Raw genomic sequence first — 57,671 nt, 5'->3', positions numbered from 1 at the left:
ATTTTGAGAAGATGCTAAATACTTTAGATAAAAATCCTGAAGCACCAAGCATTCTTAAGCTAGAAATAGTTAAAATTGATTGATTACGTTTAAAAGCAACACCACGGAAAGTTGGTGGATTATCAACATTTTTGCTAATCCAAGTACCACCTGCTTTTGGATCTTTACTATTACCAATAAATACAGGAATATCTGCACGCACAGCAGGTAAAATTGTTGCTGGGTGTAATACCTTAGCTCCAAAAATAGCCATTTCAGAAGCTTCTTTAAAGCTAATAGTTTCAATACGTTTAGCGTTAGGAACAATGCGTGGGTCGGTAGTATAAATACCTGCTACATCCGTCCAAATATGACAAGCTTTAGCTTTAATAACTTCAGCAAATAAAGCAGCTGAGTAGTCAGAGCCACCGCGACCTAATAAAGTTGTTTTTCCTTCTTCCTCTTGACCAATAAAGCCTTGAGTAATGATTTTAGCTTCATGGTCAGCTAATAATGATAAAACTTTATCTGCATTTTCTAAAGTACGTTCTAAAATAACTTGAGCTTCAGAAAAGTTGGCATTGGTTTTAATTACATCACGTGCATCTAAATATTCTGCACGAGCACCTTGTTCTTTACATAAGTGAGTAAAGATCATAGTTGACATAAGTTCACCATGACCAACAATAGCAGCTGCTAGAGCTTCATTTGTTGATAAACTAGCCGCTTCAGAAAGGCTGGAAATGTGATTTAAGCAAGATTCAATACGTTGAGCAATCTCTTCTGGGAATTGAAGACGATTGATAATATTAAATTGAATAATACGTATTTTCTCAATGATTTCTTTTCTTCTTTCTGTGTCACAGCCAGACGCTAATTCAACAAGTAAATTCGTAACTCCTGCGCTTGCGCTAAGAACTACTACTCGTACATTAGGGTCGCTATTAATAATGTTAAAACAATTTAACATTGAATCGTAATCGGCAACTGAGGTGCCACCAAATTTGGCTACAATGTAGTTCGAGTCTTGTGACATATTCTAAATTAGGTAAATCAAGCTACTGCTTGAATAGGGTTAATACAATCAAAAAAAATGAGTTTATAGAGTATTTTGTCTAGTTGTATATTTTACAACTAATGAAAAGAATTTGCATAACTATTTATGCCTAAATGAGTAAAAAAGGTGGACTTTCAGAATCCACCTTTAAAAAATTATTTGATTAAAATAACTGAGTTATCGGTAAGGCCTTTAATAATATTTCGTCCTTTATTACCGCGTGTACTTTTTACTTTATTTAAATCATTTACGCTAATGTTAGACTTGCGACTGCCGTTTTTAATTTGGAGTGAATTATTAAGATCAACCACAAAGAGATATTTTAACCATTCTTGGTTGCTCGTAAAATCTTTGCTATTAATATTAATTAGTTTAACTCCCGAGCCTTTAGCACGACTTGGAATTTCTTTTACTTCAAATTTTAAGCAACGTCCTTTATTAGTAATAGGTAAACACTCAAACTTACCATTTTCTACCTCTAAACTAAAGTCAGCAGGTAAAACAATAGGAGCAAGAAGTTGAGCTTGTTCTTTTAAAGTAAAAACATTGCGTCCAGCTTTAGATTTAGTCTCAAAGTTTTCTACCTCAGTTAAAAAGCCATCCCCTGAAGTTGAACTTAAAAGAACAAATTGTTTTGGCTCAGCAGTAAACATGCCACGAATGCTTGCTTGATCAGGAAGCTTGAAAAAGGCAGTAATTGCTTCACCATAGCCTCGCATACTCGGAAGAGTGTTAGCCATAAGACTATAAGATCTACCTGTTGAGTCTATAAAGTAAATAGTATCGGTAGTTTGGCACTCGAGCATTTGAGCAAATTCATCCCCATTGCGGTAGTTTAAATTCTCTAAATTTAAACCATGTCCTTTACCACAACGAATCCAACCTTGTTTAGAAATAACAACCGTCACTGGTTCTTGGCTAATTTCTTCTTGTACTTCTACAGGTTTGGCTGCTTCACGTTCGACAAGCTTACTCAGACGTGGATTACCAAATTCTTCTTTGGCAGCCAGAAGTTCTTTTTTAACCTGTTGGTTGAATTTAGCTTTACTTGCTAACAAGCTATTGATTTGTTTTTGTTCTTTGAGTAACTCTTGCTCTTGTTTACGTAAAGCTTGTTCTTCAAGTTTAGCAAGGTTACGTACACGTAAGTCAAGAATTGCCGTAGCTTGTTCTTCAGTTAGAGAAAAGGTTGCCATTAACTCATCTTTAGGTTTTTCGCTATTACGAACTATAGCAATTACCTGCTCGAGATTATTAAAGGCAATTAAAAAGCCTGCAATACGCATGAGCTCGGCAGCTACTTTTTCTAGGCGGTGCTCATAACGACGACGAACAATAATTTTTCTAAACTCTATCCATTCGTTAAGGATTTCCACTAAGCCTTTAACTGCAGGGCGATCATTTAAGCCAATCATATTTAGATTAACTCTTTGGGTTTTCTCTAAATCTGTTTGCACAAAAAGTTGTTGCATTAGGCTTTGACCGTCTACGCGCGAGGATTTAAGTTGTAACACAACTCTTACTTCATTTTCGGAAGAGTCATCGCGAACATCTTCAATTTGAGGCGTTTTTTTGCTTTGAATTAATTCGGCAATTTTAGGAATTAAAGTTGTCGCTGACTGAGCTGGGAGCTCAGTAATAATAATTTGATCCTTTTCTTGATGCCAAACTGCACGTTGACGAATAGTACCACGCCCTGTTTTATAAATTTCATACAGCTCTTGGTAGCTATTAGTAATTTCGGCACCTGTTGGGTAATCTGGACCTTTAACATATTGCATTACTTGCTCAAGACCGCTTTTAGGTTCGTCAATTAAAAGACAACAAGCATCGACAATTTCATTTACATTGTGAGGTGGAATATCGGTAGCCATACCCACGGCTATCCCTGTAGTTCCATTTAATAAAATATTTGGTAAGAGCGAAGGTAAGTATACTGGTTCTTTTTCATCCCCATTATAGTTAGGCTCAAAGTCTACATTACCTGCATTTAATTCTCGCAGTAAACTTTTAGCATAAGGGCTAAGAAAAGATTCAGTATAACGCATGGCCGCAAAACCTTTAGGGTTAAATAATTCCCCAAAGTTACCTTGTCCACTTACTAAAGGGTAACGGTAAGAAAAGTTTTGTGCCATGATTACCAGAGACTCATAACAAGCTAAATCTCCGTGTGGGTGGAAACGACCTAACACTTGCCCAACAGTATAAGCAGATTTTTTCTTTTTCTCTTTACTGTTAATCCCTTCGATAGCCATGGTATAGATAATACGTCTTTGTACAGGTTTTAAACCATCGCCAATATAAGGTAAAACACGATCTTTAATTACATAGGTAGCATAGTTTAAGTAAGCATCTTCACAATAGGTTGCTAAGTCAAACTCTTCTACGCCTTCGTAATTGATATTGTTGTTAATTTCACTCATAAAATTTATTAATCACTTACTTTAGTCACATCACCTTTTGCTTCTAACCAATCACGACGGTCACTAGCTCGACGTTTAGCCAAGAGCATATCGACCATTTTTTCTGCGTTTTGGCGATCGTGATTCCAGCGTAGTTGTAATAATCTTCGGTTATTTGGATCTAGGGTAGTTTCTCTTAATTGATCTGGATTCATTTCCCCTAACCCTTTAAAGCGCGTGATTCGAATGTTTTTATTATTTTTATATTTGGCAAGAACGGCATTTTTTTCCGATTCATCTAAAACATAGTGTACTTTACTTCCCACATCAATACGGAATAAAGGTGGTAAAGCAACATACACATGTCCATGGTCGATTAAAGTCGGGAAGTGCTTCATAAATAAGGCACAAATTAATGTAGAAATGTGAGCCCCATCACTATCGGCATCGGCAAGAATACAAATTTTGCCATAGCGTAAGCCACTTAAATCTGTAGAGTCTGGATCTAGTCCTATAGCCACGGCTATATCATGCACTTCGTTATTTTTTAATACTTCGTTTGAAGAAACTTCCCAAGTGTTAAGAATTTTTCCTCGTAACGGTAGAATTGCTTGGAATTCTTTATTGCGTGCCATGCGAGCAGATCCGCCTGCCGAGTTCCCCTCAACAATAAAGAGTTCGGTGCGAGAAAGATCTGAAGAAATGCAGTCAGTTAATTTACCAGGTAAACGCGGACCCGAACTAACTTTTTTCCGCACTACTTTATTTTCTTTGGCAATTCTATCGCGAGCATTGTTAATAAACACTTGCACTAGCTCTTTAGCAAGGTTAATATTTTGGTTTAACCAAATAGTAAAAGAGTCCTTAACTTGAATATTAACAAATGCCGAAGCTGCACGTGAAGTAAGCTTTTCTTTAGTTTGTCCTTGGAATTGTGCTTCACGCATTTTTAACGAGAGAATAAAGTTACAGTGATTCCATACATCATCGGCAACTAGACTGGTTTTTTTATCGAGAAGATCGTGTAGATTACAAAAATCACGTACTGCTTCTAAAATCCCAGAGCGCAAACCATTGACATGGGTTCCTCCTAGGTTATTGGGGATTAAGTTAGTAAAGGCTTGGTTAACTACCACAGGAGAACCAAATTTCCAGGCAAAACTTACATCAAGTTCTTCGTTTTCACCTTTGGCATGGGCTGTAAAAACTGGATTAGGTAAAAAGTCTTCTTCTAAATGTTTTAGTAAAAACTCTTCCATACCATTTTCATACAACCAAATTTGTTGCGTTTTATGGAGTTGATCATAAAATTCGATTTCTAAGCCTGGAGCAAGTATAGCTTTAGCTTCAAAGATGCGATTTAAAGCTTTAATATCAAATTTTTCACTATCAAAGTATTTAGGATCTGTCCAAAAGCGTACACTAGTTCCTGTTTCATATTTTGGACATTTACCTATTACTTTAAGTGGTGCTTCTGGCTTACCATAATTAAAACGCATAAAGTGAATTTTGCCTTCGCGCTTTACGGTCACTTCTAATTTGCTTGAAAGGGCATTAACAACAGTTACCCCTACCCCGTGCAGACCACCAGTAAAACCATAGTTAGAACTATTAAACTTACCCCCAGCATGCAGACGAGTCAAAATAACTTCTACTCCTGATACGCCTTCTTCTTTATGAATATTTACAGGCATACCACGACCATTATCATTAACTTCTACACTATTATCTGGATAAAGAGTAACTTTTATTTTATTCCCAAAACCATTAATTGCTTCATCGACAGAGTTATCAAGTACTTCTTGGAGCAGATGATTAGGGTTAGTAGTAATCGTATACATTCCTGGTCTTTGCTGTACAGGTTCAAGACCTTTAAGAATTACCAGTTCTTCTGCATCATACTTTTTCATATATTTTTAGTTTTTAAAATTTCATTAAGGAATGATCTACGTAAGTAGAAAGATAAAGGGGGAAGATTTAAATTAAATCCATCCAGATCTTTACTTGCTACATTTTGCTTGCTATTTAAAGCTTTAACTCTTACACAAAGGAGTTTACCCACATTACTTTTTAGAGCATTATAATCGTGTTGGGTTAAAATTTGCATAATTAATTCCCAGTCTTGACGCATTTGTTCAAGCTCATGGGCATTAGGCGACCAGAAAAAAGCCTTGCCTATACGTCTTTGTCCTAAAGGAACCTCAGGATTAGACTCAACAGGAACAAAGAGAATCTTTTTTAGCTTGTAAAAAACGTGACTTGTTTCCCAAGCTTGCATCATGTAACTATTAGTTGGCAAGCTAGAGACAAAGACATCGCTTTTAGCTCCCCCCGTTGGGGTTATTGCCAGAGTTTTTAACTCAACCCCGAGTTCAATAAAGTCTTGCGTTGGTTTAGAGCCAGCTTGAGCTCCGAGAGCTAATTCAATTAAGTTGCCTAGCCAGCCTCGATTAAATTGCAAGTTGTCGATTAATTCTACGGCGTGCTTTTGCGCTACTTGAGCAACAGTTTTACCTGCAATAGCTTGGCAGTATGCGAGCAATTGCCCAATAGTTTTAGGAGCAGGACTTGGGCAAACTTGCCCTGCAAAAAGACTAGAGTGAGGTTCAAAATTTAAGGCAAAGTCTTTTTGGGCCAGATTACTAGCTTGCTTAGCTTCAAGGCTATTGGCAACTAAAAAATATTGCTGTTGCTCGAGCTTGCTCGCTTGCTTGTTCTCTTTGAAATGCCATTTATCCTTTGTCATATTTTAGTGCTCGTTTTTTACTGCTTAGCATTATCCAAAGCCCAACAATAATCATAGGTAGAGACAGAAGTTGACCTTGGGTAAAGAAAGCAACAATATAGCCTAATTGCGCGTCTGGTTCACGGAAAAACTCAACAATAAAGCGACTTAAACCATAACCAAATACAAAAATTCCTGAGAGTAAACCTGGAAGATTTAAACGACGTTTACGCACAATAATTAAAATTATTAGTAGTACCGCACCTTCGAGAATTGCTTCGTAAAGTTGCGACGGATGACGAGGAACATTTCCTCCAGTAGGGAAAATCATTGCCCAAGGAACATCTGTAGCTCGTCCCCAAAGTTCACCATTAATAAAGTTAGCTAGGCGTCCTAAGCCCAGAGCAAAAGGAATTACCGTTGCCCCTAAATCGGCTACTTGCCAGAAGTTATGTTCTTTACGCGTTTGCCAATAGAGAGCAACTACGGCGCCGACAAAGCCACCATGGAAAGACATGCCCCCTTTATGTAAGTAGAAAACTTCAATAGGGTGAGCAAGGTAATAGCTCAGGTCATAAAAAATAACGTAAAATAAGCGACCGCCAATAATAGCTGCCAGAAAGCAGTTTATAGCAATGTCATTGAATTTACTTGCCGTGAGATTTGCATTATAAGTGCTTGAGTGTTTGTGATCACTTTTTAAGAGCAAATAGTTAAGTCCTATAGCCCCCGCTAAACCAAAAAGGTAAAACAAGCCATACCATCTAACCGAGAAACCAAAAATAGAAAAGGCAACTGGGTTAAAGTCAGGAAAATTTAAATAGGCAAAAGAATTTTGAGTTAATAAAATTGCCCCGAGTAAGATTAAAAACTTCATGAAATTAACAAATAGCTTAAAACGTTGAAAAAAGGCTAGTTATAAAAACTAGCCTAAGTGTACTTCACTAATTAATAAGTAACCATCATATAACATATCAATAGCTACGAGAATTAAGAAGTATGCAAAAATTCTTTTTACTTTGGCTGCAGGTAAAATAGATTGTAGTTTTACTCCTTGATGAGCAAAAATTACCGATGGAATTAAAATAGCAGCAAAAGCAATTAAAGAAAAGTAACCTATAGTATAGGGCACCCCTGTATCTACATGTAATCCAGAGAAAAAATAGGTAAAAAATCCTGAAATAGCAAGAAACACTCCACAGAATGAAGAGGTTCCTAAAGCACGTTTAATTGGGAATTTACATGCATGGAATAATGGACCTAAGAATGAGCCTCCAGAAATACCTGCAGTTGAGGAGATTCCGCCAATAGCTGCTCCAGCTATAAAGCCTTTAACTGGTGGTAATTGAGCATTAGGGTCTTCTTCACCAGCACTTTTCTTTCTTAACATATTAAGCGAAGAATAGATAACTACTAAGCCAAAAAATATTTTTAAATATCCTGGATTAATTTTAGTGACAAAAAGACCTACGATAATGGAAAAAATTACCATAGGAGGAACTATTATCGTGGCAGCTTTAAAATTGATATTCCCAAGTTTATACTGTTTTAAAGAGGCGGTTATGGTATTAAATATAATCACGCCAAAACTAGTTTGAATACAAATTGGGAGTAAATACTTAGGGTCAATAGGAAAAATACTTGGGAGAAGATAGTTTAAAACTGGAACTATTACTAGTCCTCCACCTAAACCTAATAAGCCCGAACTCAAGCCTGAAAAAATCCCTGCGAGTAAGCAAGATACGATGAAAATAATTATTTGACTATCCATAATCCTAAAATCTAGGTTTGCGTTTAAAAACAAAACGGGCAAATTCTTTTAAAACTTTACGATATACTTCTTCTTTAAAATAAACTGCGTTGCGAATAGGATACCAATAACTTACCCAACTATGTGCGACAAATTCTTTAGCAAAAGAATAATCGATTTCAGCATTATCATCAATTAATTGCACGAGGAACCATTTATGCTTTGCTCCCGTAAAGTTATTAAAGTGAAAAGGATACTTATAACTTAACCATTTACGGCTTTCAGCAATAATGCGAATTTGATGAGGTTTTATTCCGGTTTCTTCCTCGAGTTCACGATACATAGTTTGTTCTGGGGTTTCACCTTCTTCAATTCCTCCTTGAGGAAATTGCCATTGCGGGTATTTAGCAAGCTTGCCTAACCATAGTTTACCTTCTTTATTCATAATAATTATGCCTACGCCAGGGCGTAAGGAATCATTATTTTTTTTAAGGTTCATGTGAAACTTCCTTTAGGTATAGTTTAGATTTTAGGCGCTAATTAAATTAGACTTAAGGAGCCTAAACGGCTAAACTAAAATATAAGATACTTGCAATATTATAGTACAAATGGCAATTTATTGCCAAAAAAAGAAACCGCATGCGAACATGCGGTTTGCTATTAAATTAAGCGTAAACTCTTACGTCTGCAACAACTGTTTGTTGGAGTTCTTCGCTTGCATTGTTTTCGAAGATAACTTCTTCAAAAGCTTGCTCTGCTAAAAGTTTACGAACTAGAAGGTTGTTTAAGTGGTGACCTGATTTATAAGCTCTATAGCTACCTATGAGGTTGTGACCACATAAGAATAAATCACCAATAGCATCTAACATTTTGTGACGAACAAATTCGTTATTGTAGCGTAAACCTTCTTCGTTAATAATACGGTTTTCGTCTAAAACTATAGCATTTGCTAAACTACCACCACGACATAAACCGTGTTGTTGTAAGTATTCGATATCTTTTAAGAAACCGAAAGTACGGCAACGTGAAAGTTGTTCAACAAAGTTTTTAGTTGTTAAGTCCATATTGAAGTGGCTTAATTCTTTAGAGAATACTGGGTGATTAAAATCAATAGTAAAGTCTAAATTAAATTTATTGCCTTCAACAGGTACAAGTTCAGCAAATTTATCTCCGTCTTCAACACGTACTTTTTTAGTAATACGGTAGAATTTTTTCGGAGCTTCTTGATGAACTAAACCAGCGTCTTGGAAAAGAATTACAAAAGCTGCTGAAGAACCATCCATTACAGGAACTTCAGGTGAGTTTAGTTCTACATAAAGGTTATCAATGCCAAATGAAGAAATAGCAGCCATTAAGTGCTCAATAGTTTGCACACGTACGCCTTCATCAGATACTAAACCTGTACATAAGGTAGTTTCACGTACTAAATGAGGTTCTGCTTTAATTTCTACAGCTGGATTTAAATCAACACGACGGAATACAATACCAGTGTTAGCTGGAGCAGGGATTAGTTTTAACATTACATTGTTACCTGAATGTAAACCAATTCCTGAAACTTCAATAGTTTGTTTTAATGTTCTTTGATAGATAGTCATATAAAATCTTTATTTTTGTTAATGTTGTTCTGTGTTTTTTATTATTTATAAGCTGAAGTTCTCATAGAAGTTTCATGCTTATAATTTTTCATTCTAACATTATATTATAACAGAAAAAACAAACAAATACTAATAATATTTAAAAGTAGAGGTATGTTTTTTACAACATACCTCAAATAAATAATTATTCATCAATTGCAAGATCATCAGCTAAGAAAGAAAGCTCTTTTTCTTTAGGTGCTTCTTTTTCTTCAGCTTTTGGATTCACAAAAGGATTATTTGCCTCAGGTAAAACAGGAGAACGGTATTCAGCTGCGTTATCTGCAGTTGAAGCTTGTCCTTGTCCTGCTGCTTGTAAAGCTTCAAGGATTTGTTGTTTAATAGCGTCATCTAAATTACTTAGTTGAGCAAATAAATCACCTTGATTTACCGCAGCTGTTGCCGTAGCCGCTGTAGCTACTGCGGCCGCAGGGGCTGCAGGTGCAGGCGTTGCTTTAGGTGCTGGTGCCTGAGCTGCACGGTTATCTAAAATTTTTGCAGATCTATCAGGTTGAATTGAAAGATTATCTGCAACTTTATTATTTACCGTTGGCGTCGGGGTAACTTTATGAGTTGGTAAAGTGTGTGAAATAGATTCTTGAATTGGAACAATAGTTTGTTCGTTTTCTCTATTGCTATCGTGAGTACCCATACCTGTAGCCACAATAGTAATATTTAGACGTGGAGCATTGTCTTCGGTATCAGGTAATTTATCATAAGCAAAAATAACCTGAGGACCATTGTTTTTAATAGACTCAATTTTCTCTTCGTCTAAATTATCTAAATCATCAAGAAGCTCATCGAGAATATCATCATCGTCATTTTGGTTAACGCGTGAGAATTTAGAAACAAATTGGTTCATAATTCTTTGCGTAAAGTGACTTGAACACTCTAAAAGAATTAAGAATGCTGTTGCTTGCTCAATATTCGAACGCGTAATTAATGGCGATGTTGTTACTTCATTATAAATATAATCGATTGTAGCATCTGGATCTTCATTAATTTTTTCTAATTCTTGACCCGCAAGACTACGGTAAAGAATTTGTGATTTACCACCGTTATTTAGAATAGTTTTTAAATCTTCAAAGTCGGTATTAATCGTAGTAGGGTTACGAATAATTTTGATAACCCCAGAAATGGCATTAGAAAGAATTTTATTAGCTTCATCTAAACCTTGGGTAAATTCATAATCAGGGTAGAAATCGACAATTTTTTGGTTATCGATCATGATTAATGAATCTGAGTACTTATAAAGGTTTTTAATGCCGTAGAAAGCGTTGCGCTTACGGTTTTCATATCTAAATGGTAATGTAACTAAAGATACTACTATAGCCCCTACGCTTTTTGCTGCTTCAGCAACAATAGATGAGCCTAAAGTACCTGTACCACCACCCATACCAGCAGTAATGAAAACTAAATCAGCACCAGTAACAATTTCGGTAATTTCTTTAATAGATTCTACTGTAGCATTACGACCAACGTTAATATTAGCTCCAGCTCCTTTACCTTTTAAAGTATTTTTACCTAAAACTAATTTATTTTCACATTGGAGATTATTTAAGCAGTTTTCATCGGTATTGAAAATGTAGTGAATAACACTTTTACCTACATTATCCATATACCCAGGTTGCTTATATAGATAATCAACAGCATTGTTACCTGCACCACCTACGCCAATAACAATGATCTTTTCTAATTGATCTCTTTCTTTCATTTCTGTTTTACCGCCGTTTGAATTCAAAACTGGAAGTACAATTTCATTTTCCATAGTTGTTTGAATTGTCATTAAGAAAAACCTTGTGGATGGTAAAGAATTTATTCTTGCGTCTAAATTCTCAAATTAGGAATACAATAAAATTAAATTGAGACTCTAGGTCTTATTTATCATAGTATTAGATTTGTAAAACTCCTAGCTACATTTTGAAAAACTTCAATAAGGATACAAAAAATCCAAGTTTTATCGGTTTAGGTTGAGCTAAATGGAAGTTGTAAATTAATCCTAAGGATGTTGTGAATTGGTCGAGGTATTGCAGATATTGTTTGTAACTAACTCTGCCACTTGTATCGACCATTTGGTTACTAAAACTAAAACATACTCCATCGATCATCTTCGCTTTATTACCTATACGTAAGGTAGTATGAGCAAATTTTAGTTGATCATCACTAGAAGAATAAATCAATTGCTTAGTTTTTACATTCATTGAAGGTAAATAACTCGTAGAATGATTTAGCATTCCTGTAACTAGGTTAAGCGAAGTTTCATCGCTTGTTGAAGTAGTATTTAATTTGGCATCTTGGCGTTTTAGACTTTCTAATTCATCGGTAAGTCTCTCAGAAAATATTAAAGAGACTACTGAGGAAATGTCATAAAGATCTGCCCCATACCCCATAAAGTTAATCTTAACTTTACTTAAGAAATTATCTGTAAATCTTAAGTTGTTGCGATCTAGTTCTCTAAATTTGTCATAGCAAAGATGAAAAACTTCTTGTAAGGGTAAGATAATTGCCTGTTCAATTTCACTCAAACTAAAATTGATATTAAAGAGAGGAAATCTTAAGTCAACTTTTGAGCGAGTTGCTAAAAATCTATAACCTCGCAGGCCATTATAGATAGTTTCTAAAGGAAGAGGAGATCTAACCCTAGGACTATTATTTACCCCATTGACTATTTCTTTAAATCCTTTTTCTACACTTAGGGAAGAAACGGTATAGTCATTTTGATCGGTAATAAAATTAATCCATGCTGAGTTATAGCATAAATTTAGATTAATTAAATAAGGTTTGTCTTCTGGGCTGTCTTCAACTAAAAGTGTTGTTGTAGCTGTATCTGCTGTACATTTGAAAATTTTCTCATCACTTAAAACAACATCTTCAGCAAAAAAGTGTTCTTGTAATATCTGTTTTAAAATGTGTGTCTGTATAGTTGCTTGTTTTCTTAACTCAGAAACAATGATGTTGTAAGAGATTTTTTTAACTACCAATTTCCCATTGGCAACTTCAAGGTTTAAGCTTTTAGCCGTTTCATTACTATAAATGCGTAAGTGATTGTCTAAAAAATCTTGAAGATTTGCGACTACCGAGCTCGTAAATAGATCTTTATTGGTAATATTCCCGAAGTTAATCCCTTGAAGGTCACCTCTTTTTAAAGCAAGGAGATTTACAGTTTCATTGTCAACATAACCTGCAGCTAAATTAATTTCTTGGGAGTCAATATGGATTGACAGAATTAAGTTCTTTGATTTACTGTTTGCCACAATGTTAACGTGTAAAGCTTATTAATATTTTATATTATTATCCCGTAGTAATTACTAAAAATGAACTCTAATCATTTTATGAAAAAATGCGGGTATTTTCATTTACTATTTTACAACAAATCGCGAGAAAAACGGCTTTTTTTTAACAATATTTTGAAAAATTAACAAATTGTATTCTTTAAATTACTGAGAAGGTATAAAAAAACGGACAAAAAGTATATTTAAACCTATATAAATAGCTAAAATGTTTAAAATTTAGGCATAACTTTTTTTGTCCAAAGCAAAAACATCTAAGTTTTTGATAATTAACTAAAAAGAATAATTTAGTCTAAAAATAGCTCTGAACCTATTAGCAAGTTCAGAGCTAGAGTTTAATTATCTTTAATTTAAATCGTCAGTATAGTTTCCTTTAACTGGTTCAGAAGAGAAGTTGGCATTATATAGAGGTTGCCCTCCTTTGCCTGGAACCAAACTAGTAACTAAGACATTTTTTGCTAAATTTTCTGGAATAAATTTTATGGAAATACCATTGTTATAGCGCAGATCTACATAATCTACGAGATAACCTTGCGGAACTTTTATTTGTTCGGCTGCAAGTAAAAAGCGTCGAATACTTTCATTAATATTTACCGAATCTAAATTCAGTAAAATACCATTACTTAAAAGTATTTGCCATGCATCAGAAGAATCTACTCTAATTTCTTTAATGCTTAAATTCGTTGAATCTAAGTCATCTTTTACTTGTAACCAATAGTTTAATGCTGTTTGAATGTAATATTGATTAGAAATTAGAACAGGTATTTGATTATCAATAAGATCACTATTTAAATCAATTACCTTATTTTCACTTTGTTGTGCATTTTGCTGTTCTTGCTTAGGACTATAAAATAATTTACCATCCTCTGTTATGTATCCCACTTTATTTCCATCCGTCCAAATAGCATAGGGTTTATATTCTTGCAGACGAATATTAACAGTATTTGGCCATACTTTGTTGACCATAACAAATTTTATCCATGAATAGCCATCAAGCTTATCCACGAGGTTTTTGGTATTGAAACTAAAGTATCCCTTATCTTTATTATCTGAGTTAGTTATAGCCGCTAAAATATCTTCGCTATTAGTAAATTTTAAATTAGTATTAATTTGATACTGATCCATTGGGGTAGTATCAATAAATTGACCAATACGACTTCTTTGGCTAATTAAAACTATTAAGAGAATCAGTAATATTAGGCTAATATAGAATACTTTGGCTTTTATAATCCGTTTTAACATAATCAATACAAAATATATCCAGCTGGTGCTGGATATATTATAAACTTATTAACCTAATTCGACATCATTAATTGCATCGACAAGAACATGTAAGCAAAGTTTAGTATAATCCATGCCACGATATTTAGCTGCCATAGGGAATAAACTGTGGGTAGTCATCCCTGGGTTAGTGTTTATTTCTAGAGCATAGAATTCACCTTCTTGGTTGCTTAAAATATCAACGCGACACCAGCTTTTAATTCCTACTGCCAAAGTAGCTTTTTCGGCAAGGGCAAGAATTTTTGCCGTTTGCTCAGGGCTTAGATTAGCAGGACATTCATAGCGTGTATTATCATCAAAGTATTTTGATTGATAATCGTAGAACTCATATTTTTTATCAATAATAATCTCAATAGCAGCTAAGGCTTTATTATTTAAAACTGGTACTGAGTATTCTTTACCATTAATAAATTGTTCTACCAGAACTTGATTGTCAAGTTTGGCTGCTGTAATTAGAGCAGGTAAAAGCTCTTCTTTACTTTTTACTTTGCTAATCCCAATTGACGAACCTTCCAGATTTGGTTTAACAAAGAGAGGCAGACCTAGATCAGCAATAATTTTATCGAGATCAAGAGTATCTTGTTGTTCAAGTATTTGGTTCGCAGTTAGATTAATAAAAGCTGAAGTCGAAACTTGACTTTGTAACCAAACTTTTTTGGTTAATAGCTTATCTAGAGTTAAAGCTGATTGTAGAAGATTACAACCTGAATATTTAATGCCTAGAACATCAAGAAAACCTTGTACTTGTCCGTCTTCGCCAAAGCGTCCATGTAAGGTATTAAAGACAAGATTGAAGCCATCTTTTTTTAGATTAATGAGATCGTAAAATTTTGGATCAATTTTATGCACATCAAGGTTTAAACTACTTGCTTTTAAAGCCGAGTAGATACCATCTCCAGAAAGAAGAGAAATTTCTCTTTCATTTGAAGTACCACCGCATAAAACCGCAATTTTATACTGTTTAAGATCTTCGACAGTGTATTTATTTGTTTTCATAGCCTAAATTAACTTAGTTTTTTCCACCCTGAATTTGCTAGAGCCGCATTTACTTTACGGGAAACCGAACCTGCTCCTTGTGAAAATACCACATCATTGTCTTGCAGAATCAGATCTAAAATTTCACCAAGGTCTTTTTGTCCTACGGCAATACAGTCTTTACCTAGTTTACGAATTTCATGCGAAAGACTTTGCGAGTCAGCTCCTACGATAGGGTCTTCACCAGCTGGATATACATCTAAAAGAATAACTTGATCTGCTTTGCTTAAAGTTAAAACAAAGTCATCAAATAAACTAAGCGTACGTGAATAGCGATGTGGCTCAAAAAGCATTACTAAACGACGCTCTGGAAATACTTCGCGAGCAGTATTAATAGTTGCTTCTAATTCGGTCGGGTGGTGACCATAGTCATCAATAAATAAAGCCTTACGTTGCTCATCAATTTGATATTCACCTATGCGATCAAAACGACGACCTGCCCCCGTAAATGCTTTTAAGCCTTCTTTAATTTTATCTAAAGGAAGACCTTCATTTAGAGCTACAACTAGAGCTGCTGTAGCATTAGAGGCATTATGACGACCTGATGCCGATAATTCTAAGTCAATTACTTCTTTTTCAGGAGTTAGAACTGAGAATTTACAGCTAAAAAATCCTGGGGTATAAGAAATAATTTGGTAATCAGATCCTTCAGAGTAGCCGTAAGTTATAGTTTTACGACCAATACGCGGAATAATGTCATGAATAGTTGGTGAGTCATAACAAACTACAGCTGTGCCATAAAAAGGTACATTATGCAAGAAATTTACATAAGTATCGATCATACGGTTAAAGTCCCCTTGGTAGGTTTCCATATGATCTTTTTCAATATTAAGAATAACTGAAGTAAATGGAGTTAGATGTAAAAAGGAAGCATCTGACTCATCTGCTTCAGCAATCATGTATTTTCCTTGCCCTAGACGTGCATTACTGCCTGCATTTTTAACTACCCCACCATTGATAAAAGTTGGATCTAGACCAGCAGCTGTAAATACTGTAGCAAGCATTGCCGTAGTGGTAGTTTTACCATGTGTACCAGCAACAGTAATTCCGTGTCTAAAACGCATGATCTCTGCTAACATTTGCGCTCGACGGATAATTGGAATGCCTTTTTCACGAGCAGCAATAATTTCAGGATTACTTTCTTTAATTGCCGAAGAAACAACAATAATTGCAGCCTGATCGATATTTTCTTTTTTATGCTCAGGGTAAATAGTAATACCCATGTTTTTTAATTTGCTGATAGTAGCATTTTGTCCAATATCTGAGCCAGAAATTTCATAACCAAGGTTTTTTAACACTTGGGCAATTCCTGACATCCCTACCCCACCAATACCTATAAAGTGAATATAGCCTTCAATAGGCATGTGACGTTGTTGCATTGGATTCTTTTCGTCAATAATTTGCTTAATCATATATAAAGTGCTCTATAAGTATGAATTAATAAATTCGATAATTTTATCTGTGGCTTTTGGTGTTGCTAATGCACTTTGTTTACTTGCCATTTGATAGAGTTGGTGGTAGTTTAAACGGCAAATTTGTTTAACTAAACTCTGAGCATTAAAATCTTGATTGAGAATATAAAGGGCAGCGCCGGCATTAGTTAAGTACTTAGCATTTTGCAATTGTTGCTGATCCTTTTGCAGGGCAAGAGGAACAAAGATTGCGGGACGATTACAGCTAGCAATTTCAAATACGGTCATAGACCCTGAACGACAAATAATCAGGTCACTATCCAAGTATTTTTCCACCATATTATCGATAAATTCTTGCACCACAAATGAACTTTGTAGCCCTAGTTCTTGCACTAGTTGCTCAACTTCATTAAAGTTGCCCTTACCAACTTGTTGATAAGTTTTAGTTTTAATGCCAAGAACTTCTAACTCTTTTATTGCTGGAGCTAGATTGCGATTGAGAATTTGTGCCCCAAGAGAGCCACCTACGGCAAGAATTTTTAATTCGCGTTTACTAAAACTTAAGAGATTAAATTCAGCTTGTTGCTCGGCACTTAGGTTTTGGTAAACTTTTTCATAGTTTTCTGGACTATATTCAAGGTCTTGCTCTTTTGCCTTACTAAACACTAGAAGGTCTTTAAATTCGACCTTGGCTTTTTGCTCTAAAGACTCGAGATTTGTTTGACTCTCGAGTTTAGTAAAGTCTTCACGCAGAGGTTGACCTACCACATATTCGGCTTTTTTTGCTTCTTTTAAAGGGTAAGCAAATAACATTAGGTTGGCAAACTTAGCTAAGATTTTATTAGTTAGTCCCATAACCCCGTTATTTTCAATCATAACTAGAGGTACGCCAGATAGTTTGGCTGCAACTCCAGTAGGTCCACATACGTAACCCCCTGTTCCTACTACGAGGTCAGGTTTAAAGCTTTTAATAATTTTTTTGGCTTGGAAAATTGATTTTAAGATTTTAAATGGAGCTCTTAACCAAGCTTTAGCTCCACGTGAAACTAAGCCTTCGATATCAATAAAGTAGATAGGATAGCCATATTTGGGTACAAGTTGAGCTTCCATGCGGTTAGCAGTACCAACCCATGCAACTTCTACCCCTTGTTCTGTTAGTTTTTGTGCTATTGCTAGAGCAGGGAAAATGTGTCCTCCTGTGCCTCCAGCCATGATTAACACTTTTTTCTTTGTCATATAAATAGAGTGCAAATTGGATATGAAAGGAAACAATCTAATAGTATATACCAAAGACCCTTAAAGTGCTGTAGTTTCTTAGTAAAAATAAAAAAAGATCTACGCAAAATAACGTAGATCTTATAAGCTATTTATTTTTTCTTGCCCGCTTGTGTTGTGGCAAGCTTTTCTTGCGTGAAAAGAAATTATTTAAGTAATCAAAGAAACTTAAGACCATATCTTTAGAACGACTTTCTTTTAGTTTTTCGCCATTAGCAATTAAGCGATTTTCGTAGTCAATACGCATGGTAATACCTAATGCCGTAAACATTACCACATAGGATGACCCCCCATAAGAAATTAAGGGATGGGTACTACCATCAGTTGGTAAAAAGGCTACGGTCATACCTAAGTTATAGAGGGCTTGATAAGCAAACCATAAAACAAAAGTAAAGACTAAAATTGCTTGGAAAGGACGCTTATAGATGAAAAAGGTTTGGTGAGAAATCTTAAACATGCGTAAATAGAGTAAAATTTCTAAAACTACGAGGATAATAATACCTATATAACCAAACTCTTCTCCGTAAATAGCTAAAATATAGTCAGTATTAGCTTCGGTAAGATAGCCAGATTTAAAAATTGAATTCCCTAAACCTACGCCCCAAAATCCGCCATGGGAAAAGGCAGAAATAGAGTTAATAACCTGATAGGATTTACCATAAGGATCAGAATATGGATCTAAGAAACCTGTAATACGATCCATAAGGTAAGATTTATTGGTTACGTAGATAAATAAGAGCGTAGCGGCAACAATTAATACAGGCGTAAATCTTATTACCATTGCTTTTAGGTTCGGGGTAACATAGACAATGGTTACACTACTAATTATGATTAACATTAAAGTTGAACCAAAATCAGGTTGCATGAGTAAAAGCATTGCCATTATCAGGAAAAATCCTGTAAAACCTAGCATATCTATTAAGCGAAAGTTACTTTCGCTAGATACAGCCACAAGGTAGTGAGCTAAATAAATTAGGGTACAAAGTTTTGCTAATTCTACAGGTTGGAAAGTAAAACCAAATAAACTAATCCAACGCTGAGCTCCATTAACCGAGTGCCCAAATGTATGAACAAAAATCAAGGCTCCAATGGTAAGTATTGAAATCAAAGGAGTAAAGGTTCGCCATTTGGACGAGTTAATGCATAAACTCACTAAAAAGGTTATTACTCCGGCAACCATTAACAGAGCTTGTTTAGGATTAAAAATCATCCCCATTTGCTTAAGAGAAAAGTAAACTGAGGAAGAAAATACAGTAATTATCCCCAAACCAAAAATGCTAAAGATTAAAGCAAGTAAATAACCGTCATATAGCTTGATAGTGTGGTCATTATTTTTATTATCACCTAGATAGATAAGACCATGGGTAGCGTTTTGGGCAAAGTTTAACAGAGATATTCCCCAACGCTTTACTCTACTAGGCTTCTGATACTTTTTTGCAATTTCAGTAAACTTCTGCCCTCTCTCTTCATAGTTTTTAAATTGATCTAAACTAGCACAACCAGGACTTAAGAGAACTACATCATTGCTTTTTAATTTAGGAGCTATATGAGTCATTACCGTTTCTAAAGTAGCCCCTTTAAAAACTTGGGCATGCGGAGAGCATTTAGCTACTTCTTCGGCATCACGACCATAGCAAATAACTTCAATATTTTTTATTTTCGCTACTGCAGGAGCTAATTCGGTAAAGTCTTGCTTTTTCCCTTCGCCCCCCATTAGGAGATAAAGCTTATTATTACTATGTAAATCTACCGAACGTAAGGCTGATTCAACCGAACCTATATTGGTTGCTTTACTATCATTAATAAAGCGCACGCCGTTATTTGAAACATGGACAAGCTCAAATCTATGTGGCAAGCCTTTAAAATTACGAGCTGCTTCAAAAATTAACTTGTCTTGTTGTTCAGAGTGAGCCTGTAAAGTTAAACGCACTAAAGCTATGGCTGCCAGAAGGTTTTCATAGTTATGCGTCCCTTGGAGAAGAAAATCTTTAACAGGTAAACTTACATAGGAAACACTAGTTGCATTATCGTATAAGGTCGGAATATTTAATGTCCGTTTTTGCGGATCATAGAAGTAAGAAGCAGGCTGTTTTACTGGATCTGAAGTAAAAGCAGTCATGTGCTTTTTAGCATTTTCATTGCGAGGCCAAGTTGCTTGATCTATTTTGTTATAAAGTAAGCTCTGGCTTAAATCGTAAATATGCTGTTTGGCTGCCGTATAATCTTCCATGCCATTATATCTATCTAAATGATCAGGCGTAACATTTAGAATAGTTCCTACGCGTAGTTTTAAACTATTGGTAGTCTCAAGTTGGTAACTTGAAAGTTCTAACACATAATAGTTATAACTTTCGGTAAGAGTAGACATTACTGGTACTCCCACATTTCCTGCTTTAGCTACATGGTAACCAAGATATTGCAGAATATGCGTAGTTAATTCGGTAACCGTAGTTTTACCATTTGAACCAGTTATCCCAATTACGGGAGCATCGCGGAAAATAGGATCTTTAGAATCATTTTTTAAGCGAGCAAAAAGTTCAATATCGCCAATAATTTCCACTTTTTGTTCTCTTGCTTTAGCAAAAGCAGGATGAGATTTTGGAATTCCAGGCGTTACAATAAGAAAATTTTGTTTGGCAAGGATATCTGGTACATTTAAAGGATATACTTCGATATCACCGTTAATTGATTGTAAGGTAGAAATGAACTCTTGATCTGGCTTATCATCAAAGAGAGTAATTTTATAGTGATTGTGTTCTTGATGTGTTAAAAGAAAGCGAGCTGTTTCAAAGCCACTTTTTTTCACGCCCACAATCCCAATATTTATTATATTTGGAATGGATAAAGACATAAAAGATACTTTGTTGAACAAAAGACTAAATTTTTGACTTTTATTTTTTTTGCAAAAGTCCTTTCTATTATATAGGATAAAAGCCTCGTTTTCACGAGGCTTATATTAATTTAGAATAACTTATTGCTATAAACGACAATACTGAGAACTAAGAGAACAAAAGCTACTGACCAAAAACGAGCAATTACTTTAGTTTCGCTTAAGCCTTTTTTCTCAAAATGGTGATGTAAAGGAGCCATTAAAAATACACGACGTCCTTCACCATATTTACGTTTGGTATATTTAAACCATACCATTTGGATTGCCGAAGATAAGCATTCTACGACAAATACTCCCCCCATAATTACCAGAAGAAGTTCTTGACGTACGAGAACGGCTAAAAATCCTAAGAGCCCACCAAGAGCTAAAGAACCTACATCTCCCATAAATACTTGGGCTGGGTAGCTATTAAACCAGAAAAAGCCAACACAAGCACCAACAAGAGCTGCACATAAAATAGCTAAGTCTAAAGTTTGCGGAATATTATATCCACTAAATACCCCAAAGCCCCCTACATCTATGGCAATAAAGCCAAAGCCTAAAGCACAGAATAAGGTAGGAATTATCGCTAAACCATCTAAACCATCGGTTAGGTTTACGGCATTAGAAGCCCCAACTACAGTAAAGTAGGCAAATGGAATAAATAAAAATCCAATATTTGGCATCCAATCAACCAGAGGAATTGCTAGGCTCGTAGTTACTGGATCATTACTACTAAAGTATAAAATTAAAATAGGAATAAGTGAAACTAATGAAAGAGAAATATATTTTTGTTTTACACTTAAACCATCAGAATTTCTGCGTTTAATTTTTAAGTAGTCATCTATGTAACCCACTAGGCCAAAACCAATGAAAATAAGTAAGGCTAACCAGATATAAAGATTATTCCAGCGACTAAAAAGTAGAGTACCTACGGTAACTGCCAAAATAATCATTACCCCACCCATGGTTGGGGTGCCTTGTTTTTTCAAGTGGGTTTGCATGCCATCAGTACGAATACTTTGACCGTATTTAAGTTTATGAAGGGTTTTAATTAAAGTTGGACCTAAGCTGAGGCAAATAATTAGGGCTACAGCAAAAGCACCAAAAAGTGCAAGTCCAAAGGAAGTAAAATCAATAAACATAACTATTTTATTATTTTAAATATTCTAATAACTCTTGAGAAAGATAAGCCTCTGGAGCAAAATGAGTAGGATCATTTTTTAGCATTTGCACAAACTCTTTAAAGCAAAGATTCATTTTTGAAGAATTACTGCCTTTAAAAGCTATAGCAAAGTTAGTTACAGAATTATCTTTTATGAGTTGAAATACTTTACAAGCAAGGCGGTAATAACTCGACTCAGCTACAGGCGTAGTTATATTATGCTCTTCAACAACATAAAGAGGTTTACCGTCTTTACTTATAGGTAAGGTATAAATTGTCTTATTTGCAGCAACTTTAGGTTTTACTGTTACATAGCTAAAGTTAGCAATTAAGGTAAAAGGTTGCTTTTCACCCGCAATGTACTTTTGGTAGACTTCAGTAAAAAAGTCAACCTTGGTTTGATAATCGAGTTCTGCCATAAAGCCGAGCATAAAGTATTTATGCTCTTGCTTTTGTAAAGCAAGAATTTCCATTGAAGCTAATACTGAGCTAGGGTTAGCATTATAGCTATCGTCAATATAACAAGCTGCAGGAGTTTTTATAATTTTTGTGCGACGCGCTGGGGTTGGCACATTTTGTAAACTATAGAGAATATGATCGAGTGGAACGCCTCCAGCTAAGCATACAGCTATAGCTGCTGTAGCATTGTATGCTCCAATTTTTCCCTTTAGGTTAGTGCGAACTTTTACTTGTTGCGGATCCACAAAAATCTCTTTGGTTAAATTATGCTGATTTTGAGGTATATGTAAACGTTTAACCTCAAAAGCATTAATATAGAGGTCAAAGGTTATTTGCTCGTCTTGAAACTCTAAAGTATTTTCATCGAGATAAAAATCAGCCACTGGATTTTTAGCACTAAAAGTTAAAAGGGTTTGATGTCCATTGCGGGCAAACATTAAATCATTGGTATAAGAATCAAGATTAATAATTTTTACCCCGTTAACATTTAGATTGGCAAAAATTTCATTTTTCGCTAGAGCTACACCCTTAATGCCGCCAAAGCCCTCGGTATGCGCAGGTTGCACATTATTAATTATGGCTATATCTGGGCACGAAAGAGCAGTGGTGCGAGCAATTTCCCCTATGTGATTTGCCCCATGTTCAACAACTGCCACTTCAGGTTTTATTCTATGCTTAATATGACTATTAACTATGTCTAATAGGGTAATAGGTACTCCTAGTTCATTATTAAAATTTCCTGTAGTACTTACTACGCGGTGTGGGTAATAGTTACGAAATACATGCGAAACTATTTCTTTTAACGAGGTTTTACCTGATGAACCAGTAATAGCAATAGATAAAGGGGCATAGTCAAATCTTACTTGACGAGCAACAAAGTTTAGAGCCTGATTTATATCAAGCACAGGAATAATATTTCCTAGGTTATTTTTTAAACAAAAATCCTTGTCTTCTTCACTAAGATTGCCGAGAAAAACAACCGTATTACGGTTTTTTAACGCCATGCTAGCTAATTCTTGTCCCGTAAAGTTATTACTTTTTAGAGCAAAGAATGCCGATACTTTTAAGTCATTATTGAGGCGACGCGTATCTGTGGTTAAAAATACGGGTTGAGAAGCAAAAGGTAAGCCTTTAAAGGCAAAGAGATCACATAATACCTCTGAGGCACTATAGTATTTACTTGTATCCTTGTAATTGCCTTTTACTTGATCTAAAGGGCTTACTTCAACCTCTTTAGGTTGATCAAAGTTTTTCTCTTCTCCAGCAAATTTACCTATGTAGGTGATAGGAATTTCGTGATTTGGAATAAAAGGTTTACCTTTTTTAACTTCTTCAAGGTATTTTTCGGTTTCAAGAACTACTGTACTTCTTGCCGTAATCCCAGCATGGTTTTTATAGTGCTGGCTTTCACGCAGAGCAAGTTCTTCTTGATATTTATCTTGTTGTTTAAATTCTTCTTGGGTTTTATCAACAAGACTAATAATTTGTTCTTCAGAAGCATAGGTTACAAGACTTTCAGGTTGGAAAGGGATAAATCTTTTATCAAGAAGATTTGCCTTTTCTAAGCCTGTAATAATCGCTTGTAAGCTTGTGTAGTGAGACATTATTTTCCTCGATTAAAATATTCTTCTATTACTTCTTGATCAGAAAAATGATGAACTTGGTCACCGATTATTTGTTCGGTTTCATGTCCTTTACCTGCAACTAAAATACAGTCTCCAGGTTGAGCTTGAGCAATAGCACTAATAATTGCTTGGGCACGATCACCAATATAGCTAACATTTTCTTGGTTGCTTTTTACTCCAGCTAGAATTTGTTGGGCAATTTTTTCTGGATCTTCTGAACGTGGGTTATCATCGGTAATAATTACCTTGTCTGCTAAAGTGCTAGCAATTTCTCCCATAAGAGGACGTTTACCTGGATCACGATCACCACCACAACCAAAAACTAGCGTAATTTTGCTTTGTGGTTGATCTTTAAAATGTACTTTGGCACTTTCGAGAGCTTTGCTTAGGGCATCTGGAGTGTGAGCAAAATCAACAATAACGGTTTTGTTTTCTTGATTTGGCATAACTTCCATGCGACCTTTTACCGATTTAAAGTTTTGGGCATAAGCAAAAATTTTCTCTAACTCTATACCGTAGAGATATAAAGAAGTTATAGTTGTAAGAACATTGTAAGCGTTAAAAAGACCAATTAATGGTACTTCTAAAGTAGTTTGCGTTTTTAACTCTTTAATTTTATCTTCAAAACTAAAAGTAATGCTCAAGCCTTTAGTATGGGCAACAACATCTAAAAGGTTTACTACTATATCAGCTTTAAAGCAAGCAATTTCGTTAATACGTTTACCAATATTAATTACGGCAAGACGTGGTTTTACTTGGGCATTGAGAACCTGACTTACCAGATCATAATCTTCAGGTTGGAGTTCAAGAAACTCATTTTCTCCTAGAGGATTAGGTAAAGTATTTCTCGCTCCAGCCACGTGTTCATCAGGAGGTATAGCCCCTAAAAAAGAAAGTAAAGCTGGCGTAGATGCCGAAACTCCACGCGTACTTGCGTTATCGCCTTGGCTTTTAGCAAATTTTAAGGAAATTAATTTAACTATGCGACCGCCGTAGTCATTTTCTTCTCCATTACAAGTAACTATATAGTCGTTAACATTGTGTTTGGTGAAAAAGCGAGCCTTAGCTTGGAAATAATCTTCCATGGTCTTGTGATAATCTAAGTGATCTTGAGTTAGATTAGTAAAAATCGCTTGCTTAAAGCGAACATTACGGACACGATTTAAGGCTAGACCATGAGAAGTTACTTCCATAACTACCGCACTAGAACCAAGAAAATCAGCTTGGAAAATATTATCTAAAACCGTGCAAGGGTCAGGGGTCGAATTTTTTGCTTTAGCTAAATGACCATATTGCCCTAAGCCGATAGTTCCGATAATAAAAGGTGGAGCCTTAGGAGTTAAAGCTGCCAAACCTTGGGCAATTAAATTAGTTGTTAAAGTTTTACCATTAGTGCCTGTAACCCCAATTACAGGTACATCTAAACCTACTTTATCTTTAGAGCTCACCGAAGCTAAAAAGTCATAGAATTTTAGAGTTAAAAAGCTCAGATATTTATTTAAGTCATATACTTCAAAAATATCAATTTCTTGCCCATTAACTATATCAGTACGATGAACATAAGCGTGAATGCCAATTAGATTTTCATTATGGGTAATAATAACTTTACTACCACGCCCTACAGCATCAGCAATAAAGGCTCTGGCATCAAGGTTAAAGCCCTTGGTTGCGGCAAAAACCGTATGCGAGTCACACTCTTTGCTGTTAATACTAATATTAGTAAGTTGATGTTTTACAATTAATGGTTTTAATTCGTTAATTAAACCAAGAAGTTGTTTAATTAATTGTTCAGTACTTAATTGCACCATTTTTATTTTCCACTATGTAGTAAAATGCGATCAGAAGACATTTTATCTTCTGGAATATTATAATAATTTAGCGTAGCTTCCATTATTTTGCGCCAAACAGGAGCGGCAATTGCCCCACCATAGTATTGTTCTCCCTTAGGATTATTAATTACAATTACTAAAGCAAAGCGAGGTCTTGTTGACGGGGCTACGCCTGCAGTGTAGGCAATATACTTATCAACATATTGCCCCCCTTCAACTTTTTTAGCTGTCCCTGTTTTTACCGAAACATTATAATTTGGGATGGCTGCCCGAGTTCCCCCACCCCCACTTTCGGCAACCCCTTCCATTAATTCCAATACTGTTTTGACAATATTAGCATTAAGTTTTTGTTTGGCTTGGGGTGGCGTTTGTGACTTAATTAACGAAAGAGGATATTCAGCGCCAAAGTTACCTAGAGTAGCATAAACATGAGCTAATTGGAGAGGGGTAACCTGTTGCATATAGCCGTAGGAAAATACTGCCTTATCTAGATCTGTTAATCTATTGTTATAAGGAAAATACCCCATGGTTTCTCCTGATAAGCCAAGACCTGTTTTTTGTCCAAAGCCAGCTGCGAGGTAGGTCTCTCTTAAACTATCTCCTGGAAGGAGAAGAGAAATTTTTGCTACCCCAATATTAGAAGATCTTTGTAAGATGCCTCGAATAGACAGAGTATCACGCGGACCTACGTCTTTTACTTGGTGACGCCCTACAGTAAGATTGCGCGTATTAATAACCGTAGTTGGAGTAATAACTCTATTTAATAATCCCGAGTAAACCACAAAGGGTTTTACCGTAGAACCTGGCTCGAATACCGAAGTAATAGCATAGTTATTTAAGTACTCAGGGACTATTTTGCTTCGGTTGTTAGGATTAAATGAAGGAGCATTTGCCATAGCTAAGATATTACCATTAGTAACATCAACTAAAACGGCAGTAGCTGTATCTGCTTTATTTTCTACTATAGCTTCATTTAAAGCTTGGTAAGCCATTTCTTGCAGATCTATATTGATAGTTAGAGTAACCTCTTGTCCAGCTTGAGCATTAGCAATATTTTTATAGTTAATAATATTATTGCCAAAGTCTTTTTCATAGGAAATGTTACCATCCTTGCCAAGTAATTGAGCATTGGCAAGTCTTTCTACGCCAAACATCCCTTGTCCTTCATTGTCTAAAAGTCCAAGAACTTGTGAAATGGCATCGCCATAAGGGTAAAATCTACGAAAATCTGTATATGAAGATAAGCCAGGAACATTTAAACTTTTGATATAGTCAGCCATAGTAGGTGATACTTGGCTTTTTAAGCGCAGATATCTTGAGTTAGGTCTGCGTAATATATCTTGATACAGTTTTTTCGGGTCTACTCCTAAAGCTTTAGCTAGGGCTTGAAACACAGGGCTATTTTCTTGATTTACAGCTGCATAGGCTGGATCGAGAAAGACCTTAACATCTAAACCAAAAGTTTGATAAGGAATAGATGTAGCAAGAACTTTTCCTTGGGCATCGAGAATTTGCCCTCGAGGTGCACTTACAATTACATTACGTTGAATACGTGCATTAGTTTCACGAGCAAGATGTTGTTCATCACGTAAAGGAATAAAGTTCGTGAAAAATTGAAGAAAATAAAGAACTAAATAAATAGCAAAGATAACTAATAAAGAAACTGTAAAAAAATATAATCTTCCACTAGTTAATTTGATACCAAATTTAAAATCTTTTAAATTTTCTTCATCTCTTTTTTGGGAAGTTGTTTTAATCGGATCTAAATAGTTAGCTCGATTATTTTCATTCTTTTTTACCATTTGCGATAACCTTAACTACTCTTGTGGAGGAGTTAAAAGAGGAATACTAGGTGTAGGTAGTGTCTTATTTTGTGGTAAATATGGAATTACGACAATAACCTCAGCTTCAGTTGGAATTGGAATTAATGAGATTTTCCCTTGCGTAATTCTAATAATATTAGTTCGTGAGGTTAAAGAAAGAAACTCTAACTGCAGATTGTCATTTGAAAGTACCAAAGAGTTTTTATCTGCAAGCAACTGCGAGTATTTTACTGTAGTTTCAATCGAAACTCTACTAATGTAAATTTTTGCTAAGGCAAGAGATAAGATAATGAGGCAAAGTACTATGGTAAAAAATAATCTGGTACTAAAATCTTTATATAAAATCTTTAAGAGCGTGAACTCTGAGTCCCAATTTAATTTACCATAGCGTTGTTCAATATACTTTTTTCGTCTTGCTTTAGATTCTTGTTGTAATTGCTTTAGTTGCTCTTTTGGTTGTTCAAATTTTACTTTATCTAAGTTTTCAACTAAATCAGTAACTGCGGTTCCATTTGCTTTTGAAGCGTCGTCAATTTCCTTTTGGCTGAGAAAATTTGTCTGAGAGGTTTGTTTGTCCTCTGGGGATTTTTTATGCGTTGATTTAAAAAAATTCACGGTGTAAGCCTCAATCAATGGAAACTATTTGGAATCTTAATCCTGTTCTACTTCTTTGTAAGCTTTACTTGAGCGTTGTGCCCAACGTAAGATCGATGATCTTGAACGTGGATTTTCTTGAATTTCATCTTTACTTGGTTTTAGAGCTTTAGAAATTTGCTTAAAGTATACTTCTTCTTGCTCGATTTCAGTATCAGCTACAGGTAAGAATTTTGGTAAAGCTTTGGTAGTATTATTTTCTTTGAAAAAGTGCTTAACAATACGATCTTCGAGCGAGTGGAAGCTAATAATACTAATAATTCCTTCTGGAGCTAAAAGAAAAAGTGAGGCATTTAAAGCTGTTTCAAGTTCTAGTAATTCGTTGTTAATTACAATACGAATTGCTTGGAAAGTTCTTGTTGCTGGATTTTTATTGGTTACAGCTTTCTTTTCTACTGATTTAACTAAGTCAACTAAGGCATTAGTAGTTAAAAGAAATTTAGAAAACTCTGTTTGTTCTCTTAATTTACAAATAGCTCGGGCTATAGCTCGAGAATTTTTTTCTTCACCATAGAGGTATAAAGAGTCAGCAATGAGTTTTACATCACTACGATAGAGCCAATCGCGAGCAGTAATTCCTTGCGTTTGATCCATACGCATATCAAGTGGACCATCGTTCATAAAACTAAAGCCACGACTTGCATCATCAAGTTGCGGTGAGCTAACGCCTAAATCTAAGAGAATACCGTCAATTTTTCCTTGCAGATTTAATTCTGTAAAATATTCTCCCATTGACGAAAAAGGAGCATGAACAGGAATTACACGCGGATCTTCACTTTGTAGTTTTTGTGCAACTTTAATAGCTTCTAAGTCGCGGTCAAAAACATAGAGACGTCCATCTTGGTTGAGGTGTTTGAGAATTAAGCTAGAGTGACCACCACGACCAAAGGTACCGTCTACATAGATCCCATTTGGTTTTATGTTTAAGCTTTCTACAGCTTCATGTAGTAAAACTGTTTTGTGGACAAAGTTAGAGGTTGATTTTGTTGGAGTTTCCATGACAAATACTAGATTTAAGGAATGATAATTGTACTTTTTGCAATTTATTATTTTACCATTTTTGCCAGTTTGTGTCACATAAAAAAGTCCTTAAAGTGAGACTTTAAGGACTTTTAAACTATTTGTAAATTTCATCATTGATAATAAAGCTAGGGAAGCTACCTACAACTTTAAGACCACGACAGTTTTCTTCTAATTCAGCTAGAGCTTGTTGCACATGAATTTGGTTTAAATGTCCTTCAAATTCAACGAAGAACATTTCACGCCATGGTGAACCAAGAATAGGGCGTGATTCAAGTTTAGTTAAGTTGATTTTATATTTTTTGAATACTTCAAGAGAGTTTACTAAAGCACCTTCAGTGTGGTTAGTAATTAGCTGTAACATAGTTTTATATGAAACGCTTTGATCAAACTTAACTTCTTGTTTAGAAAGTACAACAAATCGAGTTTGGTTGTTAGCACTATTAGCAATACTATCGCTAATAATTTGTAAATCATATAGTTTAGCCGAACTCGAGTTACCTATAGCTGCTGCACGTGGATTATCTGCTTTAGCAACTTCTTGCATTGCATGAGTTGTTGAAGCTGTGAAAACAATCTGAGCATTAGGTTGTAATTCACGTAAGTGCATAGTTGATTGTTCATAAGGTTGAGCGTGAGTATAGATCACTTCAATCTCTTTTTCATCAAATAATTCTTTAGCTACAAATACGTGGTTAATGTCAATGGCAATATCAGCAACAATTTCTAAAGAGGTTTTAGCTAGAAGGTCATATACCTCATTAATTGAACCTGAAGTAGTATTTTCTAGAGGTAATACCGCAAAGTCAGCTTTACCAAAAGTTACGGCATTTACTACATCGTTAAAGTTTTCAAAACCATTTAGTTGAGACTTTTTACTTAGATGTTGAGCAAATTGTTCACAAGCAACGTAAGAATAGCTACCTGGTAAACCTAAGTAAGAAATAGCAATAGTTTCTTTTTGTTTTAAGTTGTAGAGATCTTTTTCGCGGAGAATAATTTCTTGTTGGTAGTTACAGCTGTCGTTTAAAATTGCTTTATATACTGCATTTAATAGGTCTGCATTTAAGTTTAATTTATTAGCAGCAGCTGTGTTTACAAGATTTGAAATAACTTCTCTTTCGCGACTAAGATCTTTAATAGGTTTGCTATTATGGATTTTATAATCTGCTACTTGAGCAGATAAGTTACGACGACTAGCTAAAAGTTCAATTAGCTTTGCATCAATAGTGTTAATCTCTTCACGAATTTGTACTAAGTCTTTATTTGATGACATAAATGAAAACCAAAATTATAAAATTGTTGAAAAAAGAAGGCAAAGAGCCTTCTTTTTTATTATAAATTATTTAGTTGTAGCTTCTAAAATTTCTTTAATTTTTGCTGTAACTGCGTCACCAATTTGATCTGGAGTTGGATTTGCTACTGGAATAGAAATGCTCGCTAAATTTAACTCATATCTACCGTTAATAATAAAAGTAGGAGTTTGACGAATGTCGTATTGTTTAGTTAATTCTTCTTGTTTGTTGTAGAAAACATTAACAGAAGGACTATTCCATAATTTATTTACAGCATCTGCATCAATATTTAAATTAGTTGCTAACCAATTTTTTAGCGGTTGTGGATCATTACGATATTGATAAGGAAGTTCAAAAGCTGCTGGCAGTAGTTTATCATTTTTAGTTACGTATAAAACTGAACGTAAACGGGCAAAATCACGATACATTTGAATATCGTTAAAAACAATATGCCACTCTAGGTATTCACCTGTACCAGGATATGTTGCTTTTAGCATTTGTTCAATTTTCTCTGGTACTTTATAAACTCGAGTAAAATCCGCACAGTGTGAACAAGCAAATGACATAGCCATACTTACTGTTGGATTTGGAGTTTGTGGTTGGTTTAATACCGTATAATCTCTACCAGCTACTACATTTGCAGAGCTCGCTTGAGCGAAAGCAAAGTAGGTTGTTGTTGCAGTTAAAGCTAATGTAGCTGTATAGAAGCCTTTCTTTAATAAAGATAAATTCATATGGCGTTTTAAGTATTTTCTTAGGTAGTTAAATAATAAATATAGTCTACCTATATTATATAGGCAAAATCACAAACTACAATAAAAAATAAATAACGAGAACCCCGAATCTCTAAAACTATTTGTATTTATCTGCAAATAATTTCATAAATTGTACGAGAGCATCTACGGCTTCTTCTGAAACAGCATTGTAAGTAGAAGCTCTTAAGCCTCCAATTACTTTGTGCCCTTTGAGGTAATATAATCCAGCTTCTTGTGCTTCTTTTACAAATTTAGCATCTAATTCAGCCGAAGGCGTATTAAATGAAACATTCATACGTGAACGCACTGCTGGGTTTACTTTGTTTACGTAAAAGTCTTGGCTATCTAAATAGTCATAAAGTTTGTTAACTTTACGAATATTAACTTGTTCTAAGTTTTCTAGGTTACCAAATGTATCTTTTAGATGTTTAAAAGTTAAACCGCAAGTGTACCAACTAAAAGTTGCAGGAGTATTAAATAAAGAATCAGAATCTGCATAAATTTGCCAGTTTAAAATAGCTGGGCAGAATTTATTTGCATGCCCTAAAAGAGATCTTCTCACTACGTATACTGTTACACCTGAACAACCAATGTTTTTCTGTGCTCCAGCATAAATAACATCATAATCTGAAACATTAATTGGGCGAGAAAGAATATCTGAACTCATGTCAGCAACAATTAGTACCCCAGGTGAAACTTTAGGTACGGTAAAGTTTTCAATCCCTTCTACTGTTTCATTGGCAGTAAAGTGCACATAGTCAACATCTTGAGTTTCTTGTGTCCAGTCAAGTTTAGTTGGTTGGTAGTCTTTATCAACTAACTCAGCTGTTCTAACCTCAATGTATTTTGCCGCTTCTAGGGCAGGTTGTCTTGACCAGTGTCCAGAAGTTAAATAAAGAGCACGATTGTGTTTTAGAGGTAGGTTTAATGGCACTGCATCAAAAGCACCACGACCACCACCTTGGAGAAAGAGTACAGCATAGTCATCTGGAACTTTTAAGAGTTCACGGAAAGTATTTTCCATCTCTTTGGCAAATGCCATAAATTCAGTCCCACGATGGCTAATTTCAAATACTGAGCTATGTGTATTTGCCCAGTTACCTAATTCGCTTTTAATTTGTTCAACAACTTCGGGAAATAAAGCTGATGGGCCAGCAGCATAATTATAATATTTCATGATCTTTTCACCCAAAAATTAAATTTTGTATAAACAATATCATAGCATAAAAAATTAAAGAGGGAAGATAATAACTCTTCCCTCTGATTTATTAATTTAATAACGATAAAAATGTACGTAGTTAACGATCATGTAATACCATTTACGGATATTAATAATATACTCGGCTGCTAGGTTGCCATTAATTCTTCCGTATTTGTGTTTTACATTACTCATAGCAGGATAGTTTTGGGCTAAAACTACCCATGAGTTTTGTGATTTGTTATTTTGTCTTAACCAAGTACGAGCGTCAATAATTTTAGCTATCCCCTGATTATAATTTGAAATAGCAAACATATCTCGGTCATAGCCAGTTAATTCTTTAGTTAGATTGCTTCTAAACTTCATTAAAAGTTTAGTTCCTTCTGTAATTGATTGCGTAGCATCTAACTTATCCGTAACGCCCAGAGTTTTTGCCGTAGCATTAGTTAACATCATAAAACCGCTTGGTCCCCAAGGACTAACAGCATTAGGAGTCCAACGTGACTCTTGATAGCCAACAGCCATAACTAAACGCCAGTCCATTTCAGTTGAGTATTGCTGAAATAGGGAGTTATAACGGGTGAATTTTGTTTGCATATTATTGACAAATATGCGACTTTCTTCACGCTGGTAAATGCTTAGGGCATTAAGGTTGTTATATTTTATATTTTGAAATTCGCTTGTTTTAGTAAAAGAAGTTAAGAAATTACTCAATTGCGTTCTTAACTCAGATTCTCTTACGTAAAAAACGTCATTAACTTTTAAAACTTTTCCTGCTTGGTCTTTAACTTTAAAGAGGACAGTAGTTGGATAAAGTTGTTGCAGAGCCTTAGCTTTATACTCGGGGGAGATAATAAAGCGAACTCTTTGGTTTTGAATGCTTTCACCATTGGCTACAATTTTATATAAGCCAAAGATATTGTTACCCGTTGCTACAATTTTTAATTTAACTAAGCTAGTGTAGTCAGCACCAGCTGCCTGATAAACTGAGGCGTTAGTTGGGTAATTAACCGTAGAGGTTACATGCGGTTTATAAGCAACGATAGTTAAATCTTCAGTTAGGTATGGTGCTGTTTGATAGGAAGCGTCTAAGAATTTAAACTGACTGTTTAAGTTCCCCCCAGCTATATCTATTTCATTATTTGTAAAAGCTTTTGCCAAGCTTGAAAGAGAAGGGTAGACTTTATAGGTTATAGATAAGTTATTAGCTTTAGCAAAAGCTTGTAAAATTTCATGGTCTAAACCTATAGTAGCTTCTTTATCCTTAATAAAATAATTAGGAGAAAGAACCATACCTACTTTAACAGTATTACCTGTAGCCATGGCAGGAAAGATATTGCAGAAGATTAACAACGTCAAAAATATATATTGAAGTTTTTTAATCATGTTTGTCTTTAAAAATCCGGCTCCAAAATGGAGGAATGAAAAAATCAAATCATTTATTTTAGCATAATTTTTGCAGATTTAGGAAAGAAAATTAAATAATTGCTCGTAATTCTCAAGAGATAATAATAGTTACATATAGGTTATATAATTGATTTAAAAAGTTTAAATAGCTTATTGACAAGTGTAGTAAAATATAAGCGATAAAAATTTTAGCTTAAATAAGGATTACAATGTTAGGTACAAAAATTCCAGAATTAATGGATTTTCCTGCTCAAGTAAGTTTTAAAGTAGTAGGAAAGATTGAAGAGCAAATTCGTGCAGGTATAGATAAGGTTATGGCAGATAATCAAGTAACCGACTTTACTGTAGAGTCACGTCAAAGCTCAAAAGGTAATTATGTTTCATGTTCGGTAACTTTAAATGTTAAAGATCCTGCCCACATGGAAAAGCTTTATACCGAACTTTCTCAAGTAGAAAGTGTCCTAATGGTAATTTAATAAAAAACACCTCTTTTGGTTATTTTGCTAAAAGAGGTATTTTTTTTATTTAAAATAAAAAGCGAAAAATAAAAATTGCGATTAAGATTAATTTTTTTTCTATTTTTTTTAATTTTTATTTAATGTTTGTTAAAATTTGCGTGTTTAAAAAACAATAGATTAACGATTTTTTTTAAAATTAATCTTGACATTAAAACTTTATTAAGGCATAATAAACCTCGTTAGCAAATCGGGAGAACATTCTAAAACGTCGATAATACCGTTACTTTTCCCATAAAGGCTAGCAAGATTTCTTTGCCTCGATAGCTCAGTCGGTAGAGCAAGGGATTGAAAATCCCTGTGTCGCTGGTTCGATTCCGGCTCGAGGCACCACTTTATTATTCCTCCTTAGTTCAGTCGGTAGAACGGCGGACTGTTAATCCGTATGTCGCTGGTTCAAGTCCAGCAGGAGGAGCCATTATTTATAAACATAGCTACAATAGTTAGTTAAACTTTTTTCGTTCCTCCTTAGTTCAGTCGGTAGAACGGCGGACTGTTAATCCGTATGTCGCTGGTTCAAGTCCAGCAGGAGGAGCCATTTTCTTTGCCTCGATAGCTCAGTCGGTAGAGCAAGGGATTGAAAATCCCTGTGTCGCTGGTTCGATTCCGGCTCGAGGCACCATTTTATTATTCCTCCTTAGTTCAGTCGGTAGAACGGCGGACTGTTAATCCGTATGTCGCTGGTTCAAGTCCAGCAGGAGGAGCCATTATTCAGGGAGTAGCAGTTACAGACTGCTACTTTTCTTTTACAATTTAATTCTTAGGTGTAAAATACCTTAAGAGAGCAGTAGCTCTCTTTTTTTATATTCTTTCCACATATGTTATGTATGTGCTATAATATTAAATTAAGGATTTTAATATAAAAGAAGGTGAATTGTCATGTACGATAGAGCTGTCATCGAAGGACTAGTGGATTCAACTATTGTTGAGTTAGAAAACGCTGGAACCAAACCAGAGTTACCACATATTTTTCTACATCATATTCTTTTCAAATCAGACAAATATATTGAAGATTTTATTGCCAAAGCTGCAAAACAAGACTTTGAGTGTGACGAACCTGAGTATATCGAGGGGGAGTTCTTAGATGAAGAAGATGGCGTAGCTTTTCCAGAAGGTTGTTGGAATCTTGATATAGTTGTAGAAAGTACTTTAGATGATAAAGAGCTTATTGTAACTGATATTCTAGACATCTTAAATCTTGTTGAACAATTCCCAAATGAAGAAGTTCAATACGGATTATTTGGTACCTTTATTGAAACTGGGGAAGATGATGAAACTGTAGATCCAGTTTATTGGTCACCAAGTGAAATAATTGACTAACAAAAAAGCAAAATATTCGATAAACAAAAAAGCAATATAATTGACGATAAAAAAAAGAGGGCGTAAGCTCTCTTTTTTTTGTTACCATTTAATTGGCGTTTTACCTTGACTTTCTAGGTAGGCATTGGTGTGTTTAAAGCATTGACTGCTAAAAAAGCCACGATATGCACTTAAAGGGGAAGGATGTACGGTTTTAATAATGCAGTTTTTATTAGCATCAATTCTTTGACTATAATCTTGAGCATACTTACCCCAAAGTAAATAGACAAGGTGATCTACTTTTGCCAAACGAAGAAAAACTTGATTGATAAAATCGTCCCAAATGTCATGTTCTTTACTTAAAGGTTCACCTTTATTTACGGTTAAGCGTGTGTTTAAGAGAAATACTCCCTGACTAACCCAAGGAGAAAGATTGGCAACGCCTAGTATATTAGGTTGATAATCTTGCCCAAAATCACATTTTAGGGTGGTAATTATATTTACTAGGCTTTTGGGAACTTGCTCATCTAAAGCTGAACTAAAAGCCAGACCATGAGCATGATCAGAAGGGTAAGGATCTTGCCCTAAAATAACTACTTTTACCTGGGGCAAAGGCAAGGTAAAAGCGTTAAAGAGGTCATTAAATTTAGGGCGAATTTGCTCTTGTGGGTCGTTTTGGTAGAGAGTAAGAATTTTTTCTCCTAAACCACTAGCAAGTAAATAATCACCTAATCCGTCCCAATTGGCATTAAGTTGGCTAATAGGTAAAGTAAGATTAGAGTCCAACATGTTTTAAATAAAGGTAGAGTTCACGGTAATCAATTTCGCTTTCACATAAATAAGCTATTCTTTTTAATAAAAGCATATCCTTTTCATGTAAAAAGATTTTATCACTATTACTTTTTCTTCTTGCTAAGAGTAAATAGGTAAAAAGCATATCTGGAATTTTACTAATTTTTTCTCTAAAAGAGATAACCCCTTCAACATCGGCAAAGTAAGAAGGTGTAATTAGATCAAACTCATAAGCTTTAATAGTAAGATACTCTGTTACAAGCAGGTTAACAAATGCTGCTTGCTGCGTAATAACTTGTCGACGCATTTCGAGAAAATGTAATTGATCTTTTGGTCGGCTTACATAATCTGAGAAAAACTCTTGTACCATTTCATGATAACTAAGAGGTAGGAAAGTGGTTTTTCTTACCGCATCTACTAAAATAAGAAATGGTAAGCGTTGATCAAAGAATTCAGTATCTTTACCAAGTACAGATTCTATATCTAGGTTAATTAAGTTAAATAGGCTGTCTTGATATTTGCTTTGGACATAAGATTGATAGAAGTTTTTTGCGCTTATATCATCAAAATGCTCAGCGAGAATTTGCGTTAGGTCTTCTGGCTCAACTTCATAACCTTTTATTAAAGGGATTTGTTGATGAGTATAGAAAATTTCATTTAAAAAGAAATCAATTAAGGCAAGAGCTTCGAGATTAATATTGCCATGGCTATCAAAGAGTCTTTTTTTGAAAACTACATCAACACTACGCATTAAAGATAAAAATCTTGATTTTGCTTCGGGTTCACTATTTTGCTGGTTAAAGTTTTTAAACTCAGCTATATAGGTTGCGAGAGCGTTATAGAAAAATCTACTTTCAGATTTTGCAAATAAACTCACATTAAGCAGGTTTTTATCTTTAACGTAAGTTTTAAATTCTTCGAACTTAGCAAGGAGCTCTGGTGATAGTTCATTTAAATCTTGATTAGCCACTTGAGATTCTAAGTGAACATAATCAGAAAAGCGAACCTTGTTATCTTGTTCGAGTAATTTAGCCGTAGCATTTTTCTTGCTAGGGGAAGCGTCTTTTTCTTCTTTTTTTAAAAATTTAAAAATATGCTTAAACATATAAGATCTTGGTTGAAAAATTGTTTTTATAAGTAATTATAACACTGCCCCCGAAAGATTTTACGAGAAAAAATAAATACTTGACGTTTAAGGTAATTTGTTTTATAATATTGCTTCGTAATAAAAAATCCTCCTAAAAATACGGAGGTAATTTTTTTGTTATGAAAAATTTAATATAAAACACTACAAATAGCATTTCTATTATGCTATAATATGTATCGGTTGACTTAACGTGCCAGATTTTTATATAAATAATTCCATATTTTTGGTCTCAAAAAGTGTTCTGAACAAAATCATGGTAACTAAAATTAGGTTCTTAGGTTCTAAAGTAGTGCAAACTCACCTCCACCAGTTTTAGCGTAAGTCAACTTTTTAATTATTAAATTCAGGCAGCATTATTAAATTGAAATAATGCTATTTTTTATTGATTTTTTAAGCTATGTTTTGAGTATCCTGAAACGGGCTTTTCAAGATACATAGCTTTACAATACTCTAGGAGTGCAAATGGCCCGTATTGCAGGCGTTAACATTCCTGATCAAAAACACGCTGTAATCGCATTAACTGCTATTTACGGTATCGGTGCTACTCGTGCAAAACATATCTGTGAAGTTACAGGTATCGCACCAAGCACAAAGATCAAGGAATTATCTGAAGAACAAATCGATCAGTTACGTGCTGAAGTTGCTAAATTCACTGTAGAAGGTGACTTACGTCGTGAAGTTAACATGAGCATCAAACGTCTTACAGACTTAGGTTGCTACCGTGGCTTACGTCACCGTCGTGGTTTACCTGTACGTGGTCAACGTACTAAGACTAATGCAAGAACACGCAAAGGTCCTGCTAAACCAATTAAAAAATAATCGGAGAATAAAGTAACATGGCTAATCCTGCTCGTAACACACGTGCTAAACGTGTTAAAAAGAATGTAGTTGATGGTGTAGCACATATCCATGCTTCTTTCAACAATACAATCGTTACTATCACAGACCGTCAAGGTAATGCTCTAGCTTGGGCTACAGCTGGTGGTTCAGGTTTCCGTGGTTCACGTAAATCAACACCTTTCGCTGGTCAAGTAGCAGCAGAACGTGTAGCTGAAAAATGTAAAGAATTCGGCTTAAAAAATCTTGATGTACGTGTTAAAGGACCTGGTCCAGGTCGTGAATCAACAATCCGTGCGTTAAACGCAGCTGGTTACAAAATTACTAGCATTGTTGATGTAACACCTATCCCTCACAACGGTTGTCGTCCTCCGAAAAAACGTCGTATTTAATTAACAACGTTATCGGTAGAAATATTGGAGAAAGCATAAAATGGCAAGATATTTAGGACCTAAAGTAAAACTAAGCCGTCGTGAAGGTACAGATTTATTCCTTAAATCATCTTTACGTGGTTTAGAAAATAAATTAAAGAAAGGTCGTTTAGAAACTGCACCTGGTCAACACGGTGCTCGTAGAGCTCGTTTATCTGACTATGGTAATCAATTACGTGAAAAACAAAAAGTTCGTCGCCTATACGGTATTTTAGAACGTCAATTCCGTAACTATTACTTTGAAGCTAACCGCTTAAAAGGTAATACAGGTGAGAACTTATTACAATTATTAGAAAGTCGTTTAGATAATACAGTTTATAGAATGGGCTTTGCTGCAACTCGTGCTGAAGCTCGTCAACTAGTAAGTCACAAAAGTGTATTAGTTAACGGTAAAGTAGTAAACATCCCTTCTTACCAATTAAAAGCAAGCGATGTTGTTTCAATTCGTGAAAAAGCTAAAAAACAAGTGCGTATTAAATCTGCTCTTGAATTAGCTAAAAACCGTTTAACTGCTACATGGTTAGACGTAGATGCTGATAAAATGGAAGGCGTTTTCAAAGCAGCTCCTGAACGCTCAGAGATCCCTGCCGATATTATCATTAATGAACAGTTAATTATCGAGTTATACTCTAAATAATTAGTCTGAAACTTTAACCATCTCATATTTAGAGGATTCTATGGACTCGAAAAGTATTGAACTTCTTACTCCATCCACGATAGATATTGAAGAATATGCAGAACCATATTTTTCGAAAGTTTCACTACAACCATTAGAACGTGGTTTTGGACATACGTTAGGAAACAGCTTACGTCGTATCCTCTTATCTGTGATGCCTGGTGCAGCTGTTACCGAAGTTTGTATTGAAGGTATACAGCAAGAATACGGCACTATTAAAGGTGTACAAGAGGATGTATTAAACATTCTTCTAAATTTCCAAGAGTTAGCAGTTAAGCTACCTGAAGGCGTAAATGATGTTGTTGTAACATTCACAAAAAGTGGCCAAGGTGCTTTAAGAGCTGACAGTATGGAAACATCTGTAGAAGGTGTTGAAGTGATTAATAAAGATTTAGTTCTTTGTCACCTAACTTCTCCTAAAGCCGAAGTTCGTATTCATGCACGCATTCAGACTGGTACTGGTTACTCACCAGCTAAAGATCGTCGCGAACAAGGTGTTGAGCAAAAAATTAGCATTTTAGGTTCTAAAACTATCCTATTAGATGCAAAATTTGCTCCAGTTAAAGTAGTTAACTATGAAGTAGCTAATGCTCGTCATGGTCAATCAAACGACTATGATAAATTAACTATTACTTTACAAACTAACGGTACTATTGATCCTGAAGATGCAATTCGTCTTGCGGCATCAATTTTACACCAACAATTAGTTCCATTCGTTGATCTTAAAGCTATTGAACAACCAGTAGAACCAACTGTTAAGAAACCTGAATTTGAACCTATTTTACTAGAACCTGTTGATGCTTTAGAGTTAACTGTACGTTCAGCTAACTGTCTTAAAGCAGAAGACATTCGCTATATTGGTGAATTAGTTCAGAAAAGCGAAGTTGACTTATTAAAAGCACCTAACTTAGGTCGTAAATCTTTAAATGAGATCAAAGATGTACTTAAAAACCACGGTTTACAATTAGGTACTCGCTTAATGAACTGGCCACCAGCAGAGCTTAAGAAGTAAGTTCAGCTTACTAGGAGTTTTATAAAAGATGCGCCATCTTAAAACTGGTCGTAAACTAAACCGCAATAGTGCACATCGTAAGGCATTGTTCCGTAATTTAACTATTGCTTTAGTTGAACACGAGATTATTAAAACTACTTTACCTAAAGCGAAAGAGTTACGTATGTACGTAGAACCTCTAATCACTTTAGCTAAAGAAGATACAACTGCAAACCGTCGTTTAGCATATGCTCGTTTAGGTAACAATAAAGAAGCTGTGAAAAAATTATTCGACGTGTTAGGTCCATTATTTAAAGAGCGTAACGGTGGTTACACTCGTATCCTTAAAAATGGTTACCGTGCAGGTGATGCTGCTCCTATGGCAGTTATCGAATTAGTTGAAAAATCAGCTAAATAATTTAATAAAAAATATTCGAAAAAAGTAAAAGAGGTTATGCAATGCATAACCTCTTTTTCTTTACCAAAAAATGAGCTTTAGTGTTATAATATTGGCATTAATATCAGTTTGGTATTTATAAATATAAGGATTTTTATGTTATTAGAAAAAGTACCTGCAGGTAAAGATTTACCTCACGATTTTAACGTTGTTATCGAAATTCCAGCTTACACTAACCCTGTTAAATATGAAGTGGATAAAGAGTCTGGTGCATTATTCTGTGACCGTTTTATTGGTACAGCTATGGTTTACCCATTAAACTATGGTTTTATTAACCAAACTTTATCATTAGATGGTGACCCAGTTGATGTATTAGTATTAACTCCATTCCCTCTAGTTCACGGTGCTGTAATTCGTTGTCGTGCAGTAGGTGTTTTAAAAATGACTGATGAGTCAGGTGTAGACGCTAAAGTATTAGCTGTTCCACATGAAAAAATTGCACCTATGTATAAAGATATTCAAGACGTTGAAGACTTCCCTGAGTATCTAAAAGAACAAACTAAACACTTTTTCGAACACTATAAAGATCTTGAAAAAGGTAAATGGGTGAAAGTTGAAGCTTGGGAAAACAAAGCTTCAGCAGAAAAAGAAATTATTGATAGCTATAACCGCTACCACAATAAATAATTCTTAAGCAAAAAGCGAGAAAGTAGTTTCTCGCTTTTTATTTTATTAGGATTTCTCGTTATGTACATTGAAGTTGTTATACCTGTAAATTTAAATCAAAGATTTACCTACAAAGTAGAACCTCATATGGGTGAGGTTGAAGTAGGGGGAATAGTCTATGTAAATTTTAATGGCAGAGATCTTCATGCTGTGGTAGTAGCAACTCATGTAACCCCAAACTTTAAACGCATTAAAGCTGTACATCACATAGTCAATCGCCAGTATTTTGGTGGAGAATTATTTAAAGTCTTAAACTTTGCCAGCAACTATTTTGTCTCGAGCTTAGGTAATACTTTATTTACCGCATTACCACCTTTATATCGCAACCCTATGGTTAAAGAGGCTAGTTTTGCATTATTTGCCTATACTTTTGCTCCTCAAGTGGAAGAGCTTTTATTAAAGCTATTCGCGAATAAAGCAAATAATAGCGAGCTAAATTTAAGCTCTTTGATGCAAAAGCATTATTTGGCAAATTGGCTAAAAGAATTTGCTTTAAGCGCCCAAGAAGTAGGTAGTTTAAGTAAGTTTAAAAGTTTACTTGATTTTTATAATCAGCACTTTTTCTTAACTCTTGAGCAAGAGCATTTTGCTCAATTAAAACAAGAATTCAAAGACCTAGGCATTACCTTACCTATTTTACGCCAACTTCTGAATTTGCTTATTTGCGAGTTATTAAGGCAATACTTAGAGCAAGAGTTTGCTTTGGGGCAAGAGAGTCAAATTAGCTTAGATCCAGTTCTTTATGCTCAATTGAGTGATCTAAGTCGTAACTTACCAAAGATTAATCAAAATAGCAAAGGCTTTCAATTTCTCTTAGAAAGTAAACTAGTCGAGCTAAAAACACAAATTATTCAAAGTAAAAGATTTAATCTCCTACCTTATAAAGCTCGAGAAAATAGTTGGTTTACGCAAATTAAAGACTTAAGTTTAGAGCAAAGACGTAACCAATTAATTAATCTAGATAACAAACTAGTTTTAAATAGCCAACAGCAAGCTGCATATGCACAAGTAACCGAGAACTTAGGTTATACAACCTATTTACTTGATGGAGTTACAGGCTCAGGTAAAACTGAAGTATACTTACAAATAATTGAGCACTATTTATTGCAAGGTAAGTCATGTTTGGTTTTAGTGCCAGAAATAGGTTTAACCCCGCAAACGGTAAATAGATTTAAAAATAGGTTTAATGTAAAGATACACATTATTCACTCTAATGTTGATGATGAAACTAAAAACCAAATAATCTACGAATGCCAAAAAGGAGAAGTAGGGATTTTAATCGGTACGCGCTCGGCAATATTTATGCCTATGCAAAATCTAGGTTGCATTATAATTGATGAGGAGCATGATTCGTCCTATAAGCAACAAAATGATTTCCGTTATAATGCTCGTGATATAGCAATTTTACGGGCAAGTACTTTAGGAATTCCGATAATTATGGGCTCGGCAACTCCGAGTTTTACTAGTTTACATAACCTTGAATTAGGCAAGTTTAAGCACTTAGTTTTGACCAGACGTGCCCAAGCCAAACATGAAAATAAAACCATAATTCTTGATATTCGCAAGCAAGACTTTATCGGCGTTGAAGATAAAAGATTGCTTTTAAATAAAGCAGGTATTACTCTTTCTCTTTGGGAGTTAATGCAAGAGCAGTTAAGTCAAGGTAATCAAGTACTGCTTTTCTTAAATCGTCGTGGCTTTGCTCCGCAACTAGTTTGTGATTCTTGTGGCTATATCTTTCTTTGCCCTGAGTGTGATCGTCCTCTAACCTATCATCGCCGCCGCCATGAACTTCATTGTCATTATTGTGGCTTAAGGTTTTCTCATCTTCCTGATCACTGTCCGCAGTGTAATTCGAGCATGCTCTTACCTTTAGGGGCAGGCACTGAGCAAATAGAAAATCTTTGTGGTGCCATGTATAATGCTAATAAGGTAATTCGCATAGATAGAGATACTTCTAAAGATGCTCAAGCCTTAGAAGAAAATCTCTATAAAGCGCATACAACCAAAGGGTCTATTTTAATAGGTACGCAAATGATTGCCAAAGGGCACCACTTTTCTGATGTAACTCTAGTAGCTCTACTAAATATTGATGGACTTATGTTAAGTAATGATTATCGTGCTCCTGAAAGATTAGCTCAATTGTATGTGCAAGTGGCAGGAAGAGCAGGGCGAGAAAATAAACCTGGAACAGTTGTTTTACAAACAGCTATTCCCCATGAAAAAATTTATCATGACTTAATTACTTTAAGCTATTTTCATTTTGCTAAGGTGTATCTTAAGGCAAGACAAAGCTTAGCCTATCCTCCTTATACCAGTCAAGCTTATATTGCTATACGTCATGCTGATAATCAAATTGCCAATTATTTAATTAGCCATTTGTATTCTATGCTCGAGCAAAAAGTCAAAGCTTATAGCAAAGAAATTTACTATAGTCTTAGTGTGCACGAATTAGGTAAACAAAATAATTTACATAAATATGTTCTTGACTTTATAATAGAAGATAGACAAGCTCGGAGTGAAATCTTAAAACAATTAAATCAAGATTTTTTAGAGAGTGAAGTTTATAAAAAATATCGTCCAGTTTTTTATTTAGATGTAGATCCATATGATCTCAATTAATGCAATAGACCATGAAGTTTTTAGAAAAGCATCGCCGTCGGGAAAATATTTTTCTTCGTACGATTAAAAGTTTTATCGAAACTTGGATAGCAACCATAAAGTTTTTAAATAAGCCTTTGTTTCAAATAGGTGGAAGACAGGTATTAGTCCAAGACTTACTAATAGTTTCGGTAGTAATTGTGATTATGGCGATATGTGTAGGTGGGATTTATAAAAACCAGAAAAAAGTGGCACAGGATCATAAGGTAGTTAAACGCGTAGTCCAAGCCCCTCCTGTACCTAGTGAAGTATGGAGCTATATTAATCATTTTGAAAATACGAGTAATTTACTTACTCTTAATCCTAAACCTGTAGAATTACCAAACTTTGCTAAACCTTATGTTGCGGTAACTAAAGAACAAAAAGAAGTTATTGATAAACTACGAAATTCTTTAAACTTACCGAGCCAAACTTTAACTCAAGTTAGCAATAGTGTAAGCAACGAAAATACCGAAATGGTAGTAGATCCAAGTTCAATTGATACTACAGGGAACAAGGACACAGCTCAAAATCTTAATAATAGTAGAAATGCTGCTAACCAACAGCAATTAACTAATGAACAAGAAAGTAAAAAAGTAGCCCAAAGTGTAGAAGAAACTCCTAGTTTAACTCTAACTTGTGGTCCATTTTTAAATGAAAATGATGCCAGCAAATATATAAGTTTTCTAAAAAATAGCCCAAGAAAGCAGTTTGCTCGAGCTAATGCTGAAGTATCGGCTGATAATAATAAACTATATTGGCTTCATATTTCAGGTTCATTTAATGATAATGATAAAAGTTGGATCCAAAGGTATTACAGCTTTACTTGCAATTAAAAAAAAAAGAACTGTCTGCATTAAACGCAGACAGTTCTTTTTTATTTGGCAACTAGTACTTTAGTTGCTTTATTACGGGCAAAAATGCCGTTCGAAACTACGCCAGGAATGTTATTAATAGTTTGCTCCATAGCTACTGGATCTTCAATAACAAAGTCATGTACATCGAGAATAATATTACCATTATCGGTAATGCAGTTTTCGCGATATACAGGTCTACCACCTAGAGCAGTTAAGGCACGGCTTACAACTTCGCGAGCCATAGGAATTACTTCCACAGGAAGCGCAAATTGACTTCCTAGTTTAGCTACTTCTTTGGATTGGTCAACAATACAAACAAAGTTTTCACTTAAACTAGCGACAATTTTTTCTCGCGTTAAGGCTGCTCCGCCCCCTTTGGTCATATAACCTTCTGGAGTTACTTCATCAGCACCATCGATATAAACACCTAAGGAAGTTACTGTATTGGCATCTAAAACCTTAACTCCCACTTTAGCAAGGTTTGCTTCACTTTCTTTAGAAGCTGCCACGGCATACTCAACTTTAAACGGAAGTTCTGGAAGTAGACTAATAAAGATAGCTACAGTAGAACCAGATCCTACGCCTAAGACTTGGTTTGGTTGGACAAATTCGAGAGCCTGACGGGCAACCATTTCTTTTAGTTCATTTTGTGTTTTCATGGTACTAACCTAAATAGTTTAAAGTTATATCTATATTATAGTTAATTTTCTCGTTTTAGTCTTCAGGAATTAAGTCTTCGAGGATCGAATTGAGAAAATTATGCCCTTGTGGAGTTAGTTCCCATGCTTGACCTAGATCACGAATATTACCATTGGCAAGATGTTTGGCTAAAGCTTGCTCGGCAACTGCACTAGGTAAGCCTGTGCTCAAAGTAAATTCTTGTTTGCTAACAGGAGTAAAAAGTCTAAATCTATTTAAAAAGTATTCAAATAAATAATGCTCATGTTTTACTTTTTCGACACTATTTAAATAGTTGCCTTTAAGATAGCCTGCAGGATGTTTAGTTTTCATGGTACGAATAATACCAGAAATATTTGTAATTTTACCTGCAGCTCCACAACCTATGCCCAAGTAATCATGAAATTGCCAATAGTGTAAATTATGTTCACACTGATTATTTGCTTTGGCATAGGCACTTACTTCATACTGGTTAAAACCTGCTTGTTGTAATAGCTTTTTTCCTGCTACTTCTATTTCCCAAATATAATCGCTTTCGGGTAATGTAGGTGGGCGCGAAGCAAATAAGGTATGAGGTTCTATAGTTAGCTGATACCAAGACAGATGGGTTGGATTTAAAGCTATAGCCTGCTCTAAATCACTCAGAGCTTGGGTAATGCTTTGCTCAGGTAAGCCAAACATTAGATCTACATTTACACGCTTAAAACCAGCCTTAAAAGCCGCTTGTACGGCATTTTTTGCTTGTTCGGGATCGTGGATTCGTCCTAAGACTTTTAAGTGCTCAGGATTAAAGCTTTGAATACCTATAGATAATCGATTAACTCCTGCAGCAACAAAACCATTGAACTTTTCTTGGTCTACTGTGCCTGGATTAGCTTCCATGGTAATTTCACAGTTTTGTTTGAGAGGGACATATTCTTGTACCCCTTGAAGAATTTTACTAATAGCTTGAGGAGTTAAAATCGAAGGCGTGCCCCCACCAATAAAAATCGAAGAAATTTCTCGACCTTGGACATATTTTAGATCAGCTTGTAAATCTAAAAGTAAATGCTTTACATAGTCGTCTTCTGGAATTAGTTCTTGTTCGGGAGAATAACCTTTACTATCGATAGATTTGGCTTTAATCCCATGACTATTAAAATCACAATAAGGGCACTTTTGTACACACCAAGGAATATGGATGTATAAACTTAATGGGGGTAAACTAGTGATCATAATTCTTGATAAAAGAAGGATCGTCAAAGTTGACGATCCTAGAGATATTAAAGCTCAGTAATTTTTACATTTAGTACAGGAGCGGTAGGGTCATTTAATTCGTTTTTAACTATATCTTTTGCTTGTAAGTCAGCATGATATGAAGAACGTACAAATGCACCTACGGCCGCATGTTCAAAACCTAATTCGAGAGCGTATCTACGAATTTCTTCGAATTCTGAAGGTGGAACATATCTTTGTACTGGGTAGTGATAACGTGAAGGTTGTAAGTATTGACCAATAGTAATCATGGTTACACCATTAGCACGTAAATCACGCATTACTTGGAATAATTCTTCGTTAGTTTCACCAAGACCAACCATTAAACCAGATTTAGTTGGGATTTCTGGGAATCTCTCTTTAAATTTACGTAGTAATTCTAAAGATTTCTCATAGTTAGCCCCTGGACGTATATCACGGTATAAACGTGGTACGTTTTCTAAGTTATGGTTGAATACATCTGGTGGTGCTACAGATAGTTCATCTAAAGCACGGTCAATGTGACCTCTAAAATCAGGTACTAGAGTTTCTACTTTAATTCCCGGATTTAAACGTCTTACTTCTGATACTACTTGCGCGTAGTGGTTAGCCCCACCGTCACGTAAGTCATCACGGTCAACAGATGTAATAACCACGTATTTTAGACGCATGTCTTTTACAGTTTGCGCTAGTTTAATTGGTTCTTCAGCATCTGGTGGTAGAGGTTTACCATGGGCAACATCACAGAAAGGACATCTACGAGTACAGATTGCCCCTAGGATCATAAATGTTGCCGTACCGTGACTAAAACATTCGTGTAAGTTAGGACAAGAAGCTTCTTCACAAACTGAGTGAAGAGAGTTCTTTCTTAGTGCACTTTTAATTTCGCGAATACGTTCACTATCAGCTGGGATTTTAATTTTTAACCAATCAGGTTTTTTTAAAAACTCTTGATTCGGATCGATATTTTTTACTGGAATGATAGAAGTTTTAGCAGCATCACGATACTGAACTCCTCGTTCCATTCTAAACTCTTTACCCATAATTTTTAATCTTTACCTTATATTTCTTTATAGGTTATTGCCATCATAAACTTTAGTATATGCAAAGCAATTAACAATGTAACTTACAAAATATTCACTAATAACGGTTTGAAGAATGTTAAAAAGGTCTTCGTGCGTAATAGTTGCTACTTGATCTAGAGAAATTAAGCCATGTTTTACTAGTGCCTGTACATCTACATAATCAGTTACATTGCACATTTCTAGTCCTGCATAACCACATGGATTAATACTATGGAATGGTTCTAAGTCCATATCCAAATTAATAGCTATACCATGGTAAGTACCATGACGTGTAACTTTTAAACCAAGAGACGATATTTTTTTCTCATTTACATAGATTCCAGGTGCATCTGGTTTAGCATGCACATTGCTCATCCCTAAATGAGTTAAAACATTTACAACCGCATTTTCCATTGCTGTAACTATATTACGAGCATAGAATTTAACATCAAAGGCGGCAAATTCATGTTTTTTTCTTTCAAAGTCAATGAGTAAGTAAATAATTTGTTGTCTTGGTCCATGGTAGGTTACTTGCCCGCCACGATCAGCTTGAAGCACAGGAATGTTAAAGCGATTGTTTAACACATGCTCAGGACTGCCATTTATACCTTGGGTAAAAACAGGCTCGTGTTCAAGCAATAAAATTTGGTCTAGGGTTGTTGGCGTGCGTGCTTGCGTAAAATCAACCATCGCAGTAAAACTATCTTGCCAGTTGACAAGGTTGTTATACTTGTTCACCACAACTTTGGAGCCGACAAAATTATTTAACTCACTAGCTTTACTTGGATTAATTTGGATCAAGTTAGCAATTGTAGTATCAATATTTTCTAAATCTTGAAGTAAATATTTACCTATAAAACTCTGATATTGGGGTTTCCATAGGCAATTAGCTTCATGATTAATATTTTGCTCGTCAAATTGCTTTATATTAAACATGTATACCTCAACTTTAGGTCACATTTATAACGCTTCTTTTATGTGACCAACTTTAATTATACCAAAAAAAGCCAACTCAAGCATTGAAGACTTAAAAACATGCGAGAAAATGCCTGTAAAAATAAGAATTAATCACATTATTACCTTTGTTACCTTAAGCGTAGAATCGAAATTTCTCGTTAAATTTATCATAAGAACGAGCCAATCAAGAGTATAATAAACTATCATGGGCAAAAAATTTAGTTAAGCGAATTATCTTTATTCTCAGCCTATAATAAATACATAAACTATACATTACACATATTAATTTGCACAAGGAGTAAGAATGTGGGAGAAATTTAAAAAATCAGCAACTCACTTGGACAGCGTGCACTATGAAATTCGTGGACCGTTATTGATTGAAGCGAATCGCCTTGAGAGTCTGGGGAATAAAATTTTAAAATTAAATATTGGTAATCCCGCAATTTTTGGTTTTGAAGTACCTGAGGTATTTAAAGATACTTTACAAAATAGTCTCTATCAGTACCATGGCTACTGTGATTCAAAAGGGCACTTAGATGCTCGTAAAGCTATTATTGAATATAATCATAAACTAGGCGTAGGCTTAGATATTAATGACCCAAATCGTGTTTATATTGGTAATGGTGTTTCTGAGCTCATTTTATTAGTAACCAATGCTTTATGTGATCATGGAGATGAGATTCTCGTTCCTGCTCCTGATTATCCTTTATGGTCAGCTGCAGTTAATTTAGCAGGGGCTAAAGCTGTATATTATCGTTGTGATCCAGATAACAAATGGCAACCAGATTTAGCTGATATTGAAAGCAAAATTACAGACAAAACTAAAGCTATAGTAATTATTAATCCGAACAACCCTACTGGACAAGTATATTCCAAAGAAGTATTACAGGGCTTAGTAGACTTAGCAATTAAGCACGAGCTAATTGTCCTTTCTGATGAAATTTACGACCGTATTACTTATGACCAAGCACAACATGTGCCTATAGCTTCTTTAAGTGATAAAGCTCTAGTTATTACTTTTAATGGTGCTTCTAAGGCTAATAGACTTTGTGGTTATCGTCTAGGTTGGATGTTCCTCACTGGACCATTTGATCAAGCTCCAGGATTTGTTGCGAGTTTAGATAAATTAACCAGCATGCGTTTATGTTCAGTGTCACCATTCCAAGCAATTATTCGTGAATGTTTAGAAAAAGACCTTTCTATTTACGACTTAACTGCACCTGGTGGCCGTCTCTATGAACAAAGAACTTTACTAGTTAATCGCATTAATCAAATTGATGGATTATCTTGTGAAAATGTGCATGGGGCTTTATATGCTTTTGTGAAAATTGATCTAGATAGATTTAATTTTGTCGATGATCTCGATTTTGCTAAAAAGCTTCTCTCAGAAGAGCATACTTTAGTTATCCATGGACAAGGATTTAACTGGAAAGATAAAAATCACTTTAGAATTGTGTTTCTACCAGATGTAGAACAATTATCTCTAGCTCTTGACGCAATCGAAAGATTATGTCAAAGATATCGAAAAAACTAAGATGTAATCAAGGATCGGCAAAGGGGAAAAGTAAGAAATTATTTTTTCTCTTTGCCCCTACTTATTTTTATGTCCAAATATGATTTAATAGCTTTAAATTTTACTAAAGCTAGACAAACCTATCACCAGCATGCAATAGTACAAGGGCAAATGAGCCAAAAGCTGGTTGACTTATTTACCCCTTATTTGCCTTCTGAGCCCATGTTAAAAATATGCGATCTTGGTTCAGGAAGTAATGCCGACTTAAGCCAAATTCTTGCCCAAGAGCAACAAAGGGAAATGCAGCTAACTTTAGTGGATTTGGTTCCTATTTTGCCTGAGGCTAAACAACACTTGCAAGCAAATAAAAATATTAAGCAGATTGAAATTGTGGTTGCTAATGCTTTAGAATGGTGTAAAGAGGATGATAAATCTTTTGATTTAGTAATTAGTAATGCAATGATCCAATGGATAGATAAACCTCTAGACTTGTTACAAGGCATAAGGGAAAAACTTTTAGCTCCAAAGGGGATCTTTGCTTTTGGAACCTTCTCTTTAGCTAACTTTAAAGAATTAAGAGAAATTACCCAGAGGTCGTTAAAGTATTACTCACCTAGTCAGTGGAAAGAAATGTTGCATACGGCTGGTTTTAATGTCAAGGCTGAGCATGAGTATGAGAAAAAGCTTTATTTTAAGAGCTTAAAAGATTTGTTTCAACACTTAAAATTAACAGGGGTAAATAATTTACCTCAAGCAACCAAATGGAATAAGCAAAAGCTTTTAGATTTATATCAAGCATATGAAAGTCTAAAAGAACCCGAAGGTTACCCCCTAACCTATAACCCTCTTCTTTTTGTTTGTAGTATCAAATGAGAAATTTATGAAAGCAATAATAGTTTGTGGCATAGATACAGATATTGGCAAAACTTATGTTAGTGGCTCATTATTAGGGCAACTAATTTACAATAATGTAAAAGTAGCCTCTTATAAACCTGTTCAAACTGGATGTGAATCTAGCTCAATCGATTTAGAGCAACAACTGGCTCTAGCTACCGAGTATTGTCAAGCTCGCAATAGTCCTAAGAGTTTAAATAACTACTTAGGTAATAGTAAAATGTGCTCTTATATTTTTAAGACGCCTGCTTCCCCACATTTGGCAGCTCGTGAAGAACAACAAGATATTAAAGTTGCAAAAATTCTTGAAGATTTTGAGCAATATTTAAACCAGCATTATGCCCAAGTAAACTTAAAAAACTTAATTACCGAAACCTATACTAAGCTAGATGTTTTACTGGTAGAACTAGCTGGAGGAGTATTATCTCCAGTAAATGATTTAATTAATAATTTAGATTTAATTAATCTATTTATTGCCAAGTGTAAAGAAAAAGAAGTTGAAGTTGAGGTGGTTTTAGTAACAGCAGGAAAACTAGGCTCTATAAGTCACACTTTAGCTGCCTTAAGTTTACTTCCTCAAGTAGATAAACTTGTTTACAACTATAGTTTGTTCGCTCATAACAAACAAGAACTTGATCAACAAATTAATGAAGATAATTTAAACTTTTATCTCAACTTACAGCAAGTGGCAAGAAGCCAAAAAATTGTTGCCGATAATCCTTTAACTTTAGAGCAGATTAAAGAATTAGAAGAAACTGATGCTGTAAAACAAGCATATAATCTTGTAACTACATATAGTTTAAAAGATAAATATCTTATAACTAATACTCAGTTACGCAAAAATTTAGAATTAAGTGAAATTAAAAAATTCCTCAACCTTAATTCGCTCCTGACGAATTTTTTCTAAGCGTCATATAAGAATGTTATATAATAGATAACATACTACTCTAATAATATTTTTAACTTTGATATAAAAATTTAGTAAAGATGTCTTTACGTACACCACGTTTTAAAAACGAATTCCTTGCTCTACAAAACATAAAAATTGATCAAGAGCAAAATTTATTAATAAAAAGTGATCTATCAAATATTATTGATAAAGCGATAGTTAACTTCTTAGAAAATAAAAGCCAAAGTAACTATACTTTTGGAATTTTAGATTTTACTGGAAGTGACTTTGAAGCTGCAGTTGAAGGCAGTGAGCCTATTGTCTTTGAAAGTGACGTAGGTCGCCAAGGCGTAGACCGTCAAAGCACGGTAAATCCATATGTAAAAACTGCATATAATATTAGATACTTTTTAGATAATCTCGATCTGGATAATAGTGAAGATAAAGAATTTTTTGTAAATTTAGTTAAAAATTCTTTAACTTTTTCTCCTAGTATTCCGTATATAGATCGTAAAAAAGCATTAGAACTATTTCGTGTTCCTGCAATCTCACATATTACAAATTATATAAATTTAGGCTTGTCCGATTATTATATTGAAAAAGGGGATCTAACTCGAGGCACTACCATAGGTGAGCAATTTAGATTTATTAATAAAATGCTTATAGATAATGCCTATAACCCTAACTACAATATTTTTGTCGGGACGCAAAAAGTACAATATGTTAATTTAAAAGAATTTAGTAAGGATAAATTCTTTAAGTTTACTTTTTTATATTTAGCCCGTTTATATGATTTAGTTTTAAATAAAAAAACTAATGTAAATCTCTGTCTCGTACTTGTGGGACTCAGAGCTATTTTAGATATAAATAGCTATAGAAGTTTTCATGTAACAGAACAAGGAGCTGCTGATCGTTTATATAAAATTAAAGCTCTCCTAGTAGAACTTCTCGAACGCGGTAAAGAATATAATTTAAACTTTATTCTCTGTGATGTTAATACAGAAGATTATGACTTTTTAACCAATTTTTGTTTTGCAATAGAATCAGAAATTGGTGGTTTAATACTTGACTATTAAAAAAAAGACAGACAAGCGAGCTCATAAGGTTTTCCTTATGGGCTTTTTTCAAGCGTAAAAAACGCAAAATTTCTTACTTAAGTGCCTGTTTTTTCGGGTGAAATTGTGAAAGATTTTTATTGCATAATAACAGTGTGTTGTCAACTGTTTTTATATAAAAGTGGTCACTTGACTTAATTTAATATAAAGATCAAGCATCTTTGATTGGATTAAGTAATAATATAATAAGTAATATTATAGGGATTTTACAGATTGGTAAATTTAAAAATTAGAGGTCTATATGCGTGTAATTCCATTATTTAATGCAGATGATGTAGCTCATTGGAGTGCAAAATATATTGTTGATGCGATAAATAAGTTTCAGCCGACCGCTGAAAAGCCTTTTGTTTTAGGTTTACCAACAGGTGGTACTCCAGTTCAAACCTATAAATATCTAATTGAATATTATAAACAAGGTAAGGTTAGCTTTAAGCATGTGGTAACTTTTAATATGGATGAGTATTTAGGTTTACCTGCAGAACATCCGCAAAGTTATTCTTACTTTATGCATGATAATTTATTTAATCATATAGATATTCAACCTGAAAATGTTAATATTCTTAATGGGATGACCAAAGACATAGTTAAAACCTGTCAAGAATATGAAGACAAAATTAAATCTTATGGAGGAATAGATTTATTTTTAGGTGGGGTTGGAATTGACGGACATATTGCTTTTAATGAGCCAGGGTCTTCATTAAGTTCTAAAACCAGAGTAAAAACTCTCACCGAAGAAACTAGAATCGCAAATTCTCGCTTTTTCAGTAATCTAGATGAAGTACCAAAATTTGCTCTCACTGTAGGTGTTGGTACTTTACTCGAAGCAAAACGAGTAATGATCTTAGCTACAGGAGCAAATAAAGCTCAAGCAATTAAGCAAGCAGTTGAAGGCTCGGTTTCACATATGTGGACCATTACCGCTCTGCAAATGCACAAGCATGCAATGATTGTTTGTGATGAGGAAGCTTGTGGTGATTTAACCTTAAAAACATTTAAATACTTTAGAGAATTAGAGCATGTAAAAGCAGATGTAGCGTATGATTTCTCTCGTGATTTAACGGTTTTTGCTGAGTATTTATAGGGGAAAGTTCATGACAAAGTTAGCTTTTATAAACGGTAAAGTATATACCCCTGAATTTAGAGATAATGTTGTAGTTTTAGTTGCTGACGGTAAAATTGAAGACTTAGTTTCTCCAGAAAAATTTACCTCATTAGCTAGTGAGTACGAGGTTGTTGACTTACAAGGTAATAATCTGGCTCCTGGGTTTATAGATTTACAGGTAAATGGTTGTGGGGGAGCAAACTTTAATGAAACATTAGAAAACTTAAGTATTGCTACTTTAGCAACTATGCGTGATTGTAATTATAAGTTTGGTTGTACTTCGTTTTTACCTACTTTAATTACCAGTCCAATTGAATTTAGGGAAAAAGCATTAAAGGTTATTCAAGAGTTCCAAGAAAAATATCCTGAACAAAAAAATGTAATTCCTGGAATCCACATTGAAGGTCCACATATTAGTAAAATTAAAAAAGGTACTCACAATGTAGATTTTATCTACCCTATGCAAGATAAGGATTTACAGTTATATCTTGAATATGCTCCTTATATTAAAATGCTGACCCTAGCTCCAGAAGAAAATGATTTAAATAAAGTGAAAAAACTTATAAATCAAGGTGTTCTCATTTCAATTGGGCATACGAATGCTTCTTATGAGCAAACTAAAGAATATATAGATGCAGGGGTAAACTGTGCAACTCACTTATACAATGCTATGAGTTCAATTACGAATGGACGTACTCCAGGCGTAGTTGGAGCTATCTATAATAGTGAAGCAGTTAGTCCAGGGATTATTGTTGACGGTGTACACGTTGATTGGGCGTTAGTAAATCTTTCATTAAAAGTTAAACAAGATAGTATTTTTGTTGTAACTGATGCTTTAATGCCTGCGGGAACAGATATTACAGAATTTGATTTTGCCAGCAAGCCAATTAAAGTAATTAATGAAGGTTGCTATGACCAAAATGGAGTACTTTCGGGTTCGGCAATTACTATGGACTCTCAGCTCAGAAGATTAAAAAATCATAGTGACTTAAGCTTTGCTCAAATCCTGAGATTAGCAACTTATAATCCTGCTAAACAAATAGGTTTAGAAGATAAAATAGGTTCGATTAAGGTTGGACTAGATGCTAATCTGGTAGTTTTAGATAATGAGTTTAACGTTCAGTCAACTTATGTAAATGGTGTTGTAGTGCACAGCGCATAAATAAAGACGCGCTCTTAAGCGCGTCTTTATTTCAATTAATTTTGTACATGCTCTTCTTTACGATAGTGATGAGCTAATAAAGTATTTTTCCCAAAGAAGTAAATTGGGAAGGCTATAGATGCTGCAATTACATATTTAGTAAGTACATCAGCATAAATAATTTGTAGCATAAATGAGAATGGGAATTCAGGATTACCCCAGAATGCTAACATTGTAAATAAGAAAGAGTCTAAAGGTACGGATATAACATTAGATGTTAGACAACGTACTAACCAATTATTTCTTTTAAGGTTTTGGAAAACAATTGTATCTGCAAATTCACCTGCTGCAATAGATAAAAACGAAGCAATAATAAAGCGAGGCTCTATATTATCAAAAATACTATATGCTACGGTTACTACTAATGCAAGAGAAATGGCAAGAACAACGTAACGAATACCATATCCATGAATACGATCACGTAAAGTAAAAATAAAGGCAAAGAATAAAGTACCTACAGATAGTTGACCGTATAATGGTAGAGGAATAAACTGATTTAAAGTAATATTGGCAAAAAGTACTGACAGTACGTAGCTAGATATCCAAAAATATTTCATAAAAATATAAATCATCCTTTCATCAAAACGCATACCGTTAAGATGATAATCAAATAATTTACCTGCAATAAGCGAGAAATCTTACGCAAGCGGACAAAATAAAAAAACTAACATATTGTACCACAAGTAAAGCAAACTTTTAAGGATTTATTATGAGTAACAAAGAAAAAATTTTAAGCCAATTAAAAAATAAACTCGTGGTAAGCGTACAGCCTGTTGATCATGGAGTGTTAGATAACCCAGAAATCGTTTCCCTTTTATCTCAAGCAGCCGTAAATGGTGGAGCTGGTGGTATTCGTATTGAAGGTGTAAAAAAACTTGAGTGCAGTCGTCCTCACCTAAAAGTTCCTGTAATTGGTATAGTTAAATATGATCTTGATGACTCACCAGTACGTATAACTCCTTTTCTTGAAGATGTAGAAAACCTAGCTAAAGCAGGAGCGGATATTATTGCATTTGATGGTACTGATCGTAAACGTCCAGTTTCACGTGAAGAGCTAGTTAAAGCAATTCATAGTCACGGTTGTCTAGCTATGGCTGACTGTTCAAGTCCAGAAGACGGAGACTATTGTGCCTCTTTAGGCTGTGAAATTATCGGCACTACCTTATCAGGATATACAGGTGGTCCTATTCCAGAACAAGCAGATTTTGCATTAATAGAATACTTTGCTAACAAAGGCTATTTTGTTATGGGAGAAGGTAGACTTAATACCCCAGATGATGTGAAAAAAGCTATCTATTCAGGAGCTTCTTGTGTTACAGTAGGAACTGTATTAACACGTTTAGAAGTTATGACGGAAAAATTTGCTAATGCTGTAGCAACAAGTAAAAAAGAATTATAAACAAAATAAAAGCCATAGTGGAAATCCCTATGGCTTTTATTATTAAGCTTTTGTAGACTTGTCGTTAACTTCTGGTTCAATAGAAGTTGGAGCTTGTTCTTCAGCTTCGCTCTGAGCTTTTTCTGCCGCTTCATCTGCTTCTACTGGTTCTTCAGCTTTTGCTGGTTCCTCAGTTTTTGCAGTCGCAACTTCAGCAGGTTCTTCTGCGTTTGCAGTCTCAACTTCAGCAGGTTCTTCTGCTTTTGTGGTTTCTGCTTGAGCTGGTTCTTCAGCTTCTGCAGTTTCTGCTTCTGTTTTTGCTGGTTCTTCTTCTTTTGCAGTGTCTGCTTATGTTGTTTCTTTAGTTTTCTTTGATACTTCTTCAGTTTTTGCTACTTTT

The 57,671-nt window shown here is 34.8% G+C and carries 49 protein-coding genes and 5 tRNA genes (1 of these 54 running past the window's edge); 22 read left to right on the top strand and 32 right to left on the bottom strand.

The features are described 5' to 3' along the window. From lysC to CJP74_RS03060, 25 genes are all read right to left on the bottom strand, one after another. A protein-coding gene (gene lysC, locus CJP74_RS03180) for a lysine-sensitive aspartokinase 3 (RefSeq protein ID WP_119496822.1) crosses the window boundary here: on the bottom strand, window positions 1–1,015 show its 5' portion. It extends 341 nt beyond the left edge of the window; 1,015 of the gene's 1,356 nt are visible here — the first part of the coding sequence; it begins with the start codon at window positions 1,013–1,015; its stop codon lies beyond the left edge, outside the window. Window positions 1,016–1,191: 176 nt separating this feature from the next. After that, the gene (parC, locus tag CJP74_RS03175; RefSeq protein WP_119496821.1) at window positions 1,192–3,459 is read right to left on the bottom strand and encodes a DNA topoisomerase IV subunit A; all 2,268 of its coding nucleotides are present in this window, start codon (window positions 3,457–3,459) and stop codon (window positions 1,192–1,194) included. 8 nt (window positions 3,460–3,467) lie between these two features. Continuing rightward, a complete protein-coding gene (gene parE, locus CJP74_RS03170) occupies window positions 3,468–5,348 on the bottom strand; it encodes a DNA topoisomerase IV subunit B (RefSeq protein ID WP_119496820.1) in 1,881 nt (626 codons plus the stop codon). Continuing rightward, window positions 5,345–6,184, bottom strand: coding sequence for a MutH/Sau3AI family endonuclease (locus tag CJP74_RS03165; protein WP_119496819.1), 840 nt, complete (start codon window positions 6,182–6,184; stop codon window positions 5,345–5,347). The genes parE and CJP74_RS03165 overlap by 4 nt, the downstream gene beginning before the upstream one ends. Beyond that, entirely contained in the window at window positions 6,171–7,040 is an 870-nt protein-coding gene (gene lgt / locus CJP74_RS03160) for a prolipoprotein diacylglyceryl transferase (protein WP_119496818.1), read from the bottom strand. Before lgt ends, CJP74_RS03165 begins: the two co-directional genes overlap by 14 nt. A 48-nt stretch (window positions 7,041–7,088) precedes the next feature. Then, entirely contained in the window at window positions 7,089–7,934 is an 846-nt protein-coding gene (locus CJP74_RS03155) for a sulfite exporter TauE/SafE family protein (RefSeq protein ID WP_119496817.1), read from the bottom strand. Window positions 7,935–7,938: 4 nt separating this feature from the next. Then, complete coding sequence (locus CJP74_RS03150; RefSeq protein WP_119496816.1) at window positions 7,939–8,412, bottom strand: RNA pyrophosphohydrolase; 474 nt, start codon at window positions 8,410–8,412, stop codon at window positions 7,939–7,941. Between the two features lie 166 nt (window positions 8,413–8,578). After that, window positions 8,579–9,508, bottom strand: coding sequence for a UDP-3-O-acyl-N-acetylglucosamine deacetylase (gene lpxC, locus CJP74_RS03145; RefSeq protein WP_119496815.1), 930 nt, complete (start codon window positions 9,506–9,508; stop codon window positions 8,579–8,581). 184 nt (window positions 9,509–9,692) lie between these two features. Next, window positions 9,693–11,333: an FtsZ/tubulin family protein gene (locus CJP74_RS03140; RefSeq protein ID WP_119496814.1), complete on the bottom strand. Its 1,641-nt coding sequence runs from the start codon at window positions 11,331–11,333 to the stop codon at window positions 9,693–9,695. 127 nt (window positions 11,334–11,460) lie between these two features. After that, window positions 11,461–12,801, bottom strand: coding sequence for a hypothetical protein (locus tag CJP74_RS03135; protein WP_119496813.1), 1,341 nt, complete (start codon window positions 12,799–12,801; stop codon window positions 11,461–11,463). 381 nt (window positions 12,802–13,182) lie between these two features. Then, window positions 13,183–14,079 (bottom strand): cell division protein FtsQ/DivIB, encoded by an 897-nt coding sequence (locus CJP74_RS03130; RefSeq protein ID WP_119496812.1) that lies wholly within the window; start codon window positions 14,077–14,079, stop codon window positions 13,183–13,185. A gap of 48 nt (window positions 14,080–14,127) precedes the next feature. Then, complete coding sequence (locus tag CJP74_RS03125; protein WP_119496811.1) at window positions 14,128–15,114, bottom strand: D-alanine--D-alanine ligase; 987 nt, start codon at window positions 15,112–15,114, stop codon at window positions 14,128–14,130. Between the two features lie 8 nt (window positions 15,115–15,122). Beyond that, a complete protein-coding gene (gene murC / locus CJP74_RS03120) occupies window positions 15,123–16,565 on the bottom strand; it encodes a UDP-N-acetylmuramate--L-alanine ligase (RefSeq protein ID WP_427909964.1) in 1,443 nt (480 codons plus the stop codon). A 12-nt stretch (window positions 16,566–16,577) separates the two neighbouring features. Then, window positions 16,578–17,801 (bottom strand): undecaprenyldiphospho-muramoylpentapeptide beta-N-acetylglucosaminyltransferase, encoded by a 1,224-nt coding sequence (gene murG, locus CJP74_RS03115; protein WP_119496810.1) that lies wholly within the window; start codon window positions 17,799–17,801, stop codon window positions 16,578–16,580. A gap of 127 nt (window positions 17,802–17,928) precedes the next feature. Further along, window positions 17,929–20,691 (bottom strand): UDP-N-acetylmuramoyl-L-alanine--D-glutamate ligase, encoded by a 2,763-nt coding sequence (murD, locus tag CJP74_RS03110; protein WP_119496809.1) that lies wholly within the window; start codon window positions 20,689–20,691, stop codon window positions 17,929–17,931. Window positions 20,692–20,801: 110 nt separating this feature from the next. Then, window positions 20,802–21,854, bottom strand: a complete 1,053-nt coding sequence (gene mraY / locus CJP74_RS03105; protein ID WP_119496808.1) for a phospho-N-acetylmuramoyl-pentapeptide-transferase — start codon at window positions 21,852–21,854, stop codon at window positions 20,802–20,804. A 10-nt stretch (window positions 21,855–21,864) separates the two neighbouring features. Beyond that, window positions 21,865–23,937 carry a Mur ligase family protein gene (locus CJP74_RS03100; RefSeq protein ID WP_119496807.1) on the bottom strand — a complete coding sequence of 691 codons (2,073 nt, stop codon included), beginning with the start codon at window positions 23,935–23,937 and terminating at the stop codon, window positions 21,865–21,867. Beyond that, on the bottom strand, window positions 23,937–25,766 hold the full coding sequence (locus CJP74_RS03095; protein ID WP_119496806.1) for a Mur ligase family protein: 1,830 nt from the start codon (window positions 25,764–25,766) through the stop codon (window positions 23,937–23,939). The genes CJP74_RS03100 and CJP74_RS03095 overlap by 1 nt, the downstream gene beginning before the upstream one ends. A 2-nt stretch (window positions 25,767–25,768) precedes the next feature. Beyond that, complete coding sequence (locus CJP74_RS03090; protein ID WP_119496805.1) at window positions 25,769–27,589, bottom strand: peptidoglycan D,D-transpeptidase FtsI family protein; 1,821 nt, start codon at window positions 27,587–27,589, stop codon at window positions 25,769–25,771. Window positions 27,590–27,604: 15 nt separating this feature from the next. Further along, a complete protein-coding gene (locus tag CJP74_RS03085; protein WP_222986867.1) occupies window positions 27,605–28,225 on the bottom strand; it encodes a cell division protein FtsL in 621 nt (206 codons plus the stop codon). A 36-nt stretch (window positions 28,226–28,261) separates the two neighbouring features. Beyond that, complete coding sequence (gene rsmH, locus CJP74_RS03080) at window positions 28,262–29,263, bottom strand: 16S rRNA (cytosine(1402)-N(4))-methyltransferase RsmH (protein WP_119496803.1); 1,002 nt, start codon at window positions 29,261–29,263, stop codon at window positions 28,262–28,264. A 118-nt stretch (window positions 29,264–29,381) separates the two neighbouring features. Then, entirely contained in the window at window positions 29,382–30,560 is a 1,179-nt protein-coding gene (locus CJP74_RS03075; RefSeq protein WP_119496802.1) for a prephenate dehydratase domain-containing protein, read from the bottom strand. A 66-nt stretch (window positions 30,561–30,626) separates the two neighbouring features. Further along, entirely contained in the window at window positions 30,627–31,313 is a 687-nt protein-coding gene (locus tag CJP74_RS03070; protein ID WP_119496801.1) for a DsbA family protein, read from the bottom strand. Between the two features lie 118 nt (window positions 31,314–31,431). Further along, window positions 31,432–32,514, bottom strand: a complete 1,083-nt coding sequence (gene serC / locus CJP74_RS03065) for a 3-phosphoserine/phosphohydroxythreonine transaminase (protein WP_119496853.1) — start codon at window positions 32,512–32,514, stop codon at window positions 31,432–31,434. Window positions 32,515–32,607: 93 nt separating this feature from the next. Next, on the bottom strand, window positions 32,608–33,855 hold the full coding sequence (locus tag CJP74_RS03060; RefSeq protein ID WP_222986865.1) for a transglycosylase SLT domain-containing protein: 1,248 nt from the start codon (window positions 33,853–33,855) through the stop codon (window positions 32,608–32,610). Window positions 33,856–34,148: 293 nt separating this feature from the next. Between CJP74_RS03060 and CJP74_RS03055 the strand changes: the two genes are divergently transcribed. The 7 genes from CJP74_RS03055 (at window position 34,149) to CJP74_RS03025 (ending at window position 35,774) form a co-directional block, all read left to right on the top strand. Then, window positions 34,149–34,415: an HP0495 family protein gene (locus CJP74_RS03055; protein ID WP_119496799.1), complete on the top strand. Its 267-nt coding sequence runs from the start codon at window positions 34,149–34,151 to the stop codon at window positions 34,413–34,415. Window positions 34,416–34,711: 296 nt separating this feature from the next. Then, window positions 34,712–34,787, top strand: a tRNA-Phe gene (locus CJP74_RS03050). Window positions 34,788–34,796: 9 nt separating this feature from the next. After that, window positions 34,797–34,872: transfer RNA gene (locus CJP74_RS03045), tRNA-Asn, on the top strand. Between the two features lie 44 nt (window positions 34,873–34,916). Then, window positions 34,917–34,992 (top strand) — tRNA-Asn (locus CJP74_RS03040). 8 nt (window positions 34,993–35,000) lie between these two features. Next, a tRNA-Phe gene (locus tag CJP74_RS03035) sits at window positions 35,001–35,076 on the top strand. 9 nt (window positions 35,077–35,085) lie between these two features. Continuing rightward, window positions 35,086–35,161: transfer RNA gene (locus CJP74_RS03030), tRNA-Asn, on the top strand. 172 nt (window positions 35,162–35,333) lie between these two features. Continuing rightward, window positions 35,334–35,774: a ribonuclease E inhibitor RraB gene (locus tag CJP74_RS03025; protein WP_119496798.1), complete on the top strand. Its 441-nt coding sequence runs from the start codon at window positions 35,334–35,336 to the stop codon at window positions 35,772–35,774. An 81-nt stretch (window positions 35,775–35,855) separates the two neighbouring features. Here CJP74_RS03025 and CJP74_RS03020 read toward each other — a convergent pair whose 3' ends face one another. Beyond that, on the bottom strand, window positions 35,856–36,542 hold the full coding sequence (locus tag CJP74_RS03020; RefSeq protein WP_119496797.1) for a uracil-DNA glycosylase: 687 nt from the start codon (window positions 36,540–36,542) through the stop codon (window positions 35,856–35,858). Beyond that, window positions 36,529–37,650 carry a hypothetical protein gene (locus CJP74_RS03015; protein ID WP_119496796.1) on the bottom strand — a complete coding sequence of 374 codons (1,122 nt, stop codon included), beginning with the start codon at window positions 37,648–37,650 and terminating at the stop codon, window positions 36,529–36,531. Before CJP74_RS03015 ends, CJP74_RS03020 begins: the two co-directional genes overlap by 14 nt. 504 nt (window positions 37,651–38,154) lie before the next feature. Here CJP74_RS03015 and rpsM point away from each other — a divergent pair. The 8 genes from rpsM to CJP74_RS02975 all read left to right on the top strand — a co-directional run bounded on the left by rpsM (window position 38,155) and on the right by CJP74_RS02975 (window position 45,226). Continuing rightward, on the top strand, window positions 38,155–38,511 hold the full coding sequence (rpsM, locus tag CJP74_RS03010; RefSeq protein ID WP_119496795.1) for a 30S ribosomal protein S13: 357 nt from the start codon (window positions 38,155–38,157) through the stop codon (window positions 38,509–38,511). 17 nt (window positions 38,512–38,528) lie between these two features. Then, a complete protein-coding gene (rpsK, locus tag CJP74_RS03005; protein WP_119496794.1) occupies window positions 38,529–38,921 on the top strand; it encodes a 30S ribosomal protein S11 in 393 nt (130 codons plus the stop codon). Between the two features lie 40 nt (window positions 38,922–38,961). Then, window positions 38,962–39,597 (top strand): 30S ribosomal protein S4, encoded by a 636-nt coding sequence (gene rpsD, locus CJP74_RS03000; RefSeq protein WP_119496793.1) that lies wholly within the window; start codon window positions 38,962–38,964, stop codon window positions 39,595–39,597. A gap of 40 nt (window positions 39,598–39,637) precedes the next feature. Next, on the top strand, window positions 39,638–40,648 hold the full coding sequence (locus CJP74_RS02995) for a DNA-directed RNA polymerase subunit alpha (protein WP_119496792.1): 1,011 nt from the start codon (window positions 39,638–39,640) through the stop codon (window positions 40,646–40,648). A 28-nt stretch (window positions 40,649–40,676) separates the two neighbouring features. Beyond that, window positions 40,677–41,045, top strand: a complete 369-nt coding sequence (gene rplQ / locus CJP74_RS02990) for a 50S ribosomal protein L17 (protein WP_119496791.1) — start codon at window positions 40,677–40,679, stop codon at window positions 41,043–41,045. A gap of 135 nt (window positions 41,046–41,180) precedes the next feature. Next, window positions 41,181–41,711: an inorganic diphosphatase gene (gene ppa / locus CJP74_RS02985; protein WP_119496790.1), complete on the top strand. Its 531-nt coding sequence runs from the start codon at window positions 41,181–41,183 to the stop codon at window positions 41,709–41,711. A gap of 60 nt (window positions 41,712–41,771) precedes the next feature. Further along, a complete protein-coding gene (gene priA, locus CJP74_RS02980; protein WP_119496789.1) occupies window positions 41,772–44,372 on the top strand; it encodes a replication restart helicase PriA in 2,601 nt (866 codons plus the stop codon). A gap of 11 nt (window positions 44,373–44,383) precedes the next feature. Next, window positions 44,384–45,226, top strand: a complete 843-nt coding sequence (locus CJP74_RS02975) for a hypothetical protein (protein ID WP_119496788.1) — start codon at window positions 44,384–44,386, stop codon at window positions 45,224–45,226. 41 nt (window positions 45,227–45,267) lie between these two features. On the opposite strand, the gene rpiA is transcribed toward CJP74_RS02975, so the two are convergent. The 4 genes from rpiA to lipB are packed head-to-tail and all read right to left on the bottom strand — an operon-like array spanning window position 45,268 to window position 49,158. Continuing rightward, window positions 45,268–45,906 (bottom strand): ribose-5-phosphate isomerase RpiA, encoded by a 639-nt coding sequence (gene rpiA, locus CJP74_RS02970; protein WP_119496787.1) that lies wholly within the window; start codon window positions 45,904–45,906, stop codon window positions 45,268–45,270. 55 nt (window positions 45,907–45,961) lie between these two features. Beyond that, a complete protein-coding gene (gene hemW, locus CJP74_RS02965) occupies window positions 45,962–47,140 on the bottom strand; it encodes a radical SAM family heme chaperone HemW (RefSeq protein ID WP_222986870.1) in 1,179 nt (392 codons plus the stop codon). 47 nt (window positions 47,141–47,187) lie between these two features. Next, on the bottom strand, window positions 47,188–48,201 hold the full coding sequence (lipA, locus tag CJP74_RS02960) for a lipoyl synthase (protein WP_119496786.1): 1,014 nt from the start codon (window positions 48,199–48,201) through the stop codon (window positions 47,188–47,190). Between the two features lie 27 nt (window positions 48,202–48,228). Next, complete coding sequence (gene lipB, locus CJP74_RS02955; protein ID WP_119496785.1) at window positions 48,229–49,158, bottom strand: lipoyl(octanoyl) transferase LipB; 930 nt, start codon at window positions 49,156–49,158, stop codon at window positions 48,229–48,231. 325 nt (window positions 49,159–49,483) lie between these two features. On the opposite strand from lipB, the gene CJP74_RS02950 reads away from it, so the two are divergent. The 6 genes from CJP74_RS02950 to nagA all read left to right on the top strand — a co-directional run bounded on the left by CJP74_RS02950 (window position 49,484) and on the right by nagA (window position 55,854). Then, complete coding sequence (locus CJP74_RS02950; RefSeq protein WP_119496784.1) at window positions 49,484–50,713, top strand: aminotransferase class I/II-fold pyridoxal phosphate-dependent enzyme; 1,230 nt, start codon at window positions 49,484–49,486, stop codon at window positions 50,711–50,713. A gap of 69 nt (window positions 50,714–50,782) precedes the next feature. Further along, on the top strand, window positions 50,783–51,565 hold the full coding sequence (locus tag CJP74_RS02945) for a methyltransferase domain-containing protein (RefSeq protein ID WP_119496783.1): 783 nt from the start codon (window positions 50,783–50,785) through the stop codon (window positions 51,563–51,565). Window positions 51,566–51,572: 7 nt separating this feature from the next. Continuing rightward, window positions 51,573–52,493: a dethiobiotin synthase gene (gene bioD / locus CJP74_RS02940; RefSeq protein WP_119496782.1), complete on the top strand. Its 921-nt coding sequence runs from the start codon at window positions 51,573–51,575 to the stop codon at window positions 52,491–52,493. A gap of 80 nt (window positions 52,494–52,573) precedes the next feature. Next, window positions 52,574–53,551: a hypothetical protein gene (locus CJP74_RS02935; RefSeq protein ID WP_119496781.1), complete on the top strand. Its 978-nt coding sequence runs from the start codon at window positions 52,574–52,576 to the stop codon at window positions 53,549–53,551. A 280-nt stretch (window positions 53,552–53,831) separates the two neighbouring features. After that, window positions 53,832–54,671 carry a glucosamine-6-phosphate deaminase gene (gene nagB, locus CJP74_RS02930; RefSeq protein ID WP_119496780.1) on the top strand — a complete coding sequence of 280 codons (840 nt, stop codon included), beginning with the start codon at window positions 53,832–53,834 and terminating at the stop codon, window positions 54,669–54,671. 10 nt (window positions 54,672–54,681) lie between these two features. After that, on the top strand, window positions 54,682–55,854 hold the full coding sequence (gene nagA, locus CJP74_RS02925) for an N-acetylglucosamine-6-phosphate deacetylase (RefSeq protein WP_119496779.1): 1,173 nt from the start codon (window positions 54,682–54,684) through the stop codon (window positions 55,852–55,854). A gap of 35 nt (window positions 55,855–55,889) precedes the next feature. On the opposite strand, the gene CJP74_RS02920 is transcribed toward nagA, so the two are convergent. After that, the gene (locus tag CJP74_RS02920) at window positions 55,890–56,450 is read right to left on the bottom strand and encodes a VUT family protein (protein ID WP_119496778.1); all 561 of its coding nucleotides are present in this window, start codon (window positions 56,448–56,450) and stop codon (window positions 55,890–55,892) included. 152 nt (window positions 56,451–56,602) lie between these two features. On the opposite strand from CJP74_RS02920, the gene CJP74_RS02915 reads away from it, so the two are divergent. Continuing rightward, window positions 56,603–57,292, top strand: a complete 690-nt coding sequence (locus CJP74_RS02915) for an N-acetylmannosamine-6-phosphate 2-epimerase (protein ID WP_119496777.1) — start codon at window positions 56,603–56,605, stop codon at window positions 57,290–57,292. Window positions 57,293–57,671 lie beyond the last annotated feature (379 nt).

This window comes from Psittacicella melopsittaci, from assembly GCF_003585925.1.
Lineage (GTDB): Bacteria > Pseudomonadota > Gammaproteobacteria > Enterobacterales > Psittacicellaceae > Psittacicella > Psittacicella melopsittaci.
The sequence above is the reverse complement of the archived record's forward strand: the minus strand, read 5'-3'. Positions and strand labels throughout refer to the sequence as shown.

Excerpts from the sequence above, each read along its gene's own strand:
- bioD (WP_119496782.1), top strand. The coding sequence starts at position 51,573 with ATGAAAGCAATAATAGTTTGTGGCATAGATACAGATATTGGCAAAACT.
- rplQ (WP_119496791.1), top strand. The coding sequence starts at position 40,677 with ATGCGCCATCTTAAAACTGGTCGTAAACTAAACCGCAATAGTGCACAT.
- CJP74_RS03165 (WP_119496819.1), bottom strand. The coding sequence starts at position 6,184 with ATGACAAAGGATAAATGGCATTTCAAAGAGAACAAGCAAGCGAGCAAG.
- murC (WP_427909964.1), bottom strand. The coding sequence starts at position 16,565 with ATGATTAAGCAAATTATTGACGAAAAGAATCCAATGCAACAACGTCAC.
- CJP74_RS03055 (WP_119496799.1), top strand. The coding sequence starts at position 34,149 with ATGTTAGGTACAAAAATTCCAGAATTAATGGATTTTCCTGCTCAAGTA.
- CJP74_RS02995 (WP_119496792.1), top strand. The coding sequence starts at position 39,638 with ATGGACTCGAAAAGTATTGAACTTCTTACTCCATCCACGATAGATATT.
- rpsD (WP_119496793.1), top strand. The coding sequence starts at position 38,962 with ATGGCAAGATATTTAGGACCTAAAGTAAAACTAAGCCGTCGTGAAGGT.
- CJP74_RS03150 (WP_119496816.1), bottom strand. The coding sequence starts at position 8,412 with ATGAACCTTAAAAAAAATAATGATTCCTTACGCCCTGGCGTAGGCATA.
- CJP74_RS03155 (WP_119496817.1), bottom strand. The coding sequence starts at position 7,934 with ATGGATAGTCAAATAATTATTTTCATCGTATCTTGCTTACTCGCAGGG.
- CJP74_RS03060 (WP_222986865.1), bottom strand. The coding sequence starts at position 33,855 with ATGGCTACAGGTAATACTGTTAAAGTAGGTATGGTTCTTTCTCCTAAT.
- rpsK (WP_119496794.1), top strand. The coding sequence starts at position 38,529 with ATGGCTAATCCTGCTCGTAACACACGTGCTAAACGTGTTAAAAAGAAT.
- CJP74_RS02975 (WP_119496788.1), top strand. The coding sequence starts at position 44,384 with ATGAAGTTTTTAGAAAAGCATCGCCGTCGGGAAAATATTTTTCTTCGT.
- CJP74_RS02950 (WP_119496784.1), top strand. The coding sequence starts at position 49,484 with ATGTGGGAGAAATTTAAAAAATCAGCAACTCACTTGGACAGCGTGCAC.
- CJP74_RS03020 (WP_119496797.1), bottom strand. The coding sequence starts at position 36,542 with ATGTTGGACTCTAATCTTACTTTACCTATTAGCCAACTTAATGCCAAT.
- parC (WP_119496821.1), bottom strand. The coding sequence starts at position 3,459 with ATGAGTGAAATTAACAACAATATCAATTACGAAGGCGTAGAAGAGTTT.
- lipB (WP_119496785.1), bottom strand. The coding sequence starts at position 49,158 with ATGTTTAATATAAAGCAATTTGACGAGCAAAATATTAATCATGAAGCT.
- CJP74_RS03130 (WP_119496812.1), bottom strand. The coding sequence starts at position 14,079 with ATGTTAAAACGGATTATAAAAGCCAAAGTATTCTATATTAGCCTAATA.
- CJP74_RS03140 (WP_119496814.1), bottom strand. The coding sequence starts at position 11,333 with ATGACAATTCAAACAACTATGGAAAATGAAATTGTACTTCCAGTTTTG.
- lipA (WP_119496786.1), bottom strand. The coding sequence starts at position 48,201 with ATGGGTAAAGAGTTTAGAATGGAACGAGGAGTTCAGTATCGTGATGCT.
- ppa (WP_119496790.1), top strand. The coding sequence starts at position 41,181 with ATGTTATTAGAAAAAGTACCTGCAGGTAAAGATTTACCTCACGATTTT.
- hemW (WP_222986870.1), bottom strand. The coding sequence starts at position 47,140 with ATGATCACTAGTTTACCCCCATTAAGTTTATACATCCATATTCCTTGG.
- CJP74_RS02920 (WP_119496778.1), bottom strand. The coding sequence starts at position 56,450 with ATGAAATATTTTTGGATATCTAGCTACGTACTGTCAGTACTTTTTGCC.
- CJP74_RS03015 (WP_119496796.1), bottom strand. The coding sequence starts at position 37,650 with ATGTTTAAGCATATTTTTAAATTTTTAAAAAAAGAAGAAAAAGACGCT.
- nagA (WP_119496779.1), top strand. The coding sequence starts at position 54,682 with ATGACAAAGTTAGCTTTTATAAACGGTAAAGTATATACCCCTGAATTT.
- CJP74_RS03100 (WP_119496807.1), bottom strand. The coding sequence starts at position 23,937 with ATGTCTCACTACACAAGCTTACAAGCGATTATTACAGGCTTAGAAAAG.
- CJP74_RS03090 (WP_119496805.1), bottom strand. The coding sequence starts at position 27,589 with ATGGTAAAAAAGAATGAAAATAATCGAGCTAACTATTTAGATCCGATT.
- parE (WP_119496820.1), bottom strand. The coding sequence starts at position 5,348 with ATGAAAAAGTATGATGCAGAAGAACTGGTAATTCTTAAAGGTCTTGAA.
- CJP74_RS03075 (WP_119496802.1), bottom strand. The coding sequence starts at position 30,560 with ATGTCATCAAATAAAGACTTAGTACAAATTCGTGAAGAGATTAACACT.
- CJP74_RS03125 (WP_119496811.1), bottom strand. The coding sequence starts at position 15,114 with ATGAAAACAAATAAATACACTGTCGAAGATCTTAAACAGTATAAAATT.
- mraY (WP_119496808.1), bottom strand. The coding sequence starts at position 21,854 with ATGTTTATTGATTTTACTTCCTTTGGACTTGCACTTTTTGGTGCTTTT.
- CJP74_RS02935 (WP_119496781.1), top strand. The coding sequence starts at position 52,574 with ATGTCTTTACGTACACCACGTTTTAAAAACGAATTCCTTGCTCTACAA.
- lpxC (WP_119496815.1), bottom strand. The coding sequence starts at position 9,508 with ATGACTATCTATCAAAGAACATTAAAACAAACTATTGAAGTTTCAGGA.
- rpsM (WP_119496795.1), top strand. The coding sequence starts at position 38,155 with ATGGCCCGTATTGCAGGCGTTAACATTCCTGATCAAAAACACGCTGTA.
- CJP74_RS02945 (WP_119496783.1), top strand. The coding sequence starts at position 50,783 with ATGTCCAAATATGATTTAATAGCTTTAAATTTTACTAAAGCTAGACAA.
- CJP74_RS03095 (WP_119496806.1), bottom strand. The coding sequence starts at position 25,766 with ATGGTGCAATTAAGTACTGAACAATTAATTAAACAACTTCTTGGTTTA.
- murD (WP_119496809.1), bottom strand. The coding sequence starts at position 20,691 with ATGTCTTTATCCATTCCAAATATAATAAATATTGGGATTGTGGGCGTG.
- CJP74_RS02915 (WP_119496777.1), top strand. The coding sequence starts at position 56,603 with ATGAGTAACAAAGAAAAAATTTTAAGCCAATTAAAAAATAAACTCGTG.
- rsmH (WP_119496803.1), bottom strand. The coding sequence starts at position 29,263 with ATGGAAACTCCAACAAAATCAACCTCTAACTTTGTCCACAAAACAGTT.
- rpiA (WP_119496787.1), bottom strand. The coding sequence starts at position 45,906 with ATGAAAACACAAAATGAACTAAAAGAAATGGTTGCCCGTCAGGCTCTC.
- lgt (WP_119496818.1), bottom strand. The coding sequence starts at position 7,040 with ATGAAGTTTTTAATCTTACTCGGGGCAATTTTATTAACTCAAAATTCT.
- CJP74_RS03025 (WP_119496798.1), top strand. The coding sequence starts at position 35,334 with ATGTACGATAGAGCTGTCATCGAAGGACTAGTGGATTCAACTATTGTT.
- murG (WP_119496810.1), bottom strand. The coding sequence starts at position 17,801 with ATGACAAAGAAAAAAGTGTTAATCATGGCTGGAGGCACAGGAGGACAC.
- nagB (WP_119496780.1), top strand. The coding sequence starts at position 53,832 with ATGCGTGTAATTCCATTATTTAATGCAGATGATGTAGCTCATTGGAGT.
- priA (WP_119496789.1), top strand. The coding sequence starts at position 41,772 with ATGTACATTGAAGTTGTTATACCTGTAAATTTAAATCAAAGATTTACC.
- CJP74_RS03070 (WP_119496801.1), bottom strand. The coding sequence starts at position 31,313 with ATGAATTTATCTTTATTAAAGAAAGGCTTCTATACAGCTACATTAGCT.